This is a genomic window from Actinomyces oris, from assembly GCF_001929375.1.
In the GTDB taxonomy this organism is placed as follows: Bacteria; Actinomycetota; Actinomycetes; order Actinomycetales; family Actinomycetaceae; genus Actinomyces; species Actinomyces oris_B.
Genome location: NZ_MSGO01000029.1, coordinates 57672 through 98458, shown reverse-complemented (window position 1 = coordinate 98458; position 40787 = coordinate 57672). Strand labels below are relative to the sequence as shown.

Below are 40787 nucleotides of genomic sequence, written 5' to 3'. Positions count from 1 at the left end.
CGAGTGCGGTGTCACGATTGGCGACTTTTAGGGGGCTCACCTGGCCGATGACCGTCGCGCCCTGGCACGTATGCGCAGGTCAGAGCAGTACAGGGTCGGACACGTCGGCCAATGGACACCCTAAAAGTCGCCAATCGTGACACCAAGGGCCTCACAGCACACCGCCGAGACCCACCACTAAGCCCCAGCGCACACGGTCGTAGGGTAGATGCCGCAGTCGTACCCCTAACCCCCGAACACGCGGGCTAACCTACGAACTCGCCAGTCAGGACACAGATGTCAGGGGCTTGGGGAATGGAGTAGGCCGCGGTACGGCGCGTTCAGCTCCAGGCACTACTCGGAGGTCAACCGGCCCCCGGCCGTCCACCGCACCTCACATCCCGCCACCTCAGTTCGCGAGCTGCGAGCAAACATCACGACACTGGAACATCATCCCCCACGGCGGAACCCCGCGCCCAGGGGCAAGCCTCCATCTTCGCAGCCGACACGAACCTCCCCACCATCCACACATCCCAATCAGCAGCCCCACTCACTCCCGGATGGCGGCGCGCCTGGCTCCCAGGACCGCTGCCCCCATCGCCACCGACCCGATGAGCAGGCTGAGGCCGACGATCATCAACCAGCGTCCCGGGAACTGGTGAGCGACACCCATCCAGCCCCAGGGCGCCAGCCGCCACAACCAGGTGGCCGCCATGACCTCGTTACCGCCGATGAGCAGCCCCATGACGACCAGGATGACGTTGAGGACGATCGCCACGACGATCCGGGTACTCAGAGCCACCGCCAGGCTGACAGCCGCAATCATGAAGGCCACGGCCGGCATCACCATGAACCCGTAGACCGGGCCGGTCACCGCCGGCAGGCTCGGGTCGGTGCGGGTCAGAGTGTCGCCCAGGACGGTCACAATCCAGGAGACGACCAGGACCGGGAGGAGGAAGAGGGCACTGAGGATCGCGGTTGAGGTCAGAATCCCTCCGGCACCCCGGCGAGTGATGAGGGCGCGCCAGGCCGGCTGCAGACGCCCCCACACCGTGATGCCGGTGACGGCCGCGGCGACAGGCACACCAACGAGCTCGAGGAGGATCTGACCATAGTCTGGCGGGTAAGCGACGCGGATAGCCCCCAGGCAGGCGAGCAGCAGGGCCGCCAGGACCACCCACACGATCCAGGGCAGGACGCCGACCATTGCCAGCAGGGCACTGCGCCTCCCAGGAACACGGGCCATGCGGGTGACGGGCGCGGCGCGGAACGCCGGGGTGCTGCGGGGCGGCGACAGCGGAGTCTGCGCCAAGGCCTGATCCGGGCCGGCCTCCGGTAACACGCCGTCGTCGAGGTCCCTGCCGGGAAGCAGCCGGCTGAGCCAGGAAACCGACAAAGTCGAGGACCCGACGCCACCAGGAGCGCCGCAGAGAAAGGCCAGTCCGACGCCGATCAGGGTCAGGCCGGTTGTCAGCAGGAACCCGGGCAGGAGCGAGTATCCCCACACCGGCGAGCCCTCCTCGAGCAGGACGGAGTTGCCGTGCACGCCCAGCAGGGGCAACGGGACTCTCGCCGTCCAGGCCCACGGGAGCATCCACCAGTCGCTCCGCTCGGCCTGTCCCACGCCCACCACGGACCAGACGAAGCCCAGGACAGGAGCGGCCCCGACGGCGACGGCTCGAGCCACTCGAAATGCCGCCATGCCCCAGGCGCAGGCACCGGTGACGACGATCCACATGTAGGTGGCGAACAGCAAGTACCTGTCCCAGGGCCCCCAGCCGTTGCCCACGATGAGGGCGTGCCCCACCACCGGGGCGACCAGTGCCACCTGACAGGCCAACGCGGACAGGCTCAGGACCACGATGCGGGCGGTCACCACCCGGAGCGGCTCGACGGCGCGCCAGGCCGTCCCGCCCTGGCGCCACCGCTGCTCACGCCACTGGGCCATCGCCCCGGTCAGCAGCCCCAGCGGAACCGCGAAGGCCCCGGCGTACAGGTGCATCCACGCCAGAGCATTGCCGTTCCACTGGATTTCCTTGACCACGCCTGAAGAGATCGAGGCGTTCGCCAGGATGATGGTGTGAACGGTGAAGATGAGGGTCGCCCCGATGACTCCCCAGGTGAAGGTGCGCCGGCTGCGGGTGATCTCGGCACGCACCAGGCCCCACAGGCTCACGTGCACGGCGGTGCCGGAGGTGCTCATGCCTGCGTCTCCCCTTCAGTGCGGCGCCCACCAGCAGTGACGGCGGCCAGGAATGCCGCCTCCATGGCTCGCTCGTCGTCGGCCTCGGCGAAGTCGGCCAGGGGCCCCTCGTAGACGAGGCGCCCGGTCGCCAGGACCCCGATGTCGTCACTCATGCGGGCGATCTCCCCGAGCTGGTGGCTGGAGACGACGACGGTGCGCCCCTCGTCGGCCAGGATCCGCACAAGATCGCGCAGCTCGATGATGCCCTGGGGGTCCAGCCCGTTCTGGGGTTCGTCAAGGATGAGGATCTCCGGGTCGGTCAGGAGCGCCATGGCCAGTGACAGGCGCACCTTCATGCCGGTGGAGAAGGAGCCGGCGCGCTTCCTGCCGACTCCCGCCAGCCCGACACGCTCCAGGAGCGGGTCGATCGTCGCCGGGGAGGTGCCGGTCAGGCGGCAGTGGACAAGCAGGTTGCGCCGCGCGGACAGCTGGGGGAAGAGGGCGGGGCCGTTAATGGAGGCCCCCACCCGGGCCAGGCTGTGACGGGAGAACGGAACGCCCAGGATCTCCACGCGGCCGGCGTCGGGTTTGAGTAGCCCCAGGGCGATATTGAAGGCGGTCGACTTGCCCGCCCCGTTGAGACCGAGCAGCCCGTAGACACGGCCGGGATAGGCCGACAGGTCGAGGCCGGAGAGCACCTGCTGACGGCTGAAGGACTTCGAGACCCCCGTCAGTCTCAGCCCGGGGGCGGTGCCGGTGGTGCAGGTGGGGGAGGGAGGAGTTGACGTCATGGCGGTTTCGCTCATGACCCCATGCTCGTGCGCACCGTTACCTCAACGGATCCCCACCAGGGATACAGTCCGTGCCCGCTCCCACACCCCCGTCTCCTCCCTGGGGAGGAGGGCTACCGCGGCTGGACGAGCCCCGTGGTCAGCGCGTAGATGACGAGCTCGACCCGGTTGCGGCAGCCCGTCTTGCCCAGGATCGTCTTGACATGCGACTTGACTGTCGACTCAGCGACATGGAGCCGCTCACCGATCCGGGCGTTGCTCAGCCCCTGGCACACCAAAGCGAGTACGGCGTCCTCCCGGCCGGTGAGAGCCTCATAAGGTCCCGACGGCGCCCCCACAACGGGCACGGCCCCATCGACCGGTGCCGACGGTGAGGCCGACGACTGCGGGGCACCGGGTCCGCCACCCGCATCAAGGTGCGCCAGAACGGTACCGGTGACGGCCGGATCCAGCCAGGACCCTCCGCCGGCGACGACGCGGATCGCCTCCAGCAGCGTCGTCGGCTCGGCGTCCTTGAGGAGGAATCCGTGGGCGCCTGCACCCAGAGCCGCCAGGACGAGATCCTCATCGTCGAAGGTCGTCAGGACCAGAATCCGCAAAGAGTCGGTGACCGGCGCGGACCGCAGCTCACGAATGGCACTGACCCCGTCCAGGACCGGCATCCGCAGATCCATGAGTACCAGATCGGCCCCTCCATGGGCACCGGTGGCCAGAGCGGTCAAGCCCTCGACGGCCTGACGCCCGTTGACGGCCTCCAGGACCACCTCCATATCGGGCTGCGCAGCCACGAGAGCACTGAAAGCACTGACCAGAAGCGGCTGATCGTCGACAACGGCCACCCTGATCGCACCGGTCGTACTGAGCGTCATCTGGAGTCTCCTGAGGCTGTCTCGCCGGCCACCGTGGCGCTCGCGGGCAGCTCGAGCGGCGCCACGGGAAAGTCGACGTCGATGGTGAAGATGCTGTGGTCCTCGTCGTCGTGGACGCCGTAGGTCATGGTTCCGCCCACGAGCCTGAGCCGTTCTTCGAGGCCGGCGAGCCCGCTGCCGCCGAAGGGGGAGTGCTCCACGACGTCGGGCACCGGGTTGGTGACGTGGAGGTGGCAGGAGTCCTGCGACAGTGTCAGGCTCATCTCGATCTGGCCGGTTCCGTGCCTGACGGCGTTGGTGAGGGTCTCTCCCACGAGACGCACGAGGGTGAGACGCTGTATCGCCGACCACGCCGAGTTGCAGTGATCCAGGACCTCCGGTTCGGGAAGCGCGGCGCTGATCCGGCTACCTGAGCTGCGGGTGGTCTCGATCAGGGCCGGGATGGTCCGCAGGTCCGCCAACGGAGTGATCTCGCCGGCGTCGGAGCGCAGGACGGAGACGAGCCGGCGCACGGAGGCCAGGGAGGCATCGGCAGTGTCACGCACCGTGGTCAGCGTGCTGCGCAGCCGTTCCTCACCGCCCAGGGCCAGGCCGGTGGCGGCCTGCACCTTGATCGTGGTGAGGCTGTGGCCCACGAGGTCGTGGAGCTCTCGGGCCAGGCTGAGGCGCTCGGCCGCAACCGCCTGGGCTGCGGCGATGCCGACGTCGAGGGCCTGGTTCTCGGCGATCCGGCGCCGGGAGGAGGCCAACAGGTAGGTGAGCACCACGGCACCGACGAAGACCAGGCCGGTGAGTGTGCGGGCGACCAGGATGGCCTCGTTCCAGCCGCTGTTTGTCATCGGGTTGGTATCTGATTCGTAGGGCCGGGTGTAGGAGGCCAAGGTGACGGGGTTGACCAGGGCGCCGGCCAGCGCCAGCAGGAGCGCCGCCGTGCCCCAGCGCCGATCGGGCTCCCAGCGGGTGACGGTGTAGAGACTGGTGATGGCCGTGGCGATGATCGGGTTGAGGCCGAGGTTGACGGGGGAGAGGGCCACGAGGATCGCGTAGGCCGCCAGCAGGGCATAGGTCGCGATGAAGGAGGCACGCAGGAAACGCAGCCTGCCGAACTGCGCCAGCGCCAGCGCCAGGCACAGGGCGAAGTCCGCGATATAGACGGCGTAGCCGCCGAAGCGCAGGATGAACGTGACCGACTCCAGAGCGAAGGCGAGGAAGACGGTCCCCAGGGCGAGATCCACGACCGGGACCGAGTACCGTGTCCAGTGACCTCCTCGCCCCGGCACCGTGCGGTGACGAGCCCTCCAGTCGTAGGCCGCTGACAGATTCGCGGTCAGCGGCAGCGCCGCGCCGTGGGCCGCTGTCCTAAGTCGGCCGTCTCGATCAGCCATGTTCCGTCTCCTCGTCCAGGATCCGGCGCGCGTGACGGCCGGCCGCGGCCGCGGTGATGAAGGCTGCCGTGTCCTCATCCAGACCCCGTCGCATGGTGGACAGCCTCACTCCGGTCTCCACCTCCGCCGCCCGCAGCAGCTCCAGGAGCCCGTCAGCGGGAACCTCGACGAGCCGGTGCTGCTCGGCACCCGGCCGGGGACCGCACAGGGCCTCGACCTCCTGACGCACCTGCGCCCCCAAGGGGCCCTCCAGGTCGGGGACGACGACGTCGGCCCCCGCCAGCGCGACCCGCCCGTACGCCGTCATCGAGTGGTGGGACACGCCCCGATGGCGGGCGCGGGCATCGGCCTGGGAGACACGCAGGCAGGCCACCGGGTGCCCGCCCAGCGTGGCGATGGCGTTGATCGCGTCCCCGCAGGCCACCCCGGAGAAGCCCCAGGGCGTCTCGGTGCCCAGGTTCCCGGGCCCCTGGATGACGACGGCGGCGTCGGCGTGCAGGACGTGGCGGGCCGCCAGGAGCGCGTTGTGGACGCTGACCGCCTCGACGTCGCCGCCCCAGGCCTGCCCGGCCGTGATGGTTCCGCTCAGCCACCCGGCTTGGCTCAGGGCGGCAACGACACGTGAGTAGGCCAGGGGCAGGGCCCCGCCGTCGGTCATGATGTAGACGACGCGCGGTTGCTCCTCGTCGGCGTCGGAGCGCAGCCCGGCGAGCACCGCCGGCAGGCTCGAGTGCAGGTCGGCCACCACCACCGGCATCGCCTCCAGGTCGAGACTGCCGATCGGCTGGGACAGCAGGCCGTGGTGGGCCGTGCCCTGCTCGTCGACACCGGTGACCATGACCTGGTCCGGCATGTAGCGGGCCTTGACGAGGTGCCCCTCGCGCGGCGGGTCGGTGGGCAGGACGTCCAGGCGAGAGCTGACCATGGCGTGCCCACCCGTGCCCAGGGCGCGGTCGAGGGCCGAGACCTCCAGCCTCACCCGCTCCCCGGCGTCGGGCAGCCCGGTGAGGGCCTCGTAGGCGACCGCGCGGACCCGCTGGCCGGGCAGCAGGCCGCCCGCACCACTCGGAGCCCCGACGATCTCCACGTCCAGCTCGGCGCAGGATCGCCCCGCCGGTCCCCATGCCGTCCTGGTCCCGGTCACTACGCCGTCGCGCCACATCATGGCGGCAGACTATCCGGGCACGCGCGTCACCAGCCGCAGGCCACCGGACTCTCCTAGGCTGGGGCACCGTGAGCCAGCCGACCCGTAGCACCGAGGAGCGCCTGGTGAGCCTTCTGCTCACCTTGCGCAACACCACCACTGGTCTCAGTGCCGAGGAGATCGTGGCCGGCGTGCCGGGATACGGCTTGGCGGACCCCTCCACCAACCCTCTGTCAGCTCGCCGCAAGTTCGAGCGGGACAAGGACACGCTGCGCGAGCTCGGTATCGAGGTGACCGCCACCGGACGCCCCGAGGAACCCCGGTACCGGATCATTGAGGAGGACTACACCCTGCCCGCGCTGCACCTGAGCGCTGAGCAGTCCGCCTGCCTGAGCCTGGCCGCCTCCGCCTGGCGTGACGGCGATCTACCCGCCACGGCCCGGCGGGCCCTGACCAAGCTGCGCGCCGTCAGTGAGGGACCGGCGGGAAACAGCTCCGCAGGTCTGCCGGCCCTCACCGCGGACCTGTCCGGTGACGAGATCCCCGAGGAGCTCATCACCGCGGTCGACGAGCGTCGTCTGGTCACCTTCGACTACGTCTCGGCCCGCTCGGGCAGCACCCGGGCCCGCACTGTCGAGCCGCACCACCTGCGCCTGGCCGAGGGCGCCTGGTACCTCGACGCCGTCGAGCCCACAGGCACCCACAGCCCAGATGACAGCAGGGAACCGGAGGAACCGGAAGGAGCCGCCGTCAGGCTGCGGACCTTCCGCCTGGCCCGCATCACCGGGTCAGTCACCGTCCACGGGAGCCCGGGGGCCTTCACCCGGCTCCCCGCCAAGGCCCCCAGCCGCCGGCGCGCGCTGCTCGCCGCCCTGCCTGGCCGGGCACTGGGACTGCGTCTGGCCGGAGCCCACCTCGATCCGGCTCAGGCACCTCCGGCCGACCTGCCTGCGCACCTGGAGGGCCGTGATCTCATCGCCGTCGACTATGAGGATCCCTTCTCCTTCGCCGGAACCGTGGCCGCTCTTGGCGACGCCGTCGTCGTCCTCGCCCCCGACTCCTTGCGACAGGCGGTCCTGTCCCACCTGCGAGGCGCCGCCGGGCTCACGGTACCGGAGGGGGAGTGACGATGGCGCGCGCATCCGCCTCCGACCAGCTCACGCGCCTGCTCGCCCTGCCCGCCTGGGTCGCGGAGCACCCCGGGGTGACCGTCACGGAGGCCGCCGAGCACTTCGGCGTCGCCCCGGCCGTCATTGAGCGCGACGTCAACACGCTGTGGGTCTCCGGTTTGCCCGGTGGCATGCACGGGGACCTCGTGGACTTCGACGCCGCGGACTTCGAGGCCGGGCGCCTGCGCCTGTCCGAACCGCTGGGGCTGGACCGCCCGGTTCGCCTCACCCGGCAGGAGGCGATCTCTCTGCTCATGGCGCTCAGGGTGCTCGCCGACCTCCTGGTCGACGACGAAGCCTCGGCCCCCGTGATCACCTCCACCCAGCAGGCGGTGACCGCTCTGCTCACCACGGGCGCCTCCGCCGGCCCGGGGCCAGAGCACGCCGGCCGCTCCGGGCGTACGCCCCGGGTCCTGGCCGCTGTGCGTTCCGCTCTGCGGGACAGGCGCCGCCTGCACCTGGTCTACGTCTCCGCCACCGACACCCCCTCGGAGCGGGACGTCGACCCCATCGCGCTGGAAAGTGATGGATCACATATGACGCTGGTGGGCTGGTGCCTCAGTGCGAAGGCCGAACGCAGTTTCCGCCTGGACCGGATCACGTCGGTCACGCTGCTCGATACCCCTTCTGTGCGACATCGCGCCTCACGCAGAGGGAACCGCCCCGAAGCCGCTCACTCCACGGGGAACAGACCTCGCGCCACCCTGGTGATGCATCCGACGGGCCGCTGGCTCGCCGAGCAGGTCCCGTGCCTCTCCCAGGAGGAGACCGCGGACGGCCACCTCAGGGTCGTCGTTGAGGGACGTGACCGCGCCTGGCTCATCGACCTGGTCCTCTCAGCGGGTCGCCATCTCGTGGCAGTGGAGCCCCCGGATCTCGCCCAGGAGGCCGCAGCAGCCGCCAAACAGGCTCTGACCTTATACAACTGCTGAGTCCTGCCCCGTCCGCCTTGGGGAGAACCATCAGGACCCTCGTTCTGAGGCACCCGCCCGGGAGGCTACACTCAGCCCGTATCGATAGCCCCTACCACAAGGAGCAGCGCCGTGAACCTCTTTAAGCCGTCGCACATCATCTTCCTGCTCATCGTCGTCATCCTGCTGTTCGGCTACAGGAAGCTGCCTGACATCGCCCGCAGCGTGGGCCAGTCCATGAAGGTCTTCAAGAAGGAGGTCAAGGAGCTGCGCGACGACGACTCCAAGGACTCCCAGGCTCAGATTCAGCAGCCGCAGGAGGGCACCTACTACACCGAGCCCACCCAGTCCGGCCAGACCGCTCAGAGTGCCGAGGGCTCATCCCAGAAGTGATGTCATCCGGCGAGAGCCAGTGACCTGCAGATGAAGGAGGCCGTGGTGACCAAGCTCCCTCAGATCAAGCGATCGAGGCGCAAGGACAATCCCGAGGCGCGCATGTCCATCGGGGACCACCTGCGCGAGCTGCGCCAACGTCTCTTCGTCTCCGCCGCGGGTGTCATGGTGATGACGGTCGTCGGTTATCTGGTCTACGAGCGAGCCTTCGCCCTCATCACCCGGCCCATCGAGCAGGCCAATGCCAAGGGCGCGCATCTCACCCTGAACTTCGACACGATCCTGGCCTCCTTCGACATGAAGCTCGAGGTGTCGATCTGGCTCGGCATCCTGTTCTCCTCCCCGCTGTGGATATACGAGTTCTGGGCCTTCGTGGGACCGGGCATGACCCGCAAGGAGAAGGCCTACACCTGGGCATATGGCACGGCCGGCCTGCTCCTCTTCCTGGCCGGTGCGGCTCTGGGGATCTGGGTGATGCCGCACGCGGTGTCCATCCTCACCAGCTTCATCCCTAACGGCCCCACTGCCGGAGTGATCGGGGCGAATCTCTACCTGTCCTTCATCATGAGGATGGTCCTCGCCTTCGGCATCGCCTTCCTCCTGCCCGAGGTCCTCGTCGCCCTCAATATGCTCGGGCTCATGCAGGGAAAGACCATGCTCAAGGGCTGGCGCTGGGCCATTGTGGGCATTGTCACCTTTATGGCCATTGTCAACCCGATGCCGGATCCCTGGTCCATGATCTTCATGTCCCTGCCCATCACCGGTCTGTACTTCCTGGCCTGCTTCATCTCCATCAAGCATGACAAACGGGTGGAGAGGAAGCGCGCTGAGCTCGACGCCGAGCTCGAGGCCGCCCTGGCCGAGTAGCCGGGTGCATCTCCCGTTCCTGCCTGACTAGTCGCTCTCGTTCCTTCTATGCGTATCGCTCTGCTGTCCAACCCCTCCTCGGGCCGAGGACGTCATGCGGCCGCCGACGACGTCGCCCGCCAGATCCTGACCGAGACCGGCCATGAGGTCCTCCACGTCCGTGGCAGCTCCTACGAGCAGGCGCGCCACGCAGGACGGGCCCTCCTGGGTGACGGGCCGGACCGGAACATTGAGGCACTGGTCGTCGTCGGCGGGGACGGCATGGTGCACCTGGGGGTGGACATCGTCGCCACGACGGGCGTGCCTCTGGGCATCGTGGCCACCGGCACCGGCAATGACATCGCCAGGCACTTCAATCTGCCTAGCCGGGACGCGGAGGCCTCCGCCCGCCTCATCAACCAGGCGCTGTCCGGTGAGGGAACAATGACGGCGGTGGACGCGATCTACGCATCCCGTCCCGACGGCACCCTGCTGGCCCCGCAGCGTCGCTGGTCCCTGGCCGTGGTCAGTGCCGGGGTGGACGCCGCCGTCAATGCCCGCGCCAACACCCTTTCCTGGCCGGCCCGCGAGGGACGCTACGTGCGCGCCTTCACCGCCGAGCTCGCGACGCTGGCGCCCTACGGCTACCGGGTCACCACCGACGAGGGCACCTGGGAGGGGCCGGCGCTCCTGCTGGCGGCGGCCAACACCCGTTACGTCGGCGGCGGCATGGACCTGGCACCCCAGGCCGACCCCACCGATGGCCTGCTGGAGGTGCTGCGACTGGACCCCGTGGGCCGCACCCACCTGCTCGCCCTCTTCCGCCGGCTCTTCCGCGGCACGCACCTGACCGACCCGGCCGTCCACGTGGAGCGCAGCCGCATCGTCACCATTGAGGCGCTCGCTGAGCGAACCGGCCGTGACCGGGGGATGCGCCCACCGCCTCATCCCTTCGCCGACGGGGAGCCGCTGGCCGAGCTGCCCCTGCGCCTCGAGGCGGTCCCCGACGCCGTCCGGCTGCTCCTACCTGCTCAGGGCTGATCCGGCCCGTAGGGTGTTGCCATGAGCTCACCAACAGAGCGCTATGCCGCATCTCGACGTCGACAGGCTGCTTCCAGCAGTGAGCTCGCCCGCTTCGCCCAGGGCTACGACTTCCCCCTCGACCCCTTCCAGGAGGAGGCCTGCGGCGCTATCGAGAGGGGAGAGGGAGTCCTGGTCGCCGCCCCGACGGGCGCCGGCAAGACGGTGGTGGGGGAGTTCGCCGTGCACCTGGGCCTGGCCCGAGGGCTCAAGACCTTCTACACCGCCCCCATCAAGGCCCTGAGCAACCAGAAGTACCTGGACCTCGTAGCCCGGCACGGTCAGGAGCGGGTGGGGCTGCTCACCGGTGACACCTCCGTCAACCCTCACGCGGACGTGGTGGTCATGACCACCGAGGTGCTGCGCAACATGCTCTACTCGGGCTCACGCGACCTGGACCGGCTGGGCTTCGTGGTCATGGATGAGGTCCACTACCTGGCCGACCGCTTCCGCGGGCCGGTGTGGGAGGAGGTCATCATCCACCTGCCCGCCGAGGTCCAGGTGATCTCCCTGTCCGCCACGGTCTCCAACGCCGAGGAGTTCGGTGACTGGCTCGGCCAGGTGCGAGGCAGGACCGCCGTCGTCGTCTCCGAGGATCGCCCCGTCCCGCTGACTCAGCACATGATGGTCGGTCGCAAGCTGCTGCCGTTGTACTCCCACCCCGCGGACGCGGCCGAGCAGTCCGACCAGCTCGACCAGTCCGAGCAGACAGGACAGGCGGGGCAGCCCCCGCTCAACCCCGAGCTGCTCAAGGCCGTCAAGCAGGCTCGGCGTGCCGCCGCCTCGACAGGCGGCTCCAAGAACGGCTGCCGAGGCCGCGGTGGCGGTTCGGCCCAAGGGCCGCAGCCCTGGAAGCGCTCCGCACGGGGCGGACGGGCTCCTCGCCGTGGCGAAGGGGGAGCTCGCACGGCCAGGTTGAAGCCGCCCTCTCGTCTGCAGGTCGTCACGGCCCTGGAGGGGGCGCGCCTGCTGCCCGCGATCGTCTTCGTCTTCTCCCGGGCGGGCTGCGAGCAGGCCGTCCACCAGGTGGTCAGCGCCGGGGTGGACCTGACCACCGAGGCCGAGGCGGCCCGGATCCGGGAGGTCATTGAGCGGCGCACGGCTGACATCCCCGCCGGCGACCTGGGGGTCCTCGGCTTCCACTTCTGGGCCCACGCCCTGGAGCGTGGCGTCGCGGCCCACCATGCGGGGCTGCTGCCGGTGTTCAAGGAGACGGTGGAGGAGCTCTTCAGCGCGGGCCTGGTCAAGGTCGTCTACGCCACCGAGACCCTGGCGCTGGGGATCAACATGCCCGCCCGCACCGTCGTCCTGGAGTCGCTGCGCAAGTGGAACGGATCGGCCCACGTCACCCTCAGCCCGGGGGAGTACACCCAGCTGACGGGTCGGGCCGGGCGCCGCGGCATCGACGTGGAGGGTCACGCCGTCGTGCTGACGGCCGACGACGTCGAGCCGGCCACGGTCTCCTCACTGGCCTCCCGGCGCACCTACCCGCTGGTCTCCGCCTTCCGGCCGACCTACAACATGGCCGTCAACCTGCTCGAGCGCATGCCGCGGACGCGGGTGCGTGAGGTGCTCGAGCAGTCCTTCGCCCAGTTCCAGGCCGACCGCGGCGTCGTGGAGCTGGCCGCTCAGGCTCGCCGTAAGCGCCGCAGCCTGGAGGGCCTGGAGAAGGACATGACCTGCCGCCTGGGCGACTTCCGCGAGTACGCCTCCCTGCGCCAGGCCATCGCCGACGCCGAGGCGGACCTGTCGCGAGACAAGGCCTCGGCGCGCCGAAGTGAGACGGGCCGGAGCATGAGCTCGCTGGGACGCGGTGACGTCGTCGTCTTCCGTAAGGGCCGACGCCGCCGCCACGGCATCGTCCTGGAGGTCGGTGCCGACCGGACCGGGACCCCCACCATCTCGGTGCTGGGGGAGGACTCGCGAGTCGTCGCGCTGACCCCCGACACGGCACCGGACGGCGTCATGCGCGTGGGCGCGCTGCGGGTGGCGGACTCGGTGGACCCGCATCGGCCCCGGGACCGGGACCGGCTCGTTCAGCGTCTGGTCGATGCTCTGCGCTCCGGGGACCTGAAAGGGGGCGGCAAGCGCACACGCACCCGCTCCAGCCGTGCGCAGGCCCGCCGAGACAGCGCGATCGAGAACCTTGAGCGACTGCGTCACGAAATGCGCTCCCACCCCTGCCACGGGTGCCCCGACCGGGAGGAGCACGCTCGGGTGGGCCGCAAGTGGTCGCGGGCCAAGGCCGATGCGGACAGCCTCCAGCGACGCATCGAGACCCGCACCGGCACCATCGCCCGCCTCTTCGACGCCGTCTGCGAGGTGCTGCTCGAGCTGGGCTATCTGCACCCGGTGGACCGGGGCCACCCGGAGCGCGAGCTGCGGGTGACCGGCGCAGGCAAGGTGCTGGCCCGGATCTATGCCGAGCGGGACCTACTCATCGCCGAGTGCCTGCGCACGGGAGTCTTCGAGGATCTCAGCGCCGCAGAGCTGGCCGGGGCGCTGAGCGCCTGCGTCTACGAGCCGCGACTGAGCGCCCAGTCGATCGGGCTGCCCGTGACGCCCGCATCCAGGCTCGGCCAGTGCCTGCGCACACAGCTGGGGGTCTCGCACCGAATCCAAGACCTGGAGTCCCTGGCCCGCATCGAGGCGTCCTCGGGGGCAGAGCCGGCACTGGCCGGGGCCGTCCAGGCCTGGTGCGATGGCGCGCAGCTGGCGGACATCCTGGATGCCACTGAGCTGACGGCCGGGGACTTCGTGCGCTGGTGCAAGCAGCTGCTCGACGTCGTCGGCCAGATCGCGAGCCTCTCGCCACCACCGGATGCCAGCCCCGAGCAGTCCAGGGCCGTCACCGGCCTGTCGATGCGCGCCGCAGAGGCCTCCCTGGATCTCAATAGGGGAGTGGTGAGCTGGTCCGCCGTGTGACACTGCGGCTAGTACCCTCGTTCCAGCCGATACTCCGGACGACAGGACTCATGCCCCTATGTCAGGCTTCTTCGCCCTTCTTGACGACATCGCCACGCTCGCCAAGCTGACACTGTCCACCGTTGACGACACGGCCTCCGTGGCCGTCAAGGCCTCCGCGAAGGTGTCGGCGGCCGCCGTCGATGACGTCGCCACCACGCCCCAGTACGTCACCGGTATCACCCCGGACCGGGAGCTGCCGATCATCAAGAAGATCACGCTGGGCTCGCTGCGTAACAAGCTCCTCATCATCCTGCCGATCGGCCTGCTGCTGACGGCCGTGGCGCCGTGGCTCCTGCCGGTGGCGCTCGTCATCGGCGGCGCCTACCTGTGCTTCGAGGGCGGGGAGAAGATCCTGGAGCGCTTCGGAGGTACTGCTCACACCAAGGAGGAGTCCGGCCTGGTCGACGAGGCCCAGATCGTCCGTCAGGCCATCACCACGGACTTCGTCCTGTCCACCGAGATCATGCTGCTGGCCCTGGCCGAGGTGGAGGGGGAGTCCTCCATGCGGCGCATCATCGTCCTGGTCCTCATCGCCCTGCTCATCACTTTCGCCGTCTACGGCCTGGTGGCAGCCCTCATCAAGCTCGACGACGCCGGAGCGCACCTGGCGGGCCACGGCCGCACCGGCACCATCCGCTCCCTTGGCCGCGCGATTGTGACGTCTGCGCCGGCGCTCTTCCGTGGCATCGGGATCGTCGGGACCGTGGCGATGCTGTGGGTCGGCGGACACATCCTGGCGGTCAACCTCGCCAAGGTCGGCTTCCACCCGCTGCATCACGCCATCGAGTGGACCGAGGAGCTCGCCCACAACCCGGTCCTGTCCTGGATCACCGGGACGGCCATGTCCTGCCTCATCGGAGCCGTCATCGGCACCCTGCTGGCCCTGGCCTGGCAGCCCGTGCACCATGCTCTGGCCCGCCGTCACGAAGGTTAACCGTCAACGTGCCCGTATGCTTCAACGCGTGACAGTGCCCTCTCGGTTGCCCTCCCGGATGCGTACCCGGTTGCTCTCTCAGTCTCCCCGTTGGCTTCGTCGATCAGCCCCGGCGGCGGTGGCGCTGCTGGCGGGCCTGGCCACCTATGCCGCCTTCCCCCCGGTGAACCTGTGGTGGTCGGCCCTCATCGGGGTCGGGGCATTCATGCTCCTCATCAGCGGCCGCCGCTTCTGGGCGGGCACTGGTCTGGGACTGCTCTACGGCTTCGGTCTGTTCGCCCCTCTGCTGCACTTCACGATGGTGGGCATGGGCAACCCGATCGGCTGGATCGCGCTGACGCTCTTCGAGTCCCTCTACCTGGCCGGGCTCGGTGGGACCTGGTCCCTGGTGAGCCGCCTGCCGCTGCTCCAGGGGGCTGCCCGGCGAGGGCGGCTTACGCGGCACGTACCTGCCGGCGCGGCTGGCGTGCTCTTCTTCGCCGTGCTGTGGTCCGGGGTGGAGGAGCTGCGCTCGGTGTGGCCGCTGGGCGGTTTCCCCTTCGGGCGCCTGGCCTTCGCCATGGCTGATGCCCCCGTCCTGCCGGCGGCGGCCTATGTCGGCAGCGCCGGTGTGGGGCTGTTGGTGGCACTGGCGGCCGCATGCATCGCTCATGCAGTTCGATCCGTCTATGAGCGCCGCGCCGTGCCGGTCCTCCTGTGCGCAGTGCTCGCAGCGGCTGCGCTCATTGCGCCGCGGACGCTGCCACTGGAGACGCGCGCTGAGAACGGCACCGTCCGGGTCGGAGCCGTCCAGGGCAATGTGGCCACCGACTTCGAGGACGCCTTCAACCGGGCCCTGGAGGTGACCGGCAACCACGCCACGGCGACGAAGCAGCTGGCCGCCGACGTCGGCCCCGGCAGCCTCGACATGGTCATCTGGCCGGAGAACTCCGCGGATCTGGACCCTCGCGACTATCCTGCCTCGGCGACCATTGTCGATGAGGCCGCCCAGGCGGTCCAGGCGCCGGTGCTCGTGGGCGCGGTTCCTGTCGTCGATGACATCCGCTATAACGACGTCCTCATCTGGAATCCCGGAGACGTCTCCGGGAAAACGGCTCATTCCTACTACCGCAAGCATCGGCCCGTGCCCTTCGCGGAATATATCCCTTCCCGTTCCCTGGTGCGGCGCCTGACCACCCAGGTCGATCGGGTCGGCATCGACATGCTGCCCGGCACCGGCCCCAGCACACTGACGGTTCCGGCCGTCACCCAGGGCAGGGACGTCACCTTCGCCATGGGCATCTGTTTCGAGGTCGCCTACGACGACGCCCTGCGCACGGGTGTCGCACAGGGCGGGCAGGCGATCATCATCCCGACGAACAACGCCTCCTTCCTCGACTCCGGCGAGGCGGCCCAGCAGCTCGCCCAGGGCCGTGTCCAGGCGGTGGTCCACGGCCGCAGCGTCATCCAGGCCTCCACCGTCGGCTACACCGCGATCATCAACCCCCGCGGTGAGGTCGAGCAGGTCACCCGGCCCTACACCCAGGCGAGCCTCGTGGCCGACGTTCCGCTGCGCAGCTCGCAAACCGTCGCCGACCGGCTCGGTGCCGCCCCCGGCATCATCCTCCTCGCCGGTGCAGGCGCACTGGTGGGAGCCGGTATTCTGAGCCGGCTGCGCCCAGGGCGGAAGGCAGTGGCTGCGGCCGGGGATCGCCGGCGTCGCCGCTGATCTCAGATAACCTCAGGGCGCCGCCACTAGCCTCGGCGCCACACAGCCCCCAACCTCGGAGAGAGAAGTGAAGGCACTCGTCGTCATCCCCACCTATAACGAGATCGAGTCCCTGCCCACGGCACTGGACCGGGTCCGCGAGCATGCTCCCGAGGCGGACATTCTCGTCGTCGACGACGGTTCCCCCGATGGCACCGGCGACTACGCCGATACCCGCGCGCACGAGGACTCCCACATCCATGTCCTGCACCGCTCGGAGAAGAACGGGCTGGGCCCGGCCTACCTCGCCGGGTTCTCCTGGGCGCTGGCCGCCGGCTACGAGCTCATCGTGGAGATGGATGCCGACGGCTCCCACCGCGCCGAGGACCTGGCCCTGCTCATTCAGCGCGCAGAGATGGCCGACGAGCCGGACCTCGTCATCGGCTCGCGGTGGGTCTCCGGCGGCGCCACCGAGGGCTGGGACGCCAAGCGCGTGGCCCTGTCCAAGGCCGGGAACCTCTACATCAACGCCATGCTGGGTCTGCGTGTCAAGGACGCCACCGCGGGCTTCCGGGTCTTCCGCGCCTCGATCCTGCGGCGCATGGACCTTGGGAAGGTTGAGGCTCTCGGCTACGGGTTCCAGGTCAACATGACCAAGCTGGTTGACGAGATTGGCGGCCGCATCGTGGAGATGCCGATCACCTTCCTGGAGCGGGAGGCCGGCCAGTCCAAGCTCTCCGGGGGAATCTTCACCGAGGAGCTGTCCCTCGTGACCCGTTGGGGAGTGGCCAAGCGCTCCGGCCAGCTGCTCGATGCGGCCAAGCTCGCTGGAAGCAGGCTGCGCGCCGCCCGCGACAAGCGCCGCCGGGCCACCGCCGGGTACCGGCAGCAACGTCCGTCGAGCTCATCGCGGCAGAAGCGCTCCTAACGGTCCCGTCAGCCGCCGACCCGCTCGCGGTAGACCTCACCGCTGCGCAGCGCCTCGAGGCGCTCATTGAGGAGAACCTCGAGCTCATCGACCTTGCGGCGCTCCAGGAGCATGTCCCAGTGGGTGCGCGGGGTCTTCTTGGGCTCGTCGGGCTCGGGCTCGTCCTCACCGCGCCGGGCGGCGAGCTGACCGCACTCGGGGCACTCCCAGGTGGGAGGCACCTCGGCCTCGGTGGACATCGGGATCCTGGTGACGTGCGCCATCGGGCACTCGTAGCTGATGATCATCCGCTCGGCGAACTCGACGCCGTCCTCCGACTCCATCGACTTCGCGCCGATGGTCATGCCTCGCAGTGCGCGGTCTGCCATGCTTCTGGTCTCCTTGTGGCTCGTCTCTCGTGGTGTCCTGGTTCTGATGGGTTCCCACCGGGTTCCCCGGCATCGACGCGATCAGGGTAATGATGATACCGGTTGGCGTCTAACGCGACGTCGTCGACCCGTGTCAGCGAAGAACCTTCCCTTCCGTCAGCATCGCCGGAATCGCCGGAACAGGCGTCTATAGCCTGTGCGGGCCAGCGGGGACCGGCATACTTGGTCCCATGGCTCAGCGCATCGGCATTCTCACGGCGGGCGGCGACGCCCCGGGACTCAACGCAGCGATCCGAGGCTTCGGAAAGGCGGCGATCCAGCAGCACGGCTGGGAGCTCATCGGCTTCCGGGACGGCATGCGCGGCCTGGCGGAGAACCGCTTCACCGAGCTCGACCCGGCCGCTCTGTCCGGGATCCTCACCACCGGCGGAACCATGCTGGGAACCAGCCGGGACAAGGTGCATCGGATGATGGTGGATGGCGAGCCCCGCGACATGGTGCCCACCATCGTGGAGAACTGTGAGAAGGACGGGATCGACGCCCTGGTCTGCCTCGGTGGGGGTGGGACCGCGAAGAACGCCAAACGCCTCATGGACACCGGTCTCAACGTCATCCACCTGCCCAAGACCATTGACAACGACATCGTCCACACCGACTCCTCCTTCGGCTTCGCCACGGCCCTGGAGATCGCCACTCAGGCCGTGGACCGCTTGCACTCGACGGCGCACTCCCACCACCGCATCATCCTCACCGAGATCATGGGGCACCGAGCCGGATGGCTGGCCCTGGGCGCCGGCATCGCCGGCGGGGCGGATGTCATTCTGCTGCCGGAGATTCCGTACTCGGTGGACGCGATCGCGGACAAGATCGAGCGGCGCCGCTCCCACGGCTCGTCCTTCTCCGTGGTGGCTGTGGCCGAGGGGGCGCTGTCCGTGACGGATCACGCCGAGCTGGAGCACGCCCGCGCCCTGGTCAAGGACGCCTCCAGCCCCGAGCGCAAGGCGATGGCCAAGCGGGGCGTCAAGCGCCTGGAGGCCTCCCACCGCGCCAACACCTTCACCCTGGCCGAGCAGCTGGAGAGCCTGACCGGGCTGGAGGCGCGCGTGTCCATCCTGGGGTACGTCCAGCGCGGCGGCTCGCCCTGCGGAGCGGATCGTCTCCTGGGCACGCGCCTGGGCGTGGCGGGAGCCAACGCGATCGCAGAGGGCCGCTACGGCGTCATGGTCGCCGACCGCGGTCACGGCACGGAGCTGGTGCCGCTCAAGGATGTGGCCGGCCACACCAAGTTCGTCCCGGCCGACCACGAGTGGATCCAGGCCGCTCGCGCCGTGGGGACCGCGCTGGGGGACTGACGGACCCCGCCCTGAGCAGCGAAGAGCCGGGCCTCAGCGGGACAGGAGCGGCCCCGGAGTCCAGGCGATCTCTCCGGGCCCCACACCGGCGGGAGCGTCACCGGAGACGATAACGTCTGCGCGCCGCCAGGGACGGTCCTTGGCGAAGAAGAGGCGCTCACCGGCCATCCACCAGTGCCAGAAACGCACCGACTCCTCGGCGTCGCCGTTGACTCCCTCAGCGATGTCCCGCTTGATGCCGCGGCGCTCGGCCACGTTGTCACCGGTCTGGACCCACACGTGTGCGTCGATGAGGCTGCGCACTGCGGCCAGACCCGCCCCGGTCCCCTCGACGAGGACCAGGGGAGAGCCGGCCGGGATCCGGATGGAGCCCTCGCGTCCGTGCTCGCGCCACTTGTACGGGACAAGGTCGAGGCTGCCGGCCTGACGCAGTTGAGTCAGGGTGTCGACGTACAGCTGGTCCCAGTCGTAGAGCGGCTCGTTCCAGATGAGGTCATCCAAGTGAAAGGCCTGCGCGCCGGGGACGGCCGCGGCCAGCGCCGTGGTGAGTGTGGTCTTGCCCGAACCGCCTCGCCCGTCGACAGCGATGATCGCCGGCCGCCCCTGGGGCGTGCCGACAAGGCTCAGCAGGTGCGCCACGAGCTCATCGGTAGCGCTGACCTGCCACTGGGTGACGGCGGGTTCCTCGGGCTGAAGCTCGATGGACTGGTCGGCATCGACCCGTCGGTGGCTGTCGGCGGGCTTGATCTGGTCACAGCACATGGTGGATCCTTTCAGGCAACGGCTCATGAGGGTCAGATCGAGGATCTGACCGCGCTTCTCGCCGGCCTGCGGGACAGTGCCGACAGTGGTGAAACCATAGCGCTCGTGCAGGCGCACCGAGGTCACGTTACCCGCGTCGATCAAGGCGATTAGGTCTGTGCCATGTGCCACTATGGCGCGTCCATGGCCCTTGGTCTCACGTGAGGGCATAGTCATTTGTTCGATGTTATCGGGCGACGATTGTGCCGGACACCGTCGTATGACGCCGCAGCACGGTCCTCAGCAGAACAAGCCTCATCCACTTAACGCCGATAATGTACATTATGTCATTCTCATTGGCGTGGTGCTCTCCCAAGGCGCGCCGCAGGATGTCGCAGGAAGATGACCGCTGAGCCGCACTGGCTCCTCCCAGCCTGGAGAACTACTGTCCGTAGCCGTGTCCACGATCCCTCACTCCGACCACTTCCCCACTGCTGTCTTCCTCGGTGATTCCATCACCACCGGTTGGCGAGCCCTGAGCCATCCTCGCAATCGCTGGACCTCGCTCGTGTGTGAGCATCAGCGGTGGCGGGAAGTGAACCTGGCGGCGGACGGCCTGGGCTTCTTCGCACGACGCGGGGGCCATCTGCCCGGCGGGCAACGCTCGCCGTCGTGCCGTGACACCACCTGGCTGGAAGCCGTTCTGCGTTGCGAGCCCGACGTCGTCACGATCAGCCTGGGCCTGAACGACGCCGCCTTCCTCCCCTCTCAGCGTGAGCTGGTCGAGCAGGCGATCGACCACGACCTCAGCTTCATCGCCACACGCCTGCGGGGTGCACCGGTCATCATCGCTCCCTACTTCCCCTCCCTGGACGGCGGCCCACGTTTCCAGGCCATCCACCGCCTCGTCCACGAGAAGGCCACCTCCCTGGGCCTGACCTCGACCGACGCCTTGAGCGCGGCCATCGACGGCGACGAGGACCGTCTGGCCATCGACCAGCTCCACCCCGACGACGCCGGACACGCCCAGATGGCCCGCGCCATGATCTCCTTCTACGCCGAAGTCTTGCCCGGCACGTAACACTTTCGCCCACGTTTACGCAGGTCAGTTAGGTAATGAGCCCCTCGAGGCATATGCTTGGCAGTAGATCGCACTCACCGTGACCGACTGAAGGAGCTCGAGGACCCACTCGTGGAGTCACACCGCGAACCCACACTGGCGGATGTCGCCCAGGCTGCAGGCGTCTCGCTGACCACAGTCTCCCGCGTACTCAACAACCGCGGCTACCTCTCCCAAGAGACCCGGGAGCGGGTGGCTGAGGCGATCGCTCAGCTCAACTACCGTCCCAATCAGATCGCCCGAGCACTGCACGGCAAGTCGACGCATTCGATCGGACTGATCGTCCCCACCGTCGCTCTGCCCTTCTTCGGCGAGCTGACCGAGCATGTCGAGGACTTCCTCGCAGAGCGCGGCTACCGGACCTTCGTCTGCAACTCCATGGGCAAGGCGGATCGGGAGCGTGAGTACCTCGACCTGCTCGTCTCCCACCGGGTCGATGGCATCATCTCCAGCGCCCACAACGACGGTCTGGCGGACTACAGCTCGATTCACCTGCCCCTGGTCAGTGTCGATCGGGACCTCTCCCCCGTCGTCCCCAACGTCCGCTGCGACAACGAAGCCGGCGGTCGACTCGCCGCCGAGCACCTGCTCAAGCGGGGGGCGCGCCGCCCGGCCCTGCTGACGTCGCGCACCGGAATCCACAACCTGCGGGAGAGGGGGTACCGCCAGGTGCTCCAGCAGGCAGGTATCGAGCCGGTGGTCCTCACCGTCGACTTCAACACGCCCAATAGCGAGCGCCCCGGCCTCATTCGCGAGCGGCTCAACCTCGTGGCCGACGACATCGACGCGGTCTTCGCCACCGATGATCTCGCTGCCGCGCAAGTGATGGAGTGGGCGGCCGAGCGCGACCTGAGGATCCCGGACGACTTCAAGGTGATCGGTTTTGACGGCACCATCGCCATGCAGCACGCTCTGCCTGCGCTGACCACGATTCAGCAGCCCATTGCCAAGCTGGCACGAGCGGCAGTCGACCTGCTCCTGAACCGGATCAAGTCGACCACCGCCGTCTCCTCGGAGAACAAACAGTCGAGTGAGTCTGGGAGCGCCCAGCAAGCCCCCTCCCCCATGCCGGTGAGACTGCTGCCCGGCCGTACCGCCTAGCAAGCCGCTGAGGATACGTGTGGGCCCCGACCTTGATGGTTGGGGCCCACACGTATCAGTGTCGCAGACAGTCCTTGAATGGATCAGGCATTGGCCTGTGCGGCGTCGACCTGAGCATCCTTCTTGTCGTCATCGGAGTCGTCGGTTTTGCGCACGACGTCGAAGAGGGCCTCGCCCCGGTGAATCGTTCCAGCACCGTGCTCCTCGATGCCCTTGTAACCCTGGGCGTTGGAGACGACGATCGGGGTGACGGTCTGGTAGCCGGCGGCTCCGACGGCGGCCCAGTCGACGTCCACCAGAGGCATGCCGCGCAGAACCTTGTCACCGGCCTTGACCTTGGGACTGAAGTGCTTGCCCTCGAGCCGGACGGTGTCCATGCCGACGTGGATGAGCAGCTCGACTCCGCTGGCGGCTCGCAGACCGTAGGCGTGACCGGTCGGGAAGGCCACGAGGACCTCGCCGTCGACCGGGGAGACGACCGGCCCCTCGGCGGGGGCGATGGCCATGCCCGGCCCGAGCATGCCGGAGGCGAAGGTCTGGTCCTCCACCTCGGACAGCGGGATCGCGCGCCCCTGGATCGGAGCGGTGACGGTGAAGTCCTCGGCGGCCTCGGCGGGCAGCTCGACGGTCTCGGCATGCTCGGCCATGGCCTCGGCCTCCAGGGCGGCCTCATCGGCGTCGACGTCGTCACCGGCCAGAGAGGCCTTACCACGGGTAGTGCCATAGGCGAAGGCAGCGCCGAAAGCAGCGAAGAAGACGATGACCTCGAGGATGAGGTACTTGACGATGTCGTCAGGAACGATCGAGACGAAGCCAACGAATCCGGCGGCGCCCAGAGCCTGGTTGTGGATGTCGAGCAGGGCGACGGCGGCGCCCCCGAGGGAGGCCACGCCCATCCCGATGAAGAATGGCCAGCGCAGACGCAGGTTGACACCGAAGATGGCGGGCTCGGTGATACCGACGATCGCCGAGACACCACCAGCACCGGCCAGACCCTTCATCTTGGAGTCCTTGGTCAGGAGGAAGACCGCCAGGGTCACGGCGCCCTGGGCGATATTGGCCATGGAGGCGATCGGGAAGATGAAGGAGCCGGGACCGCCGCTGCTCATCTGTGCGATGAGAGGCAGCTCCACTGCCGGGAAGGACTGGTGCAATCCGGTAACGACGATCGGCGAGTAGACCAGGCCGAAGAGGAAGCCACCCACGGGTCCGGCGGTCGTGTACAGCCAGCTCAGGCCGTTGGTGATGCCGTCGGAGAGCTCACGTGCCAGAGGGCCGACGACGACGAAGGTGAGGAAGCCGGTCACCAGCAGCGTGATGAGCGGGGTCAGCAGGAAGTCGGCAGTTCCCGACAGGCGCTTGTGAAGCCATTTCTCGATGTATGCCAGCAGCCATGAGACGCACAGGACGGGGATGACCATGGCCTGGTAGCCGATCTTGTCCACCGTCAGGCCGAAGAGGTGCCACACCTCAATGGTGCCGGCCTGTCGAGCCGTCTCGATCTCGTAGGCGCTGGTCAGTTGAGTGGAGACCATGGCGGCCCCCATGGCCGCACCCAGGTAGACGTTGCCTCCGAAGCGCTTGACTGCGGAGAAGCCGACGAGCACCGGCAGGAAGGCGAAGGCTGCCGAGGATACGAGGTTGATGACGTCGTCGTAGTCGGCAAGCCACGAGAACCGGTCGACGAGTCCATAGGCGCCAGTGGGGTTGTCCGAGGTGACAAAGGAAGGCGCAGTGAAGAAATCGGCCGTGAGGACGTTGTGAATCGCCATCATGAGACCGCCGGCGACCAGGGCCGGAAGCAGCGGGACGAAGATATCCGCGATTGCCTTGATGAAGCGGGAGAGCGGGTTGCCGCCCTTGGCGGCCTGCTCCTTGGCCTCGTCCTTGGAGACCTCCTTGACCCCTCCGGTTCGGATCATCTCGGAGAAGACGAGGTCGACGTCTCCGGGTCCGACGATGATCTGGAACATGCCGCCCGCGATGAAGGTGCCCTTGAGGTCGGGGTCCTTGTCGAGAGCCTTCTGGTCGACCTTGTCCATGTCATTGAGGACAAGACGCAGACGCGTTGCGCAGTGCGCTGCTGCGTTGATGTTGTCGGCGCCACCGACGTACGTCAGGACGTCCTTCGCCACGCGGGCGTGATCCATTGCCACCCGGGGGTTCCTTTCTCGTGATGGGACCGCAGCACCTGGGAGGGCGGGGAAACCCAACGGTCGGGATCATCGCTGACTCCCTGCGGCCACACCTGTGTCAATCGATAGTCACATTACAGTGAGTTAGAGCACCCTGCAACCGGAGAGAAGGGTTCTGATCTATTCCCTGAGGCTTATTCACAGGGGTAGCCAACGCCGGCATCTGCGCAGGTCACAGCGTGTTTGATGGATGCTGTGAATAAGCCTCCCTGTCTTCGCCCTGCTCAGAAACTCTTTGCTCCCGTGGCGACGCGAGGTCGGGAAGGCCTCAGGACGGTGCGAGAGTCCTCGTGCTGCCAGTTGTCAGCGCAAGGCTCCCCTCCACCATCAGCCGTGCTCCCGAGCTGTTGATGTCGACGAAGCTGCGCAGGGTGAGGACCAGCGCCCCGTCACCGACGAAGACCTCAGTCAGCGAGCGGTCATGGATGACCTCCAGCACCGGCTCGCATCCTTCAGGAAGTGTCACTGCGCGCGTGGAGCCGTGCTGGGTATAGCGGGAGGTGGAGCGATCCACCCGAAGCACCCGCCCGTCCAGGGTGATGTCCACGTGCGAGTCATCCGATCCGATCCGCAGTCCCCACGGCCCCGTGGTCTGCTCTGCGTCGGCCTCCAGGTGCAGCTGCCAGCTGCGGTGCCCACTGAGGTCATCGACCTCGTAGATGCCCGTCTCCAGGCACTCACCCACGAGAGCCGGTTCGCCTGCGGCGGATGGGAGACAAGCGGCAGGGCGCTGGATGAGTCGGCCCGCTTTGAGTCTCAGCATCCGAGGCATGCTCAGGGCGTGGACCCACTGTCCGGTCTCGATGGAGGGCTGGTCGTCCTCGGAGGCATTGCCCGCCCATCCGGTCAGCAGCACCGGCCCTGGCTCGGAGGGACGCCGGGCGAAGACCTGAGGGGCGTAGAACTCGAAGCCCCGGTCGACCTCGTAGAAGACCCCGCCGGTGTCTCGCAGCTCAGTACCCACGAGGTGACCCACCGTATAGACGCAGGGGAAGATGTTCTCAAAGCCCTCCCTGTCGGGAGTGATGCCCTGCGGGCACCAGATGAGAACGTCCCAGTCCTCACCGGTGTCCTCGTCCTTCAGCCGCACCAGGCCGGGGCACTCCCACATGTACCCGAAGGAGTCGAAGGTGCCTCCCGCCCCGGGGAAGCGTAGCTCTCCCTCCAGCTCCCAGGAGACCAGGTCCCGGGAACGGTACAGGACTGCGGCTCCGGTCTCGTTGGCGCGCTGGACCCCGATGAGCATCCGGTACTCCCCCGGCCGGTCGACGTCGCGGAAGACCTGCGGGTCGCGGTAGTGGGCGGTGTATCCCTCAGCATGGGTGGGGATGAGGGGGTTGCCGGGCCACTTGGTGAAGTCGGTCAGGTCACCACTGGTCACCAGGCACTGGCTGGCGGTGCGCTCGTCGGTGACCGGATCCTTGAGGTTCCCGGTGTAGAAGAGGTGGTAAGGAACCTGAGCGGCTGCGCCGTCGAGCTCGGCGTACTCCAGCACGATCGCGTTGCCGGAGTACGCCCCGGAGCGGTCGTAGGAGGAGTCCGGGATGACGGCGGGGGCGTGGTGGCGCCAGTGCAGCAGGTCCGTCGAGGAGGAGTGCCCCCAGTAGACCAGCTTGCGGTGGGGGTGGAGGGGACTGAGCTGGTAGAAGGCGTGGTATGTGTCGCCGTCGACCAGCAGCCCATTGGGGTCGTTGAGTCGTCCCACCGGTGGGACGACGTGGAAGCAGGGATAGTCCGGGTCATCAGCCGCCGTGGATGTGGCAATCGCATCCAGGGCCAGGCCCTTGAGGTCCTCAGTCACGATTGGATGTTAGCAGGGCCACTGTCGCGTACTGGGGCGGTTGGTTCTCAGTGGAAGTACGGGACGATGAGCCACAGACCGAATAACGCGATCATGGCGGCAATGGCGATGAAGACGCCCGCCAGGACCTGAGCCAGACGCACTCCCTCGACCTCGCCGGCCTCATGCTTGGCGTGCACGGTGGCCAGCATGCGAGCCGCCAGGGAGCAGATGGTGAGGATGAAGGCGGTGCCCAGCACCGTCACTGACGCCACCAGCCCCAGCGAGCCCCAGTCGATCGCCATACCGGTCATGCCATGGAACCTGTCGTCATCCGATGCGTACTGTCCTGGTCCGTCACGCCGTTGACGATCTCGGAACGCACCTCGTCCAGCGTCAGCGGTTCACGCCCCAGCTCCGGCTCCTGCTTGACGACGACGACCTCGGAGGCGTCATTGACGTTGGAGAAATCCACCCGGTTGTGGCCCGCCTGCCGGATGATGGCCAGGGCTCCGAGGATGAGCAGGCAGATGACGGCGATCGTGCCCGGCACTCCACCCTTGACCGCGACATAGGACGTGGCGGCACCCACCAGGCCTGAGCACGGAAGCGTCACCAGCCAGGCGATCCCCATCTTGCCTGCGGTTCTCCACGAGACCTTGGTGCCCCGACCGATCCCAGAGCCCAGAATCGACCCAGTGCAGATGTGGGTGGTGGACAGGGCGAACCCCAGATGGGAGGAGGCCAGGATCGCCACCGTTGAGGCGGTCTCGGAGGCGAAGCCCTGCGGCGCCTCAACATGCACCAGCCCACGTCCCATGGTGCGCATGATGCGCCACCCGCCCGAGTAGGTGCCCAGGCCGATGGCGAGGCCCGCTGCGGCGATGACCCACCAGTGGGGGCTGGTACCGGCCTGCTGGTAGCCGCCGGCCACCAGCACCAGCGTGATGACCCCCATGGTCTTCTGCCCATCAGACGTGCCGTGAGACAGCGCCACCAGCGAGGCAGTGACCCGCTGACTGTTGCGGAAGAGCCTCTCGGAGTAGGGGTTGGTCGGATGCGCGATGCGATAGGCCAGGGCTGTGGCCAGCGCTGCCGCCAGCCCCGCCACCACTGGTGCGATGACGGCGGGCAGGATGATCTTGGAGATCACCGTCCCCCAGTGGACTCCCTGGACCCCGGCCGCCACCATGACTGCTCCGATGAGTCCTCCGAACAGGGCGTGGGACGAGGATGACGGCAGTCCGAACAACCAGGTCGCCAGGTTCCACAGGATGGCGCCGGCCAGACCGGCGAAGATCATGGCCGGCGCCGCTTCGATCACCGTGTCGTCGAACATCCCGTGAGAGATCGTCTTGGAGACCTCGGTCGACAGGCAGGCGCCGATGATGTTGAGCACGGCGGCGACCAGAACCGCTCTTCTGGGTGTGAAGGCGCCTGTCGCCACCGACGTCGCCATCGCATTGGACGAGTCGTGGAAACCGTTCGTGAAGTCGAAGATGAGGGCCGTCACGATGACAACGATCACGAGGAAGAGAATGGTGCTCATACCGTTCCCGATGAGAGATCTGGCTGACCCTCTCGACCGCCCTGGCAGACGGCTGCGGAGGTCCGGGTCGCGTGAGCGCAACCCACCAGTATTGTTACCCGCCGACCCCCCTGCTGCCTAACCAATCGCATACGAGCCTCGCACCGGTTCCGGACGTCTCATAAGCACGTCATGCTCACTCCCCAGCAACACGGTCTTTCGTCCCATCTCAGGGGCAAAGCCGCTGAGCCAATTGTCACGTTCCTCAAGTGCCTCTCGACATGGTGGCTTACCCATGAAGGAGGGGCCCGTCACGATAGGGTCACCGCATGGCAGCGGACACCACGAAGAGCCTGGACAGTATTGGCAGCGGCACCCTCCCCGACCCGGGGATCGACTCCGAGTCGACAACGGACATCGATCTGGGTATCGACCTGGGAACGACACGTACCGTCGTGGCGCGTGCTGATCGGGGAAACTATCCCGTTATCAGCTTCACCGACGAGCACGGTGACGAGCACGACTTCATCCCCTCACTGACCGCACTGCACGAAGGCGCGCTCGTTCATGGTTTCGCCGCCAGGCAGGCCGCTCATCAGGGGGCTCCGTTGTTGCGCAGCCTCAAACGGGTCCTGGCCTCCCCCACACTGACGGCCTCGACACCGGTACGGCTGGGAGACCAGACCTTCTCCGTTTTGGAGGTTCTCACCAGCTTCCTGCGCCATCTTGAAGGCGAGCTCGCTGAGCGGGGCATCGACATCTCGCGCGCCCGCGTGGTGGTCGCAGTGCCCGCCCACGCCTACGGGGCTCAGCGCCTCCTGACTCTTGAGGCCTTCCAGCAGGCAGGATTCCGTGTCGCCGCCATGCTCAACGAGCCCAGCGCAGCCGGATTCGAGTACACGCATCGCAAGGCGACCACCGTCTCCTCCAGGCGCACCCGGGTGCTGGTCTACGACCTGGGCGGCGGCACCTTCGACACCTCGCTGGTCGACGTCATCGGCACGTCTCACGAGGTGCTGGCCTCTCGCGGTCTGGGAGACCTGGGCGGGGACGACGTCGACCTGCTCATGGCCACGATGGCCCTGAGCCGGGCGGGCATCAGCGAGGAGGACCTCTCCCCCACCGAGCTCGACGACCTGCTGGACCAGTGCCGGGATGCCAAGGAGCGCCTCACCCCTCAGAGCCGTCGGGTGCTCGTCATCCTGAGAGGCCAGGACGTCGTCCTGCCCGTGACCGACCTGTATGAGGCCTGCACGCCGCTCATTGAGCGGTCCTTGGCCACGATGGCGCCTCTGGTCGGCAGGCTGGACGACGGGAGTCCGGATCTGACCGATATCGCCGGCGTCTACCTGGTCGGCGGCGCCTCGGGTCTGCCTCTGGTGCCCAGGCTCCTGCGGGAGCGCTTCGGTCGCCGGGTTCACCGCTCCCCCTACCCCGGGGCCTCCACCGCGATCGGCCTGGCGATCGCGGCGGACCGCACCAGCGACTACGACCTCACCGACCGGCTCTCACGGGGTTTCGGCGTCTTCCGGGAGGCCGACGGCGGTCACCGTCTCACCTTCGACGCGATCCTCAGCCCCGAGTCCGTCCAGGCCTCTCCCGGTGGCCGGGAGGGAACGGTGCTGACCCGCGAGTACGATGCGGCGCACAACATCGGCTGGTACCGCTTCGTGGAGTGCGCCGGTGTCGACGAGGGCGGCGAGCCCCGCGGCGAGATCGCGCCCTACCAGGACATCGTCTTCCCCTTCGAGGCGCCGCTGCGGGACGTCGACGACCAGGAGCTGAGGACCTACTCGGTGGAACGGCGCGATCACGGACCGCGGATTCAGGAGCACTACCGCGTCGATGAGGCCGGTCTGGTTCGCGTCACCATCACCGACCTCACCGATGGATACAGCCGCCGCTACGTTCTGGGCAGGCGCACCCTGTAGGCGCAGGCCGGCCCCACCGTGGGTCAGGAGCGCGCGGCATCGGAGACCCGGGTGAGAGCCCGGGTCTCCTCGTCGCTGACCTCGAGGGTCAGCGCCTCCAGGATCGGCCGCAGCTGGCTCAGGTTGCGCGCCGAGGCCAACGGAGAGGTGACGCCGGGACGATCACGCAGCCAGGCCAGTGCCACCGCTGCCGGCTCCACCCCGTGATCCGCCGCCACTGCGGCGACGGTCTCAACGACGTCATAGCACTCCGGCCGCTGGTAGTCGGCGACCATTCCAGCCCTATCGCCACTGATCGGCTCGTCTCGGCGGTACTTCCCCGTGAGGAAACCGGCGGCCAGGGCGAAGTAGGGCATGAGCCCCATACCGAGCTCGGCCGCCACCTGCCCCCTGGCACCCGGGCCTTCGACGTCGTCACGGTGAAGAAGGTTGTAGTGGGGCTGAAGGACGATGGGTCGAGCACACCCCTGGGCGTCGGCGATGGCGAACCACTGCCGGATGCGCTCGGGCGTGTAGTTGGACAGCCCCACATGCCGGATCCTGCCGGCGAGGCGGGCCTCGTCAAAGGCGCCGACGGTCTCCTCCAACGGAGTGGACTCATCGTCGAAGTGGGCGTAGTAGATATCAATGACGTCGGTGCGCAGCCGCGATAGCGACTCCTCCAGCGCCCGGCGGATGTTGCCGGCGCTCAGACCCGGACGGTCGGGCTTCGTGGAGACCTTCGTGGCCAGAACCACGCGCTCACGGACAGGACGCGAGGCGAGCCAGGCACCGATCACCGTCTCCGACTCCCCTCCTGAGTTCCCCGGAGCCCAGTAGGAGTATCCGTCAGCAGTGTCAATGAGGTTCCCGCCGCCGTCCAGGTAGGCGTCCAGCACCTCGAAGGAGGTCGTCTCATCGGCCGTCCAGCCGAAGACGTTGCCTCCCAGCCCAATGGGGCTGATCCTCAAGTCGGCCAGGGTACGGGTGGGATATCCAGTCATCTTGCCTCCTGGTGTGAGAGCGCCGCCGAGAGCTGCACCGCGGCGACAGTCGCCTTGTCATGAGTCGGATCGACTCGGCCAGGATATGTGTGAGGCTGGAACCGTCACCACGGTTCCAGCCTCGGCGAACAAGCGGTCTGATGGCGCGCGCACCGGGGCGCTCAGATGGCCTGCTGCCGCTTGGCGGCGCGACGTTTGGCCAGCTCGTCCTCGACCAGCGGCGTGCCGAGCGCCTGAGCGTGATCGACGGGCAGGTCCGCCAGCGCCCCCTCAACCTCGTGCCACACCCGCCCCACGGCAATGCCGAAGACGCCCTGGCCGCCGGCGACCAGATCGACGACCTCGTCGGCAGAGGTGCACTCGTAGACCGAGGCGCCGTCGCTCATGAGGGTGATGGAGGCCAGATCCTCGACACCGCGGGAGTGCAGGGCGCTGACGGCCGTGCGGATCTGCTGGAGCGAGACCCCGGTGTCCAGAAGGCGCTTGACGACCTTGAGGACCAGGATGTCGCGGAAGGAGTAGAGCCGTTGGGAGCCCGATCCCTTGGCGCTTCGAATCGACGGCTCGACCAGCCCGGTGCGAGCCCAGTAGTCGAGCTGGCGATACGTGATACCGGCGGCGCGGCAGGCGACCGGCCCTCGGTAGCCCGAGTCGGCATCGAGCTCAGGCAGCGGGTCACCGAACAGCATGCCCTGAGTACGCTGAGGCCTTGCTATCGCACTGGCTTCATTCATGCTCACGACCTGCTCCTGTCGCCGGAAGAACACACACCTGAAACTGGTGCGGCGGCACGCCTCGTGCGGCCACGGCTCCACGATAGGGCCACTTGGGGCGATGCTCAACGAAGGGCACGCCCCATCTCGGTGTGCCGTCAGGCATGAATCTCTAGCTGAGGTCAACAGTCGCCGTCCAGGCGCCGACTATTCCCCGCGATGAAGCCAGTTCTCTGACAGTACGACACCGACGACAAGTGACGCAGATTACAACATTAGTCACACGAGTCACATCAGTCCCGCGTGTCGTCGTCGGCCAGATCATCGGTCTCCGACAGCATTCGCTGCCACCGCTCAAGCCGCTCCGCGCCGTGGTCATCACTGAGATCCACAGCCCTCAGGCGCGTCAGCGAGCTGCTGGCGTGTACCGGGAACCGGTGATATCCGCTCAGAAGCAGCCCCTCCCCCGGAGTGCAGGCAACCGTCGTCACCCGATCCGTACAGGCAGGAGTCTCAACGACGAGCCTGGCGACGATGCGCGCGTCATCGTCGACGTCGAGCTCGGTGCGCCCGATCCGACCACCCAGGGCCTCGACGACGTCGTCAAGGAGCCGTGGCCAGGAGGGCGACCGGTGCGAGCCGTGAGCCTGCAGTACCAGCCCCTCGTGCGCCGTCACCGGAATGGCCAGCATCGCCGGCCCTCCGTCCTCCACGAGAACGGCGACCAAGCCGTCATCAGGATCGGTGGATCTGACACCCACCAACTGCATCAATGGCACGTTCCAACCCTACGGGAGGTAGCCACCCCTGTCCCGGGAACACGCAACCGATGCGCGCTGACCTTCGTCGACACGCGCGGCCCGGTCTGGTCAACGCCCACCGGGCGTGCGTGCACCCGCTGTCAGCCCAGAGCGTCAACGGCGCGACGCAGCAGAATCGTGTGCAGATCCGCGACGAGCTCGGCCAGCTCCCGAGCCGTCTCCTCACCGGCACTGCGCGACCGCGACCGGCGCGGAGCCACCGCCTGGTCGATCGTGTCCGCCTCCCGCTCAGCTGAGGCGCGCACCGCGCGCAGGTTGCGCAGGGGCACTCCCTTACGGGTGATCTCCATGGCCAGACGCACGGTCCTCAGGTTCTGCTGACTGTAACGCCCACGAACATCGGGGCTGATAAGTCCAACGGCGACGAGCTCCTCGATCTGTGACTCACTGGCACCGGAGTGGGACAGGAGTGCCTCCAGGTCCATGGGGCCGTCGTCGACGATCTGGCCATCTCGGGCGACCACCCGGGCAACAGGCTGAGGAGCGGGGGCCTCGACGTCGGCGTCCAGCCGCGCCAGACGGTCACGGATGACGTGCAGCGGGAGGTACTCGTCGCGCTGCACCGCCAAGGCGTAGCGCAGACGCTCCAGATCCGCCTGCGAGTAGCGGCGGTACCCGTTGCCGACACGATGAGGGCTGATGAGCCCCTCACCCTCGAGATAACGAACCTTGGAGATCGACAGGGCCGGGAACTCCACCTTGAGAAGATCCACCACCTGCCCGATCTTCATGACAGGCTCTCGAGAGATGCCGCGGGGCCAGGTCTCGCCGGCCGGGCGCTCAGAGGCCTCAAGCAAGGAGGAGGGGGCGTCTCGCTTCTTGCTTCGTGCGGTTGCGGCGCTCACCGAGACGCGGCTCCGCCCTGGGGACCGGGGTGGTAGGTCATCCGGTACTTGCCGATCTGGACCTCATCGCCGGAGCGAAGAGCCACCTGCTCCACGCGCGTGCGATTGACATACGTCCCATTGAGCGAACCGGAGTCACGGACCCCGTATCCGCCGTCGGGAAGAGATGAGAAGACCGCGTGCTTCCTGGAGACGGTGACGTCGTCGAGGAAGATGTCGGCACGGGGGTGGCGCCCCACGGTCGTCTCCTCAGCATCCAGGAGGAACCGCGCACCAGTGGTCGGCCCGTGGTGAACAAGGAGAAGCGCCGTTCCCGACGGCAGGGCAGCGATAGCGGCGGCGTCCTGCTGGCTCAGCCCCACCACCGGGGAGTCAACTGAGTTGGCGACGTCGACGACCCCGAAGGTCTGTGTGGAGGAGGGATCCTGCTCGATCGGTCTGCTCGACATTATTCCTGCCCCTCGGTTCCTTGCGGCGCCCGGTGCGCCGCCTCAGGGACCACAATACCGTTCGTTGCACCGCCGTCGAGTCAACACCACGACGCGGTTGTCCATGATCAACCAGGAGCCTACCCGTTGCACGCCCGCAACGACGCCCGCGGGGTGACCGGAAGCACCGATCGAAGGTCTCAAACAGGTCACGGCCCTCCATTGATGTTGCTCAGGCTAGGACGAAGGTCTCACAGGTACGGAGCTGGTCTGAGTCCTCAGAGAACCACCGAGCCAGTGCGTTGAGCGGTCAGAGCACGTCGCAGGTCGTCAAGGCTCTTGAGGACGAGCCGGCGCAGGGCCGACGGTGCCTCGGGGTGCGTCGCGAGCCAGCTCTCGACCGCTTGGACATCCGCCTCGTCCCCGCAGACGGGGAAGAGCCCGACGACCAACCGGGTGGCGATCTCCTGACCGCGCCCGAACCACAGTCCTTGAAGCTCCTGGAGGTAGCGGGGGGTGAAGGACTCGGTCAGCTCCCGGTGAGCGTCGACGGCGAAGCCCGCCACGAGGGCGTCGATGTGGTCGTTGCTCAACGCGGTGTCGGTCAGGAGCCGGTCGAAGATCTCGGCCTTGAGGTCCTGGTGGGGCATCGAGATGGAGGCCTGCAGGTGATGGGTGATGCCACTGGCCGTCGGGTCCGCCTTCCGCTGCGCCTGGAGCTCGTCGGTACTGACGGCGTCCAGGCGCGCCAAGGCGGTCAGCGCCCGCCACCGCATATCGGCGTCCAGCTCCAGGCCGGGCAGAGCGCCCTTCAGGATCTCGCGTGCACGAGCGGCCGCCTGGGCGCGGCCCGCCTCACCGAGCGCCCGTGCCTGCCCGGCGGCCTCCAGCCAGGCGCGGGCGCGCACGATCTGGGCGTCGGAGCCCGGCGCGGCAGCCCGGAGCCTGCCCCACCCGCCGGGCAGGACGACCGGCTCCGTCTGTTTCGAGGACTCGGTCGAATCACCGGTCGAGTCATCGGCCACGAGGCGCTCCAGGAGTGCGCGCCGCGTGTGCGGGTCGGCGTACCTGCAGGCGGCTCGCAGCGCCTGGTTCAGCAGGACGGTCAGGGTGCTCGGCTCGGTGTCATCGTCGGCGTGCGCCAGGACGGCCTGGACGAACCTCTCGGCGCTGATGACCGCGTCACGTACCAGGTTGTGCAGCATCGACCAGGCCAGGGACCGCGCCATGGGGTCGCGGAGGGCCCCGAGAGAGGTGGTCAGACAGGACAGGGAGGTGTCGTCAGGCCGCACGACGGCGTAGGTGAGGTCCTCGTCGTTGACGACGACGAGATCGAGGGCGGGCAGTCCCACTGCCTCGGCGACGTCGAGCTGATCGGTCTCCAGAGTGACCGGCAGCCTGTGGGTGCGCACCAGCGCTCCATCCCCGTCGAAGGAGTACAGGCCGACGACGAGCGTGTGCGGACGCAGCACGCCCTGCCCGGTCACCGGGTCGGTTCCCTCCTGTCTCAGGGTCAGGGAGGCGATCCGTCCCTCATGAACGGTCAGCTCGTCGGTGATGACCGAGGGGCCTGCGGTGTGGAGCCAGGCGCGGGCCCAGTCGTGCATGTCGCGGCCCGAGACATGGGAGAGCACGCGCAGGAAGTCGTCCAGGGAGGCGTTGCCGTAGGCCCTGCGCTCAAAGAGGAGCCCCGAGGCCTTCAGGAAGGCCTCCTGGCCGACGTGGGCGACGAGCTGCTTGAGGACGGCGGCCCCCTTGGCGTAGGTGATGCCGTCGAAGGCCTGCCGGGCGGCCTCGACGTCGTCGACCCGGGCGACGATGGGGTGGGTGGTGGCCGGTCGGGAGTCCTCCAGGTAGGCCCAGGCCTTACGGGTGGAGGCGAAGCTCACCCAGGCCTCGGTGTAGCCGGCCGCCTCGGCCTGGGCCCAGGTGCCCTGGTGATCGGCGAAGGACTCCTTGAGCCAGGTGTCCTCCCACCACGTGGGGGTCACGAGGTCGCCGAACCACATGTGACACATCTCGTGGAGGATCGTGTTGGCGCGTCCGGCCCTCTGGGAGCGGGTGACCGGTCCCCTGAAGAGGTAGAGCTCCTCGTTGAAGGTGACGCAGCCCGGGTTCTCCATGGCTCCGAGGTTGTACTCCGGGACGAGCACGCTGTCGTAGGAGTCCCAGGGGAAGCCGTAGGCATAGGCGCGGTCGTAGAGGTCCAGGCCGGCGCGGGTCAGGTCGAGGAGCTCGGCGGCATCGAGGTGCTCGGCCAGGCTGGCGCGGCAGGACCAGGACAGGGGGATCGTCAGGCCCGGACGGCTCGGGGACGTCCATTGCCCGGCTACCTGGTGCCAGGGGCCGGCGGCCAGTGCGGTGAGGTAGCTGGGCAGGGGCCTGGAGGCGGCGAAGGAGGTCACCTCACTGCCGGAGTCGGTGCCGGTCGGGGCCTGGGGGCTCGATCCGCCTGCCTGCGGACGGGTGTTGGACATGACCGTCCAGCCGCGGGGGTGAGTGACCTCCAGCGAGAAGCGGGTCTTGATGTCCGGCTGCTCCATGACCGGCCAGGCCCGGCGCGCGTCGGAGGGCTCGAAGTGGGTGTAGAGGTAGGTGGCGCCGTCAACCGGGTCGTGGAAGCGGTGCAGCCCCTGACCCGAGTTGGAGTAGAGGCCGCGCGCCGTGATCTCCACCGTGTGCTCACCCGCGTCGAGGACGGGCAGCTCGATGCGGGCCCCGTCCCAGGTCACCGGGGCGGGTTGCCCGTCGATGCGGAGGGAGTCGACCGCCTGCCCCACGAAGTCCGCCCAGAGGCCCTCGGTGCGTCGCCTGATGTCCAGGCGCATCAGGCAACGCACCCCGAAGGCGGCCTCGTGACGGACGGTGGCTCCGGTGACGTCGACGGCCACGTGGGTGGAGGGCACCTGACACACGGAGGATCGCCAGGCGGCCTCCTCGTGACGCAGGTTCGTGGGGCTGTCTGAGCGGGCGGGCGCGGTGGTCGTCATGGGCCAGAATCTAGCGCCATGCGGTCGCGGCCGAGACCTCCACGAGGCGGGTACGAGGCCTCATCGGGTCTCAGTCCCACTTCTCCTCGGTGCGCTCGGGCGTGGCCCACAGGGTGTGGTAGACGCCCTCGACGTCATCAGTGCGGTGGTAGGTGTGCGAGCCGAAGAAGTCCCGCTGCCCCTGAATGAGGGCGGCCGGAAGGCGCCGTGAGCGCAGCTGGTCGACGTAGGCCAGGGAGGAGGCGAAGGCCGGGGCGGCCACGCCGGTGGTGGCGGAGGTGGCCACGACCTGGCGCCAGGCGGGCAGCACGCTGGCCAAGGAGGAGGCGAAGACCGGCGCCGTGAGCAGACTGGCCAGAGCCGGGTTCTCATCGTAGGCGCGGGTGATGTCGTCCAGGAAGCGGGCGCGGATGATGCAGCCGCCTCGCCAGATGCGGGCCATGGCGCCCAGGTCGATGTTCCAGTCGAACTGTTTGGAGGCGGTGGCGATCTCGTCGAAGCCCTGGGCGTAGGCGGCGATCTTGGAGCCGTAGAGGGCCTGCTTGACGGCGTCGACGAAGGCGCGTCGCTCCTCGGGGTCGGTCAGGGGCGCCTGCGTGGTCCCCGCAGCGATGTCGGCGGCCTGGACAGCGGTCCGCGCCGCGCCGGAGGAGGAGACCGCGCGTGCGAAGGTGGCCTCGGCGATGGCGGGCACGGCCACTCCCAGCTCGAGGGCCGTCTGGGTGGTCCACACACCGGTGCCCTTCTGGCCGGCGGCGTCGACGACGACATCGACGAAGGCCTCACCGGTGGCCGCATCGGTGTGGGACAGGACCTCGGTGGTGATGTCGATGAGGTAGGAGTCGAGCTCGGAGTCCTTCCAGGAGCCGAAGACCTCGGCGATCTCCTCCACGGTGAACCCGCCGACGTGGCGCAGCAGGTCGTAGGCCTCGGCGATGAGCTGCATGTCGGCGTACTCGATGCCGTTGTGGACCATCTTGACGAAGTGGCCGGCGCCGTCAGGGCCGACGTGGGTGCAGCACGGCGTGCCGTCGACATGGGCGGAGATGGACTCCAGCATCGGCCCGAGGCGGTCGTAGGACTCGGCGGTGCCGCCGGGCATGATCGAGGGACCGTTGAGTGCCCCCTCCTCACCTCCGGAGACCCCCATGCCCACGAAGTGCAGGCCGCGCTCACGCAGCCAGACCTCGCGGCGCCGGGTGTCGGTGTAGAGCGTGTTGCCGGCGTCGACGATGATGTCACCGGGCTCCATGAGGGCGGCGAGCTCCTCGATGACCGCCTCGGTGGCCGCTCCGGCCTGGACCATGATGATGGCCACGCGAGGTGTGCGCAGCGAGGCCACGAAGTCCTTCAGGTCGGCCGCGGGCACGAAGTCGCCCTCGGAGCCGTAGCGTTCGATGAGCCTGTCGGTGCGGGCCAGCGTGCGGTTGAAGACGGCGACCGCGTGGCCGTGACGAGCCAGGTTGCGGGCCAGGTTCGCTCCCATCACCCCCAGCCCGAAGACACCGAGATCGGCTGTGGCCGGTGCGGGGGTGAAGCTGCTCATGGAAGTCCTTTCCTGTGCCGCAGCACCTCATGACGGCGCTGCGGTTCCAAGCCTTGGTGGCGGACGATACTGGTTGCGCTCTGCGAGGACCCTATCGCGTCCCGTCCTCGTGCACGAGGAGCGTCCGTGGTTCAGACGTGCCCCGAAGGACGTGCGACGGCTCACGGCAGGCCTGTCCCTGCCGAGAGAGCCGCCTGCGAGGGCGCTAGAGTGACGTGTGCGGCCAGTACGGTTCTCCGAGCCAGTGCGGCGGCCCTGACCAGACCCGTCTCTAGTCTCTGTCAGATCGCTGCAGTGCGCCGACGGCCCGCTGGTGGCGCCTGGTCCGCCGTTCGTCGATCCTCAGAAAGGCTGACGTGTCCAGCTCCGACTCTGCGACTCCGTTTCCGTCGTCGAGACCCTCGCGGGCGGCCAACCCGCTTCTCGACGCCCGCGACCTTCGCCTTCCGCGTATCGCGGACCCCTGCGTCCTGGTGATGTTCGGCATCACCGGTGACCTGGCTCGCCACAAGCTCCTGCCCGCCATCTACGACCTGGCCAATCGCGGCCTGCTCTCCCCCAGCTTCTCCCTGGTGGGGGTCGGCCGGCGCTCCTGGTCCGACGACGACCTGCGCGGTTACGTGGAGGAATCGGCTCGGGCGGGCGCCCGCACTCCGTGGCGTCCCGCCATCTGGGAGCAGCTGGCAGCGGGGATGCGCTTCGTGGAGTTCGCCTCCTTCGAGGACGACGCCGCCTACGACCAGCTCACGGCCGTGGTGGATGACCTGGATGCCACCCGGGGCACGCGCGGCAACCGCGCCTTCTACCTGTCGATCCCCCCGGGATGGTTCCCAGCAGTCACCGAGCGGATCGCCCGCTCCGGGCTCGTGGAGGAGTCGGCCGACGCCTGGCGGCGCGTCGTCGTTGAAAAGCCCTTCGGGCACAACCGCTCCAGCGCCTGCGAGCTCGACGACCTCGTGGGACGCATCGTGCGTCCCGACGACGTCTTCCGGGTCGACCACTACCTGGGCAAGGAGACAGTGCAGAACATCCTGGCGCTGCGGTTCGCCAACACGATGTTCGAGCCACTGTGGAACCACCGCTACGTCGACCACGTCCAGATCACCATGGCCGAGGACATCGGTATCGGCACCCGGGCCGGCTACTACGACACCATCGGCTCGGCTCGCGATGTCATCCAGAACCACCTGCTCCAGCTCCTGGCGCTGACCGCGATGGAGGAGCCCACCAGCATGGAGGCGGCCGCAGTGCGCCTGGAGAAGGAGAAGGTGCTCAACTGCGTACGCCTGGAGCGCGACGGAGTCCTGGACCTGGACCTCACCACAGCCCGCGGCCGTTACGACGCCGGCTTCCAGGGAGGGCTGCCGGTGCGGGGCTACCTGGAGGAGGACGGCGTCGCCGACGACTCCCGAACCGAGACCTTTGCCGCCCTGCGCCTGGAGATCGCCAATCGCCGCTGGGCCGGTGTGCCGTTCTACCTGCGCGCCGGTAAGCGCCTGACCCGCCGGGTCACTGAGGTCGCCGTCGTCTTCAAGCAGCCGCCGTTCCTGCCCTTCGAGTCGGCGGCCACCACGGCCGTGGGGGCCAACACCATTGTGCTGCGCATTCAGCCCGATGAGGGCATCACGCTGCGACTGGCCTCCAAGGTCCCCGGAACCCAGATGGAGCTGCGCGACGTCTCCATGGACTTCGGCTACGGAGCCACTTTCAACGAGGAGTCCCCGGAGGCCTACGAGCGCCTCATCCTCGATGCGCTCCTGGGTGACGCCCCGCTCTTCCCCCACCAGCGCGAGGTCGACCTGTCCTGGCGCATCCTGGATCCCGTCATCGAGCACTGGAGCGCCGGCGGGAGCCCCGAGGGCTATCGCCCCGGCTCCTGGGGGCCGACCAGTGCCCACGAACTCCTTGCCCGCGACGGCCGCACCTGGAGGCGCTCATGATCACCACACTGACCGCGACAACCACCTCCCGGATCGTCTCCCGGCTGGTGGAGCACGAGGGGACCTCCGGCTCCTCCCGCGTGCTGACGCTCGTGATCTCCACCGACGAGAAGGGCCTGGAGGATGCGCTGTGCGCCGCGCACGGTGCCAGCCGGGATCATCCCAGTCGAATCATCGCCGTCGTCAAGCCGCCTGAGGAGGACACCGGCCGCGTGACTCCGCGCAGCCGTGACGGACACGTCTCAGCCCAGGCCGGAGGGCACCTGGACGCCGAGATCCGCGTCGGTCACGACGCCGGTGCCGGCGAGACACTGGTCCTGCGGCCTTGGGACGAGGCGGCTCTGCACACCGACACGCTGGTGGTCCCCTTCCTCCTGCCCGACGCCCCGGTGGTCGTGTGGTGGCCGACGACCGTCCCCGAGATCCCCTCGCAGGACCCCTTGGGTCGTCTGGGCTCCACACGCATCACCAACACTCCCGCACAGGACTTCCCGGCCAGGGCGCTGCGGGAGCTGGCACCGGTGAGCGTGCGCGGCGACATCGACCTGGCCTGGACCCGCATCACCCTGTGGCGCGCCATGGTGGCCTCCACCCTGGACCCGCTGCTGCGAGCGGGCAGCCTACGGGAGGTGGTGGTGGCCGGCGAGCCGAGGAACTCCTCGCTCTGCCTCATGATCACCTGGCTGCGGCTGCGGCTGGACGTGCCGGTCACGCGAGTCGATGAGGAGGGTTTCAAGGGCATCTCCTCCATCACCGCCAGAACCGACGACGGCGAGATCATCATCGCCCGCCACGACCTGGAGCGGGTTACGATCACGCGCCCCGGCTCCTCCGAGCCCCAGGTGGTCACGATGGCCCGACGTGAACCGATCAGCACCCTCAATGAGGAGCTGCGCCGGCTCACCCCTGATCTCGTCTACCAGGAGGTCCTGGCCTCACTGCTCGAGGAGCCCGTCAATGGCTGACTGCACACCCGCCGCCCGGCAGATCGCTGAGATCCAGTCGGCCGCGGCCACGGCCGCGACACCTGACGTCGTCGTGGTCCCAACACTGAGCGACGCCGCCGAGAGGGCCTGCCAGGACACCATACGGATCCTGGCCGCAGCAGTGGCGGACCGGGGAGTCGCCCACCTGGCG

34 protein-coding genes (1 of these 34 only partly in view) are annotated in these 40787 nt (G+C 68.3%); 16 read left to right on the top strand and 18 right to left on the bottom strand.

Annotated elements, in window-relative coordinates:
- Positions 1 to 529: 529 nt before the first annotated feature.
- The 5 genes from BKH32_RS06740 to BKH32_RS06720 all read right to left on the bottom strand — a co-directional run bounded on the left by BKH32_RS06740 (position 530) and on the right by BKH32_RS06720 (position 6374).
- Positions 530 to 2182 carry a hypothetical protein gene (locus tag BKH32_RS06740; protein WP_075249220.1) on the bottom strand — a complete coding sequence of 551 codons (1653 nt, stop codon included), beginning with the start codon at positions 2180 to 2182 and terminating at the stop codon, positions 530 to 532.
- The gene (locus BKH32_RS06735) at positions 2179 to 2970 is read right to left on the bottom strand and encodes an ABC transporter ATP-binding protein (RefSeq protein ID WP_075249219.1); all 792 of its coding nucleotides are present in this window, start codon (positions 2968 to 2970) and stop codon (positions 2179 to 2181) included. The genes BKH32_RS06740 and BKH32_RS06735 overlap by 4 nt, the downstream gene beginning before the upstream one ends.
- Positions 2971 to 3068: 98 nt before the next feature.
- Positions 3069 to 3824 carry a response regulator gene (locus tag BKH32_RS06730; protein ID WP_075249218.1) on the bottom strand — a complete coding sequence of 252 codons (756 nt, stop codon included), beginning with the start codon at positions 3822 to 3824 and terminating at the stop codon, positions 3069 to 3071.
- Positions 3821 to 5209: a sensor histidine kinase gene (locus BKH32_RS06725; protein WP_075249217.1), complete on the bottom strand. Its 1389-nt coding sequence runs from the start codon at positions 5207 to 5209 to the stop codon at positions 3821 to 3823. Before BKH32_RS06725 ends, BKH32_RS06730 begins: the two co-directional genes overlap by 4 nt.
- Positions 5202 to 6374: a DUF3866 family protein gene (locus BKH32_RS06720; RefSeq protein ID WP_075249216.1), complete on the bottom strand. Its 1173-nt coding sequence runs from the start codon at positions 6372 to 6374 to the stop codon at positions 5202 to 5204. Before BKH32_RS06720 ends, BKH32_RS06725 begins: the two co-directional genes overlap by 8 nt.
- A gap of 68 nt (positions 6375 to 6442) precedes the next feature.
- Between BKH32_RS06720 and BKH32_RS06715 the strand changes: the two genes are divergently transcribed.
- The 9 genes from BKH32_RS06715 (at position 6443) to BKH32_RS06675 (ending at position 17268) form a co-directional block, all read left to right on the top strand.
- Positions 6443 to 7480, top strand: a complete 1038-nt coding sequence (locus tag BKH32_RS06715; RefSeq protein ID WP_178384570.1) for a helix-turn-helix transcriptional regulator — start codon at positions 6443 to 6445, stop codon at positions 7478 to 7480.
- Between the two features lie 2 nt (positions 7481 to 7482).
- On the top strand, positions 7483 to 8454 hold the full coding sequence (locus BKH32_RS06710; protein WP_075249214.1) for a helix-turn-helix transcriptional regulator: 972 nt from the start codon (positions 7483 to 7485) through the stop codon (positions 8452 to 8454).
- Between the two features lie 111 nt (positions 8455 to 8565).
- Positions 8566 to 8826: a Sec-independent protein translocase subunit TatA gene (gene tatA / locus BKH32_RS06705; protein ID WP_004564895.1), complete on the top strand. Its 261-nt coding sequence runs from the start codon at positions 8566 to 8568 to the stop codon at positions 8824 to 8826.
- A 45-nt stretch (positions 8827 to 8871) separates the two neighbouring features.
- Positions 8872 to 9693 (top strand): twin-arginine translocase subunit TatC, encoded by an 822-nt coding sequence (gene tatC, locus BKH32_RS06700; protein WP_075249227.1) that lies wholly within the window; start codon positions 8872 to 8874, stop codon positions 9691 to 9693.
- Positions 9694 to 9741: 48 nt separating this feature from the next.
- Positions 9742 to 10713 (top strand): diacylglycerol/lipid kinase family protein, encoded by a 972-nt coding sequence (locus BKH32_RS06695; RefSeq protein ID WP_075249213.1) that lies wholly within the window; start codon positions 9742 to 9744, stop codon positions 10711 to 10713.
- A gap of 21 nt (positions 10714 to 10734) precedes the next feature.
- Positions 10735 to 13677, top strand: a complete 2943-nt coding sequence (locus BKH32_RS06690) for a DEAD/DEAH box helicase (RefSeq protein ID WP_075249212.1) — start codon at positions 10735 to 10737, stop codon at positions 13675 to 13677.
- A gap of 58 nt (positions 13678 to 13735) precedes the next feature.
- Positions 13736 to 14653, top strand: coding sequence for a DUF808 domain-containing protein (locus tag BKH32_RS06685; protein WP_075249211.1), 918 nt, complete (start codon positions 13736 to 13738; stop codon positions 14651 to 14653).
- A gap of 58 nt (positions 14654 to 14711) precedes the next feature.
- Positions 14712 to 16361 carry an apolipoprotein N-acyltransferase gene (lnt, locus tag BKH32_RS06680; protein WP_256691245.1) on the top strand — a complete coding sequence of 550 codons (1650 nt, stop codon included), beginning with the start codon at positions 14712 to 14714 and terminating at the stop codon, positions 16359 to 16361.
- Between the two features lie 67 nt (positions 16362 to 16428).
- Positions 16429 to 17268 carry a polyprenol monophosphomannose synthase gene (locus BKH32_RS06675; RefSeq protein ID WP_075249209.1) on the top strand — a complete coding sequence of 280 codons (840 nt, stop codon included), beginning with the start codon at positions 16429 to 16431 and terminating at the stop codon, positions 17266 to 17268.
- Positions 17269 to 17276: 8 nt separating this feature from the next.
- Here BKH32_RS06675 and BKH32_RS06670 read toward each other — a convergent pair whose 3' ends face one another.
- Positions 17277 to 17636 (bottom strand): RNA polymerase-binding protein RbpA, encoded by a 360-nt coding sequence (locus BKH32_RS06670; protein WP_075249208.1) that lies wholly within the window; start codon positions 17634 to 17636, stop codon positions 17277 to 17279.
- A gap of 230 nt (positions 17637 to 17866) precedes the next feature.
- On the opposite strand from BKH32_RS06670, the gene BKH32_RS06665 reads away from it, so the two are divergent.
- The gene (locus tag BKH32_RS06665) at positions 17867 to 18988 is read left to right on the top strand and encodes a 6-phosphofructokinase (RefSeq protein WP_075249207.1); all 1122 of its coding nucleotides are present in this window, start codon (positions 17867 to 17869) and stop codon (positions 18986 to 18988) included.
- A gap of 33 nt (positions 18989 to 19021) precedes the next feature.
- On the opposite strand, the gene BKH32_RS06660 is transcribed toward BKH32_RS06665, so the two are convergent.
- Positions 19022 to 19867 carry a hypothetical protein gene (locus tag BKH32_RS06660; protein WP_430383790.1) on the bottom strand — a complete coding sequence of 282 codons (846 nt, stop codon included), beginning with the start codon at positions 19865 to 19867 and terminating at the stop codon, positions 19022 to 19024.
- A 319-nt stretch (positions 19868 to 20186) separates the two neighbouring features.
- On the opposite strand from BKH32_RS06660, the gene BKH32_RS06655 reads away from it, so the two are divergent.
- Both BKH32_RS06655 and BKH32_RS06650 read left to right on the top strand, forming a co-directional pair.
- Positions 20187 to 20810, top strand: coding sequence for an SGNH/GDSL hydrolase family protein (locus tag BKH32_RS06655; RefSeq protein ID WP_075249206.1), 624 nt, complete (start codon positions 20187 to 20189; stop codon positions 20808 to 20810).
- Between the two features lie 111 nt (positions 20811 to 20921).
- Complete coding sequence (locus BKH32_RS06650; protein ID WP_075249205.1) at positions 20922 to 21950, top strand: LacI family DNA-binding transcriptional regulator; 1029 nt, start codon at positions 20922 to 20924, stop codon at positions 21948 to 21950.
- Between the two features lie 83 nt (positions 21951 to 22033).
- Here BKH32_RS06650 and BKH32_RS06645 read toward each other — a convergent pair whose 3' ends face one another.
- The 4 genes from BKH32_RS06645 to BKH32_RS06630 form a co-directional block, all read right to left on the bottom strand.
- Positions 22034 to 24100 carry a PTS beta-glucoside transporter subunit IIBCA gene (locus BKH32_RS06645; RefSeq protein ID WP_178384571.1) on the bottom strand — a complete coding sequence of 689 codons (2067 nt, stop codon included), beginning with the start codon at positions 24098 to 24100 and terminating at the stop codon, positions 22034 to 22036.
- 313 nt (positions 24101 to 24413) lie between these two features.
- The gene (locus tag BKH32_RS06640) at positions 24414 to 25946 is read right to left on the bottom strand and encodes a glycoside hydrolase family 32 protein (RefSeq protein ID WP_075249203.1); all 1533 of its coding nucleotides are present in this window, start codon (positions 25944 to 25946) and stop codon (positions 24414 to 24416) included.
- Positions 25947 to 25993: 47 nt separating this feature from the next.
- Positions 25994 to 26239, bottom strand: a complete 246-nt coding sequence (locus BKH32_RS06635) for a hypothetical protein (protein ID WP_081376724.1) — start codon at positions 26237 to 26239, stop codon at positions 25994 to 25996.
- The gene (locus BKH32_RS06630; RefSeq protein ID WP_075249202.1) at positions 26236 to 27474 is read right to left on the bottom strand and encodes an inorganic phosphate transporter; all 1239 of its coding nucleotides are present in this window, start codon (positions 27472 to 27474) and stop codon (positions 26236 to 26238) included. Before BKH32_RS06630 ends, BKH32_RS06635 begins: the two co-directional genes overlap by 4 nt.
- A gap of 308 nt (positions 27475 to 27782) precedes the next feature.
- Between BKH32_RS06630 and BKH32_RS06625 the strand changes: the two genes are divergently transcribed.
- The gene (locus BKH32_RS06625) at positions 27783 to 29384 is read left to right on the top strand and encodes an Hsp70 family protein (RefSeq protein WP_075249201.1); all 1602 of its coding nucleotides are present in this window, start codon (positions 27783 to 27785) and stop codon (positions 29382 to 29384) included.
- A 23-nt stretch (positions 29385 to 29407) separates the two neighbouring features.
- Here BKH32_RS06625 and BKH32_RS06620 read toward each other — a convergent pair whose 3' ends face one another.
- The 7 genes from BKH32_RS06620 to gndA form a co-directional block, all read right to left on the bottom strand.
- The gene (locus BKH32_RS06620) at positions 29408 to 30367 is read right to left on the bottom strand and encodes an aldo/keto reductase (protein ID WP_075249200.1); all 960 of its coding nucleotides are present in this window, start codon (positions 30365 to 30367) and stop codon (positions 29408 to 29410) included.
- Between the two features lie 161 nt (positions 30368 to 30528).
- A complete protein-coding gene (locus BKH32_RS06615) occupies positions 30529 to 31056 on the bottom strand; it encodes a MerR family transcriptional regulator (RefSeq protein ID WP_075249199.1) in 528 nt (175 codons plus the stop codon).
- A gap of 317 nt (positions 31057 to 31373) precedes the next feature.
- Complete coding sequence (locus BKH32_RS06610; RefSeq protein WP_075249198.1) at positions 31374 to 31850, bottom strand: DUF151 domain-containing protein; 477 nt, start codon at positions 31848 to 31850, stop codon at positions 31374 to 31376.
- A 131-nt stretch (positions 31851 to 31981) separates the two neighbouring features.
- On the bottom strand, positions 31982 to 32746 hold the full coding sequence (locus BKH32_RS06605) for a MerR family transcriptional regulator (protein WP_178384569.1): 765 nt from the start codon (positions 32744 to 32746) through the stop codon (positions 31982 to 31984).
- Positions 32743 to 33195, bottom strand: coding sequence for an FHA domain-containing protein (locus BKH32_RS06600; protein ID WP_009397707.1), 453 nt, complete (start codon positions 33193 to 33195; stop codon positions 32743 to 32745). Before BKH32_RS06600 ends, BKH32_RS06605 begins: the two co-directional genes overlap by 4 nt.
- Positions 33196 to 33452: 257 nt before the next feature.
- Positions 33453 to 36164: an aminopeptidase N gene (pepN, locus tag BKH32_RS06595; protein ID WP_075249197.1), complete on the bottom strand. Its 2712-nt coding sequence runs from the start codon at positions 36162 to 36164 to the stop codon at positions 33453 to 33455.
- 70 nt (positions 36165 to 36234) lie between these two features.
- Positions 36235 to 37710: an NADP-dependent phosphogluconate dehydrogenase gene (gene gndA, locus BKH32_RS06590; RefSeq protein ID WP_075249196.1), complete on the bottom strand. Its 1476-nt coding sequence runs from the start codon at positions 37708 to 37710 to the stop codon at positions 36235 to 36237.
- A gap of 356 nt (positions 37711 to 38066) precedes the next feature.
- Between gndA and zwf the strand changes: the two genes are divergently transcribed.
- The 3 genes in view from zwf to pgl are tightly spaced (each overlapping or abutting the next) and all read left to right on the top strand, a layout consistent with a single transcriptional unit that may run on beyond the window.
- Positions 38067 to 39650, top strand: a complete 1584-nt coding sequence (zwf, locus tag BKH32_RS06585; RefSeq protein ID WP_075249195.1) for a glucose-6-phosphate dehydrogenase — start codon at positions 38067 to 38069, stop codon at positions 39648 to 39650.
- On the top strand, positions 39647 to 40615 hold the full coding sequence (locus BKH32_RS06580) for a glucose-6-phosphate dehydrogenase assembly protein OpcA (RefSeq protein ID WP_075249194.1): 969 nt from the start codon (positions 39647 to 39649) through the stop codon (positions 40613 to 40615). The genes zwf and BKH32_RS06580 overlap by 4 nt, the downstream gene beginning before the upstream one ends.
- Positions 40608 to 40787 carry the 5' end (the start) of a 6-phosphogluconolactonase gene (gene pgl, locus BKH32_RS06575; RefSeq protein WP_075249193.1) on the top strand. The gene runs 612 nt beyond the window's last position, so the window shows 180 of its 792 coding nt (coding positions 1-180); the start codon lies at positions 40608 to 40610; the stop codon falls past the right edge of the window. Before BKH32_RS06580 ends, pgl begins: the two co-directional genes overlap by 8 nt.

Excerpts from the sequence above, each read along its gene's own strand:
- BKH32_RS06740 (WP_075249220.1), bottom strand. The coding sequence starts at position 2,182 with ATGAGCACCTCCGGCACCGCCGTGCACGTGAGCCTGTGGGGCCTGGTG.
- BKH32_RS06610 (WP_075249198.1), bottom strand. The coding sequence starts at position 31,850 with ATGCAGTTGGTGGGTGTCAGATCCACCGATCCTGATGACGGCTTGGTC.
- BKH32_RS06685 (WP_075249211.1), top strand. The coding sequence starts at position 13,736 with ATGTCAGGCTTCTTCGCCCTTCTTGACGACATCGCCACGCTCGCCAAG.
- BKH32_RS06690 (WP_075249212.1), top strand. The coding sequence starts at position 10,735 with ATGAGCTCACCAACAGAGCGCTATGCCGCATCTCGACGTCGACAGGCT.
- BKH32_RS06615 (WP_075249199.1), bottom strand. The coding sequence starts at position 31,056 with ATGCTGTTCGGTGACCCGCTGCCTGAGCTCGATGCCGACTCGGGCTAC.
- BKH32_RS06630 (WP_075249202.1), bottom strand. The coding sequence starts at position 27,474 with ATGAGCACCATTCTCTTCCTCGTGATCGTTGTCATCGTGACGGCCCTC.
- BKH32_RS06670 (WP_075249208.1), bottom strand. The coding sequence starts at position 17,636 with ATGGCAGACCGCGCACTGCGAGGCATGACCATCGGCGCGAAGTCGATG.
- BKH32_RS06725 (WP_075249217.1), bottom strand. The coding sequence starts at position 5,209 with ATGGCTGATCGAGACGGCCGACTTAGGACAGCGGCCCACGGCGCGGCG.
- lnt (WP_256691245.1), top strand. The coding sequence starts at position 14,712 with ATGCGTACCCGGTTGCTCTCTCAGTCTCCCCGTTGGCTTCGTCGATCA.
- BKH32_RS06635 (WP_081376724.1), bottom strand. The coding sequence starts at position 26,239 with ATGACCGGTATGGCGATCGACTGGGGCTCGCTGGGGCTGGTGGCGTCA.
- BKH32_RS06720 (WP_075249216.1), bottom strand. The coding sequence starts at position 6,374 with ATGATGTGGCGCGACGGCGTAGTGACCGGGACCAGGACGGCATGGGGA.
- BKH32_RS06735 (WP_075249219.1), bottom strand. The coding sequence starts at position 2,970 with ATGAGCGAAACCGCCATGACGTCAACTCCTCCCTCCCCCACCTGCACC.
- BKH32_RS06695 (WP_075249213.1), top strand. The coding sequence starts at position 9,742 with ATGCGTATCGCTCTGCTGTCCAACCCCTCCTCGGGCCGAGGACGTCAT.
- BKH32_RS06710 (WP_075249214.1), top strand. The coding sequence starts at position 7,483 with ATGGCGCGCGCATCCGCCTCCGACCAGCTCACGCGCCTGCTCGCCCTG.
- pepN (WP_075249197.1), bottom strand. The coding sequence starts at position 36,164 with ATGACGACCACCGCGCCCGCCCGCTCAGACAGCCCCACGAACCTGCGT.
- BKH32_RS06645 (WP_178384571.1), bottom strand. The coding sequence starts at position 24,100 with ATGGATCACGCCCGCGTGGCGAAGGACGTCCTGACGTACGTCGGTGGC.
- BKH32_RS06600 (WP_009397707.1), bottom strand. The coding sequence starts at position 33,195 with ATGTCGAGCAGACCGATCGAGCAGGATCCCTCCTCCACACAGACCTTC.
- BKH32_RS06625 (WP_075249201.1), top strand. The coding sequence starts at position 27,783 with ATGGCAGCGGACACCACGAAGAGCCTGGACAGTATTGGCAGCGGCACC.
- gndA (WP_075249196.1), bottom strand. The coding sequence starts at position 37,710 with ATGAGCAGCTTCACCCCCGCACCGGCCACAGCCGATCTCGGTGTCTTC.
- BKH32_RS06580 (WP_075249194.1), top strand. The coding sequence starts at position 39,647 with ATGATCACCACACTGACCGCGACAACCACCTCCCGGATCGTCTCCCGG.
- BKH32_RS06620 (WP_075249200.1), bottom strand. The coding sequence starts at position 30,367 with ATGACTGGATATCCCACCCGTACCCTGGCCGACTTGAGGATCAGCCCC.
- BKH32_RS06730 (WP_075249218.1), bottom strand. The coding sequence starts at position 3,824 with ATGACGCTCAGTACGACCGGTGCGATCAGGGTGGCCGTTGTCGACGAT.
- BKH32_RS06665 (WP_075249207.1), top strand. The coding sequence starts at position 17,867 with ATGGCTCAGCGCATCGGCATTCTCACGGCGGGCGGCGACGCCCCGGGA.